Source organism: Streptomyces sp. NPDC006332, assembly GCF_040612855.1.
Classification (GTDB): domain Bacteria; phylum Actinomycetota; class Actinomycetes; order Streptomycetales; family Streptomycetaceae; genus Streptomyces.
The window spans coordinates 1-47,606 of record NZ_JBEXRA010000065.1 but is presented as its reverse complement, the minus strand read 5'-3'; the positions used below and the strand labels follow the sequence as shown (position 1 = coordinate 47,606).

The following is a 47,606-nucleotide window of genomic DNA, read 5'->3' as shown; positions in this document are numbered from 1 at the left end:
ACGAGCCCGCCCCTCACAAGCCCACGACCTCCACCCCCGAAGACACCGCCGAAGACACCGCCGAACCCGAAGCGCCCGAAGCCCCCCGCGGATCGTGTGTGATCCGCGCCCCACTTCGCGCTCCGGTAAGAGGCGCTCCCGCTGGTGATCTACTACTGGTCCCGGTACATCTCCGCGACCAGGAACGCCAGGTCGAGGGACTGGCTGCGGTTCAGCCGCGGGTCACAGGCCGTCTCGTAGCGCTGGTGCAGGTCGTCGACGAAGATCTCGTCGCCGCCGCCCACGCACTCGGTGACGTCGTCACCGGTGAGCTCGACGTGGATGCCGCCCGGGTGGGTGCCCAGGCCCTTGTGGACCTCGAAGAAGCCCTTGACCTCGTCGAGCACGTCGTCGAAACGGCGGGTCTTGTGGCCCGAGGCCGCCTCGTAGGTGTTGCCGTGCATCGGGTCGGTGATCCAGGCCACCGTCGCGCCCGAGGCGCTGACCTTCTCCACCAGCTCGGGGAGCTTGTCGCGGACCTTGTCGGCGCCCATCCGGACGATGAAGGTCAGCCGGCCCGGCTCGCGGTCGGGGTCGAGGCGCTCGATGTACTGCAGCGCCTCCTCGGCCGTCGTGGTCGGGCCGAGCTTGATGCCGATCGGGTTGCGGATCCGCGAGGCGAACTCGATGTGCGCGTGGTCCAGCTGCCGGGTGCGCTCACCGATCCACACCATGTGCGCCGAGACGTCGTACAGCTTCCCGGTGCGGGAGTCCACCCTGGTCAGCGCCGACTCGTAGTCGAGCAGCAGCGCCTCGTGCGAGGAGTAGAACTCGACGGTCTTGAACTCCTCCGGGTCGGTCCCGCAGGCGTGCATGAAGTTCAGCGCCTGGTCGATCTCGCGGGCGAGCTGCTCGTAGCGCTGGCCGGAGGGGGACGACTTCACGAAGTCCTGGTTCCAGGCGTGCACCTGGCGCAGGTCGGCGTAACCGCCGGTGGTGAAGGCGCGCACCAGGTTGAGCGTGGAGGCGGAGGCGTTGTACATCCGCTTCAGGCGCTCGGGGTCCGGGATCCGGGCGGCCTCGTTGAAGTCGAAGCCGTTGACCGAGTCGCCGCGGTACGTCGGCAGCGTCACGCCGTCGCGGGTCTCGGTGCCCTTGGAGCGCGGCTTGGAGTACTGGCCGGCGATCCTTCCGACCTTCACCACGGGTACGGACGCGGCGTACGTCAGCACCGCGCCCATCTGGAGCAGCGTCTTGAGCTTGTTGCGGATGTGGTCGGCGGACACCGCGTCGAAGGCCTCGGCGCAGTCGCCGCCCTGGAGGAGGAACGCCTCTCCCTTGGCGACGGCCGCCATCCGGGCGCGCAGCTGGTCGCACTCGCCCGCGAAGACGAGCGGCGGATACGACTCGAGGTCCGCGATCACTGCGCGCAGAGCCTCGGTGTCGGGGTACTCGGGCTGCTGCGCCGCGGGCAGGTCTCGCCAGGTGTTGCCAGCGCTCGCGCTGGTCTTAGCGTTCACGGTCACGCCCTCAACATTACGGGGTCGTGTCGAGTCGTTTTCTCCCGGCTCGACAGGTGAGACACACCCACGCTCAGGTGCGCGTGGGGTAGGGTGCGGCGCATGCTCGCGCACTCGATCCAGAACTGGTGGTGGACCGCTCATCCGGCGGCCCACTGACTGCGCGTACGCACGACTTCGCGAAGGCCGCCCGAGGGGTGGCCTTCGGCGTTCCCGGGGTCGTTCCTCACCGAATCGACGGAAATCGACGGAAGAGGAACCATGGACCTGACCCAGCTGCTGCACGATGCCCGCCCCTTCGCCCTGCTCCGCCGCCGCACCCCCGGCCGAGACGAAGACACGGTCGAGCTGCTGATCGGTCCGGTCAGCACCTACGACCGTCTCGCCGACCTCCCCGACGAGGGCCTCGCCCTGGTCCCGTTCCGGCAGATCCACGAGCGCGGCTTCGACGTCCGCGACGACGGGACGCCACTGGCGGCGCTCACCCCCGAGGAGACCTACGAGATCCCGCTCGCCACCGCCCTCGACCAACTCCCCGCGCACGCCGTGCGGGTCCGGGACGGCGGCTTCGACGTGGCCGACGACGCGTACGCGGAGATCGTCGGGCGGGTGCTGCGGGAGGAGATCGGCGCGGGCGAGGGCGCCAACTTCGTGATCCGGCGGACGTACGAGGGCGAGATCCCGGGGTTCTCCAGGGCCGACGCCCTGGCCTTGTTCCGGCGGCTGCTCGAAGGCGAGCGCGGCGCGTACTGGACCTTCGTGGTGCACACCGGGGACCGGACACTCGTCGGGGCCAGTCCCGAGGTGCATGTGCGGATGTCCGGCGGGACCGTCGTCATGAACCCGATCAGTGGAACGTATCGCTATCCGGCCGACGGCCCCACCCCCGAGCACCTGCTGGACTTCCTCGCCGACGGCAAGGAGATCGAGGAGCTGTCGATGGTCGTCGACGAGGAGCTCAAGATGATGTGCACGGTCGGCGACATGGGCGGGGTCGTGATCGGTCCCCGGCTGAAGGAGATGGCGCACCTCGCGCACACCGAGTACGAGCTGCGCGGCAGGTCCTCGCTGGACGCCCGGGAGGTGCTGCGGGAGACCATGTTCGCGGCGACCGTCACGGGCTCGCCGGTGCAGAACGCCTGCCGGGTCATCGAGCGGCACGAAACCAGCGGACGCGGCTATTACGCGGGGGCGCTGGCACTGCTGGGCAGGGACTCGGGCGGCGCTCAGACCCTCGACTCCCCCATCCTCATCCGCACCGCCGACATCGACGCGGACGGGCGGCTGCGGGTGCCGGTCGGCGCCACGCTGGTGCGCGGCTCGGACCCGGCGGGCGAGGTGGCGGAGACCCACGCGAAGGCGGCGGGGGTGCTGGCGGCTCTCGGGGTACGTCCGGGCAGGCCGCGCGAGGAGTCCGTACCGCCCCGGCTGGCCGACGACCCCCGGGTGCGGGCCGCGCTCGACGGGCGCCGGGCGTCCCTGGCGCCGTTCTGGCTGCGGATGCAGGACCGGTCCGAGGAGCTGTCCTGCCACGCCCTGGTCGTCGACGGGGAGGACACGTTCACGGCGATGCTCGCGCATGTGCTGCGTTCGTCGGGCCTGACCGTCACGGTCCGGCGGTACGACGAGCCCGGCCTGACGGAGGCGGTCCGCGCGCACGAGGGGCCCGTCGTCCTCGGCCCCGGTCCGGGCGACCCGGCCGACACCGCCGATCCCAAGATGCGGTTCCTGCGCGCGCTGACCGCCGAGGTGATCCGGGAGAACCGGCACGGCGTCCTCGGTGTCTGCCTCGGGCACGAGCTGATCGCGGCCGAACTGGGGCTGGAGATCGTACGGAAGGACGTCCCGTACCAGGGCACGCAGACGGAGATCGATCTGTTCGGGCGGCCGGAGACCGTCGGCTTCTACAACAGTTTCGTGGCGCGCTGCGACGACGAGACAGCCGCCGAACTCGCCGCGCACGACGTGGAGGTGAGCCGCACCGGCTTCGGTGAGGTGCACGCGCTGCGCGGGTCCGGTTTCGCCGGGGTGCAGTTCCATCCGGAGTCGGTGCTCACGCTGAACGGGGCGTCGGTCGTGCGGGAGCTGGTGGCTCAGCTGCGCGGCGCCGGCACGTTCCCCGAGCGCCGGCCCGCCCGGTAGCCGAGGGCGTCGTGCACCGTGGCGCCGCCGGTCCGGCCGACGGCGCCACGGTGCACTCACGCGTCCCGGAGGGTGACGGTCCGGCGGGGTTCAGCCGAAGAACACCCCCGCCTCCTCGTACAGGTGCGGATCGACCGTCTTCAGCCGGGCCGTGGCCTCGGCGATGGGGACGCGGACGATGTCCGTGCCGCGCAGGGCGACCATCTTGCCGAAGTCGCGGTCCCGGACGGCCTCGATGGCGTGCAGGCCGAAGCGGGTGGCGAGCCAGCGGTCGAAGGCGCTGGGGGTGCCGCCGCGCTGTATGTGGCCGAGGACCGTCGTCCGCGCCTCCTTGCCGGTGCGCTTCTCGATCTCCTTGGCCAGCCACTCGCCGACCCCGGACAGCCGCACATGCCCGAAGGAGTCCAGCGACTGGTCCTTCAGCACCATGTCACCGTCCCTGGGCATGGCCCCCTCGGCGACGACCACGATCGGGGCGTACGACGCCTTGAAGCGGGAGGTCACCCAGGCGCACACCTGCTCGATGTCGAAGCGCCGCTCGGGGATGAGGATGACGTTCGCCCCGCCGGCCAGGCCGGAGTGGAGGGCGATCCAGCCCGCGTGCCGGCCCATCACCTCACAGACCAGGACCCGCATGTGCGACTCGGCGGTGGTGTGCAGCCGGTCGATCGCCTCCGTGGCGACGCCGACGGCCGTGTCGAAGCCGAAGGTGTAGTCCGTACCGGACAGGTCGTTGTCGATCGTCTTGGGCACACCGACGCAGGGCACGTCGTGCTCGTCGGAGAGCCGGGCGGCGACGCCCAGGGTGTCCTCGCCGCCGATCGCGATGAGCGCGTCGACGCCCAGGCGGGCGAGGTTCTCCCGGACGCGGGCGACGCCGTCCTGCTGCTTGAGGGGATTGGTGCGCGAGGAACCGAGGATGGTTCCGCCGCGGGGCAGGATGCCGCGCACCGCGGGGATGTCCAGCCGTACCGTGACGCCTTCCAGGGGCCCTCGCCAGCCGTCCCGGAAGCCGACGAAGTCATAGCCGTACTCCTGTACGCCCTTGCGGACGATGCCCCGGATGACGGCGTTGAGCCCGGGGCAGTCGCCGCCTCCGGTCAGTACTCCGACGCGCATGGACGTGTCCCTTCGCCAGAGGTCACCTGCTGAAGGTCACGCTAATAGTGATCCGGGTCACTTCGGCATGGGTGGGACGGTCAATTCCGTGGAACGCGAACCGCCGGGACACACCGGGGCGTCGGTCACTCGTCGTCGAGTCCGCGCTCTATCGCGTAGCGCACCAGCTCGACTCTGTTGTGCAGCTGGAGCTTGCCGAGGGTGTTCTGGACGTGGTTCTGGACCGTGCGGTGGGAGATGACCAGCCGTTCGGCGATCTGCTTGTAGCTCAGGCCCTTGGCGACCAGCCGCAACACCTCGGTCTCACGCTCGGTGAGCTGCGGGGCCTTGGGCTGGTCGGCGTCCGGGGCGCCGGGGGCGGGCTCGGACGCCAGGCGCCGGTACTCGCCGAGGACCAGGCCGGCCAGGCCGGGGGTGAACACGGGGTCGCCGACCGCGGTGCGACGGACCGCGTCCAGCAGTTCCTCGGTGGACGCCGACTTCAGCAGGTAGCCGGTGGCGCCGGACTTCACGGCCTCCAGGACGTCGGCGTGCTCGCCGCTCGCGGACAGCACGAGCACCCGCAGGGCCGGGTTGGCGGCGACGAGTTCCTTGCAGACCTGGACACCGGGCTTGGCCGGCAGGTTCAGGTCGAGCACGAGCACGTCGGGCGCGGCGGCCTTGGCGCGGCGTACGGCCTGCTCGCCGTCGCCCGCGGTGGCGACCACGTCGAAGCCGGACTCGCCCAGGTCACGGGCGACGGCCTCGCGCCACATGGGGTGGTCGTCGACCACCATGACCCGGATCGCGCCCCGGCCCTCACTGTTGTCCGTCATCGCCGCTCTGCCTTCCCCCGTTGAGACCGCGTCTGCTTCGGTACTTTCAGTTCGACCTCCGTGCCCTGGCCGGGCACCGAGATCAGTTCGGCGCTGCCGCCGAGTTCGCGCAGCCGGCCCCGGATCGACAGGGCCACGCCGAGTCTGCCCTCGCCCTCGGCCTGCGCGAGCCGGCCCTCGGGGATACCGGGGCCGTCGTCCCGCACGGTCACGATCACCTCGTCCGGCTCGTCCTCGACGAGGAGCCAGGCGCGCGCCTTTTCCCCCGCGTGCTTGCGTACGTTGTCCAGGGCCGCGCCGACCGCGGCGGCCATCTCCCGCGCGGCGGCCGGCGGCAGCCGCACGGGGGCACCGGGCTCGGCGAGGCTCACCCTCGCGGAGGCGTACGGCGCGAGCAGGGAACGCAGGTCGACGGGTTCGTCGGCGTCCTCGTCGTCAGGCACCTCGACGGTCCGTACGACGGCCCCCTCGGCCGCGTCCTCCGAGGTGCGGGAGACGGGGACGAGCCCGCCGGAGACCAGGGTGCGCAGGGCGACCTCCTGCTCGCCGGCCATGCGGCCCAGCTCGGCCGCCTCGCCGCCCAGGACCGCTCCGCGCCGCTGCACCATCGCCAGCACCTGGAGCACGCTGTCGTGGATGTCCCGGGCCAGCCGCTCCCGCTCCCGGGTCGCCGCCTCGATCTCCAGGGCGCGGGCGAGGGTGCGCTCGGAGGCGCGGGCGACCTCGACGACGTAACCGATGGCGATGGAGGCGACCCAGACGAGGATCACGTTGTGGACCGTGTCGCGGGCGGGGGCGCCGCGCTCGACCAGGTTCGCGGCGGCGACCGCGGTGGAGGCGAAGGCCGCCCAGCGCCAGCCACCCTTGACCGCGAAGGCCAGCACCGAGCCCGCGGTCCATATGGACGGCAGGGTCGGGCCGCCTTCCACGATCCGGTCGTGCGCGTCGGCGACGACCGTCAGCAGGATGCCGGTGAGCGCCACGGTGAGGTCGGCCGCGAGGAACCGCTTGGTGCAGGCCGCCGCGTTCGCGACCCGGGGGAGGGTGGCCAGGGTCCAGCCGCACAGCACCACGTAGTAGGCGATGGCCACGCCGGGGCGGTCGTACTTGTCGTAGGCGGTGGCGAACAGACCGACCGCGTACAGCATGGTGAGCACCCGGTACGCGGTGAGCGCACGCCACATCGGCTGCTCGACGGACATCCTCATGACCCGCTCGCGCTTGGCCAACTCCCCCACCCCCCGGTATCGGACCGCTAGTGCGTGACAGGCACTAGGACTCCGACTTCTCCTTCTCGGCCTGTTCCTTCTCCGCCTGCGCGAGCGCGGCCCTGGCCGCCTTCTCCGCTTCCTTGTCGGCCTTCGCCGCCTCCATGATCTGCCGCTTGGCCGCGGTTGCGTAGATGTCGACGTACTCCTGGCCGGAGAGCTTCATGATCTCGTACATGACCTCGTCGGTCAGGGCGCGCAGGATGAAACGGTCGTGCTCCATTCCCTGGTAGCGGCCGAAGTCCAGGGGCTCGCCGATGCGGATGCCCGGCCGCATCAGTTTCGGCATCACCTGGCCGGGCGGCTGGATCTTCTCCGTGTCGATCATGGCGACGGGGATGACCGGCGCGCCGCTGGCCAGCGCGACGCGCGCGAGCCCGCCGGGCTTGCCCCGGTAGAGACGGCCGTCGGGCGAGCGGGTTCCCTCGGGGTAGATCCCGAACAGCTCACCGCGCTCCAGGACATCGAGGCCGCTCTTGACCGCCGCCTCGCCCGCGCCGCGCGCGCCGGAGCGGTCCACCGGGAGCTGGCCGACCCCCTTGAAGAACGCGGCCGTCAGCCGTCCCTTCACCCCGGGGGTGGTGAAGTACTCGGCCTTCGCGATGAAGGTGACCTTGCGGTCGAGGACCGCGGGCAGGAAGAACGAGTCGGAGAACGACAGGTGATTGCTCGCCAGGATGGCGGGGCCCTCGGCCGGAATGTTCTCCAGGCCTTCCACCCAGGGCCTGAAGGCGACCTTGAGCGGCCCTCCGATGGCGACCTTCATCGTGCCGTACAACAACCGAGTGCCTCCCGTGTCCGTCGGTCAGACCATATCCCGCAGCACCGTCAATGAGCCCGACGGCCCTGGTCGGTGTCAGTGCGGTCGCGTACGGTGAACATCACCTGGACTCGTTCACGCCCTTCTCATGAACAGGAGACCGAAGGTGCCGGTCCTCCCTGGAGCCGAGCCGTTCCGCCACGAGGGCGGAGAAGCGGGTGTTCTCTTCTGCCACGGCTTCACCGGTTCCCCTCAGTCGCTGCGCCCGTGGGCGGAGTTCCTGGCCGAGCGCGGTCTGACCGTCTCGCTGCCCCTGCTGCCCGGTCACGGCACACGCTGGGAGGACATGCAGCTCACCGGCTGGCAGGACTGGTACGCCGAGGTGGACCGCGAGCTGCGTGCCCTGCGCGAGCGCTGCTCGCAGGTGTTCGTCGCGGGCCTGTCGATGGGCGGCACGCTCGCGCTGCGGCTGGCGGCGAAGCACGGGGACGCGGTCAGCGGTGTCGTGGTCGTCAACCCGGCGAACCGCATGCATGGCCTGGCCGCGCACGCTCTTCCCGTGGTCCATCACCTCGTCCGCTCGACGAAGGGCATCGCGAGCGACATCGCCAAGGAGGGCAGCACCGAGCTGGGATACGACCGGGTGCCGCTGCGCGCGGCGCACTCGCTGCGGTCCTTCTTCCGTCTCGTGGACGGTGAGCTGCCGCAGGTCACCCAGCCGCTGCTGGTCCTGCGCAGCGTCCAGGACCATGTGGTGCCGGGGGTCGACTCCGAGCGTGTCCTGAGTCGTGTCTCGTCCGTGGACGTACAGGAGATCGTGCTGGAACAGAGTTACCACGTCGCGACGTTGGACCATGAGGCGGACCGGATCTTCGAGGAGAGCTACTCGTTCATCAGCCGGCTCGCCCCCAGCATCGGCAAGGAAGGGACGGCCGCCCGTGGCTGAGCACGACTCCGATCGCGAGGAGCGCGAGGAGCGCGAGCCCGAGGAGCAGAGCGTCCCGTTCGACGAGGCCGCCGCGTGGGCCGCCATCGTCGCCGGATACGGCGAGGAGCCGCCGGACCCTCCGGGCGTCAAGCCCTTCAAGTCGGTCGAGGACCTGGCGCTGCTGGAGACCGAGACGAACGACGGCGGTCCCCAGGGAGCCGGGGACACCAAGGGCACGACGGGGACGAAGGAGACCAAGGGGACGAAAGAGGCCAGGGAGGCCAGGGACTCCCGGCGCTCCAGGCACTCCCGGGGCTCCGAAAAAGCCGAGGACACCGAGAACGCCGAGAACTCCCGGAACTCCGAGGACTCCGGTGACGAGAAGCCCGTGAAGCCCCTCGGCGGCTCGGTCGCCTTCGCGCCCGGGGTGGGCCCGCGGGACTACAGCATGCCGGAGCCCGCCGACGAGGACCTCGACGAGGACGACGAGGGCCACTTCGTACCGCCGGAGCCGCCCCCGCTGCCCGCCGCCGACACCACCGCGAAGTTCGCCTGGCTGGGCGTGCTCGGTGGGCCGGTGCTGCTCCTGCTGGCGATCCTGCTCGGCTGGGAGATGACCTGGTGGCTGGCCACGGTCGGCATCGGCGGTTTCCTGGGCGGCTTCACCACGCTGGTGATGCGGATGCGCACGGGTGACGAGGACGACGACGATCCCGGGCGGGGGGCAGTCGTCTAGGGCCTGTCGTTTGGATCACGCCGCAGACGCGGGGTCTGGCACGCACATCTGCCGCGTTGTCGTCGGTTGCCGACGCTCCGCGTCGACGCCCTCCTCCGCCTTGCAGCTGCACGCGCCAGACCCCACTCACCGGCATCGACCAGCACCGTCAGTTTCCTGCGGCCTGATCCAAACGACAGGCCCCAGACGCCCCTCAGCTCGCCGGAATTCTGAGGGCGGCCAGGACCGGAAGGTGGTCCGTGGCCGCCCTCAGGTCTCTCGCCGTCACCCCGGGGTGGCCGATCGGCACCCCGCAGCCCAGCACCTCGATGCCCTTCGTCGCGAAGATCGCGTCGATGCGCCGGTGCGGGTCGGTGCGGGTCCAGGTGTGCTCGTCGCCCCAGGGGGCGGTGGCCCAGCAGTCCTGGAGGGTCTCGGCGATCCGGGCGAAGGTGGGACCGCCGGGGCGTTCGTTGAGGTCGCCGCCCGCGATCGCGTGCTCCGCGCCCATTCCGGCGAGCCGGTCGAGGAGCATGCCGCCCTGCGCGTACCGCTCGTCCTTCTCCAGGGAGAGGTGGCAGCTCAGCACGCCGAGGCGGGCGCCGCCGAACCGCACGACCGCGGTCGCGAAGCCGCGTCGGTGCCGGCCCGGGGTGAGCGGGAGCAGCACGTCCTCGGTGCGTTCCACGGTGGCCCGGAGCGTGCAGAGGATCGCCGGGCCCGCGGCCGAGCCGCCGCCGGACAGGATCACCTGACCGGACGCCGCCGCGAGACGGGCGAGCTTCTTGCGCCAGCGGAAGAAGCGGGGCGCTTCCTGGAGGAGGACCAGGTCGGGTGCGCAGGCGCTGATGACGCGGGCGAGTGCGGCGGTGTCGTCGCGCATCGAGCGGACGTTGTAGCTGAGGACGCGGATGACGGCGGAACCGTCGGGTTCGGTACGGGAGGGTGGGAGCAGCGGGAGGGACGTCGCCATGCCGTCAAGATACGGGGTGACGCCCGGCGCGGCCGCCGGTATCGCGGGTCGGCGCGGCCGGTGCGGGCCGGTCGGCGCCAGCGAAGCCGGCGCCTTGATCTTGAAGCCACGAGATCGCGAACCCGCGCATTGCCGGCGAAGCCACGTATGTCGGCTGAGCCACGTATGTCGGCTGAGCCACGCACGGACACGGCCCCGCGCCCCCGAAGGGCGCGGGAAACCGACGTACGTCTGAAAGTCGCCCCTACATGATCGGGTCGGGCTCCCGGGCCAGGTCGGCCGCGCCCACCAGTCCCGCCTTGTTGCCCAGCTGGGCGGCGATGACGTCCGCCACCGGGCGCCAGTTGCCGCCCACCAGCCAGCGCTTGTACGACTTACGGATCGGGTCGAGAACCAGTTCGCCCTCGTCCGAGAGTCCGCCGCCGACGATGAACGCGGAGGGGTCGAACAGGGAGGCGAGGTCGGCGAGGCCGGCCCCGGCCCAGCGGGCGAGCTCACGGTAGGAGTCCACGGCGACCGGGTCGCCCTGACGGGCGGCCATGGAGATGTGCTTGCCCTCGATGCCCTCGGGGCTGCCGTCGCCGAGGCCGAGCAGGATCTCCGCGTTCTCGGGGGTGGCGTTGGCGCGCTGCTTCGCGTACCGCACGAGGGCCCGCCCGGAGGCGTACTGCTCCCAGCAGCCCTGCGAGCCGCAGCCGCACAGCAGCCCGTCCGGGACCATCCGGATGTGGCCGAACTCGGCTGCCACGCCGAAGTGGCCGCGGCGCAGCTTGTTGCCGATGATGATGCCGCCGCCGAGGCCGGTGCCGAGGGTGATGCAGATGACGTTGCGGTGGCCCTTGCCGCCGCCGAACTTGTACTCGCCCCAGGCTGCCGCGTTGGCGTCGTTCTCCACGACGACCGGAAGGCCCACCCGGGCCTCGACCTTCTCCTTCAGCGGCTCCTGGCGCCAGTCGATGTTCGGCGCGAAGTAGACCGTCGAGCGCTGACGGTTGACATAGCCGGCGGCACCGATGCCCACGCCGACGATCTCGTGCCCGACGCGCGCCCCGTCCACCGCCGAGGCTATGGCGTCCACGATGCCCTCGGCCGTGCCCGGGGTCGGCACCTTGTGGGTGGAGAGGATGTTGCCTTCCTCATCGACCACGCCGGCCGCGATCTTCGTGCCGCCGATGTCGACGCCGATGGTGAGTCCCATGAATCCCTCAGTTTCGGTCGAGCCCCGCTATGGCCAACCGTACCCGAGGCCCTGTCGCCAGGTCCCCGTCGTCCGCCCGGGGGCGGCGATCCCCGGCCGGGGCGCCTGACAGGCGGACGACGGGCCCTCAGGGACTCAGTCCAGGTCGATGCGTTCGCCCGGGCCGGGCTCGTCGCCCTTGCCGTCGCGGGGCTCGCCCTGGTCGCGTGGGTCGTTGTCCCGGGCGGTCCAGCGTCGCTCCTGCGCCTGGACCGCCGACCGGTACGCGGCCAGCAGCTCGTTCCCCGCGGCGGCGAGATGGTCGAAGAGGTCCGGGTTGCGCTCGATCACGGGTTCCACGGCGGACTTGGCCTGCTGGACGACCTGCTTCACCACCTGCTGGGCGGCCGGACCGGCGACCGCGCCGAGCAGGGGGGACTGCAGGTCGGACAGCTTGTCCGCGACGGAGTCGACGAGCTTGCGCAGTTCCTCGGCGGCCGAGCCCGGCGGCGGACCGTACTCGGTGCGTCGGCGGGCCTTCTCCGCCGCGAGGTCTTCGGCACACGCCGTCGCCCAGGCGTCGGCGTCGGTGGCCCGCACCTCGTCGACGGCCTCGCGCCCGCCCTCCTCGGACTGGGGGAGCTCTTCGCTCATGACGGACTCCTGACTACGGTTCGTCTCTACGACGTTACCCGAACGGGCGTATCCGGTTCATGTGGTCCGCGGCCAGAGTTCCGGGTCCGGCGCGAACCGGACGCGCAGCTCGCCCTCGCGCAGTGCGGCCCCGGCGACGGTGCAGCGGCGCAGTGCGGACGGCAGCGCGACGATCCGGCGGAACTGGCCCGCGCTGACGACGAGTTCGTCACCGCGCCGGATCAGGTCCAGCTCGTCGCGTATGGCGCCGGGCAGCGGGATGCGCCAGACCAGCACCCCGTCCTCGGCGAGCTGGTCGGTCACGGGCCACTCGACGGTGGACGTCGTGTCGTTGACCCCGGGCACGCCGAGCGCGCCGAGGTCGTCGGCGCCCCGGGGGTCGTGGCCGAGATGGGCGACGGTCCGTACGTCGTACGCCGCCCGCCACTCGTCCAGGGTCTTGCGCTGCTGCGCGATCAGACCCGCCGACCAGGAATCCTCCGCGGCCTCCGGCAGGACCCGGCTGGCGACCAGGACATCGGGCCGCAGGCCGCGCAGGGCGAGGGCGAGTCCCGCGCCGCGGACGGCGTCGGCGCCGGCCGGGCCGGGTTCGGCGACCAGCCGTACGACGGTGTCACGGTCGGCGAGGACCGCCCCGACGGCCGCCAGTTCGAGGTCCCAGCGGGCAGCGGTCTCGTACAGCCACTCGGAGGGCATCGGCACACCGGCCAGCCGGCCGAGGACGGGGCGCAGAGCGCGGGCCGCCTGGCGCTCGGTCGGCAGCAGGCGGCGCAGGTAGCGGCGCAGTTCCTCGGGCAGGGCGAGGAGGGCGAGCGCCTGCGGGGTGGGCGGGAGGTCGACGACCACCAGGTCGTGGGCGTCGGTGAGGGCGGCGTCCCGCAGGGCGCGGAGCAGGGAGAGCTCCTCAGCGCCGGGGAGGGCGGTGACCTCCTCGGCGTCCAGGGGGGAGGCGCCGAGCAGGTCGAGGGCGGAGGCGGCGCGGGACTGGAACGCGGTCAGGTCGTCACGGAAGCGTTGGGCCGCGTCCGGGCGCCAGGCGGTGAGGTTCGGCGCGACCTGCTGGGGGGCCGAGCCCGTCGCCGTGCCGAGTGCCGCGCCGAGGGTGTCGGTGCGGTCGGCACCGAGGACGAGGGTGCGGGTGCCCTCGCGGGCGGCGGCGAGGGCGGTGGCGGCGGCGACGGTGGTACGACCGCTGCCGCCGGGGCCCGTGATCAGGATGGTGCGCATGAGGGTGACCGTAACCGAGGCTGGGGTGCGGCCGTGTCGGGCCGGTGCCCGGCTGCCGGTCAGGCCCGCGTCGACTCCACCCGCTTCTTCAGTCCCGCCAGCGCCCGGTCGATGATGACCTTCTCCGCCTTGCGCTTGATCATGCCGAGCATGGGGATCTTGACGTCGACGGTGAGCCGGTAGGTGACCTCGGTCGCCCCCGCGCCGGCCGGCTTGAGGAGGTAGGAGCCGTCGAGCGAGCGCAGCATCTGGGACTTGACGAGGGTCCAGGAGACCTCGTGGTCGCCGGTCCAGGTGTAGCCCAGGGTCTGGTCGTCCTTGATGGCGCCGGCGTCCATGACGAGACGGACGTGCTCGGCGCGGCCCTGCGCGTCGGTCTTGAGGACCTCCGCCTCCTTCACCTCTCCGGTCCAGTCCGGGTAGCGGGCGAAGTCCGCGATCACCGCCATGACGTCGGCCGGTGGCGCCTCGATCGTGATGCTCGAGCTGGTGTGTTCCGCCATCGCCGTGGCTCCTCCAGATACGGGCCGGTACTGAGGTCGTCCTGCGCACGTGTGTGCAGCGTGAAGGCTACCGCGCGGCCGACCAGCCGACTTCATCCCCCGTCCGCCCCGGTCACCGGGAAACGCTCACCACTCCAGCGCCCACGGCTTTCCGCTGCCCGCGAAGTGCCCCACGTTCACGCATTCGGTCGCTCCGATCCGCATCCTGCGCACCAGCGGCTGGTGGACGTGGCCGAACAGCGCGTACCGGGGCCGGGTGCGGCGGATCGCGTCAAGGAGCGCCCGGCTGCCCCGCTCGAAACGGCGCGCGACCGTGTCGTAGACCAACTCGGGCACCTCCGGCGGGATGTGCGTGCACAGCACGTCCACCTCGCCCACCGCCTCGACCTTCGCCGCGTACTCCTCGTCGCTGATCTCGTACGGCGTCCGCATGGGCGTCCGCAGTCCCCCGCCCACGAAGCCGAAGACCCGGCCCCCGATCTCCACCCGCTCCCCGTCCAGCACGGTCGTGCCGGGCCCGGCGTACTGCGGCCACAAGGTAGGCATGTCGACATTGCCGTAGGTGGCGTACGTCGGTGTCGGGAACGCGGCGAACAACTCGGCGTACTGCTTGCGTACCGCGCGCTCGATCACGTCCGCCCGGTCCCCGGCGACCTGGGCCCACAGCCTGGCCCCCAGCTCTCTCGCCTCCTCGAAGCGGCGGGCGGTGCGCAGTTCGACGAGGCGGTGGGCGTTCTCGGCGCCGAAGAGGTCGGGGAAGATCCCGCGCGAGTGGTCGGCGTAGTCGAGGAAGAGGACGAGGTCACCCAGACAGATCAGGGCGTCCGCGCCCTCGCCGGCGCGGGCCAGGTCCTGGGCGTTGCCGTGTACGTCGCTGACCACATGGACGCGCGTCCTGTCGTTACCGGGCCGTGTGGGTGCCATGACGATCAAGGGTAAGGGTGTGGGGCATACGTGAACAGTGGCGGTGGGACCTGCGGTTACTGGCCAGTCAGTTAGTGCGTCGACTACTGTGCGCGAAGAAACACCACGAAGAAAACACCACGAAAAAACAGCAGTCCGTGTGACGCGGCGAACATCTCTCCGGGGCCCCTGTCGAAGAAGCGATACCGACGGGTAACGTCCGGGCAGTCCAGTCGTGCTCAGGATTTCAACCACCGAGCCCCCAAGGCCCGGGGTGAGGCCCTTGAGCACCTGCCCGGGCCTTGGACCGACCGTCGCAGCACACAACGTCGTGGCGCCGGCGCCCTATGAGGAGCAGCAGTCTTGCGCGAGTTCAGCCTTCCGGCTTTGTACGAGGTCCCTGCGGACGGCAATCTCACCGACATCGTCCGGAGAAACGCCGCGCAGCACCCTGATGTCGCCGTCATCGCCCGCAAGGTGGACGGTACGTGGCAGGACGTGACGGCCACCGTGTTCCTCGCCGAGGTGCACCGGGCCGCGAAGGGGCTCATCGCCTCCGGCGTGCAGCCCGGTGACCGGGTCGGCCTGATGTCCCGTACCCGCTACGAGTGGACGCTGCTGGACTTCGCGATCTGGAGCGCGGGCGCGGTCACCGTGCCGGTGTACGAGACCAGTTCGCCGGAGCAGGTCCAGTGGATCCTCAGCGACTCGGGCGCCACCGCCTGCGTCGTCGAGCAGGGCGGCCACGCGGAAACCGTCGAGTCGGTGCGGGAGAGCCTGCCGGCCCTCAAGCACGTCTGGCAGATCGAGGCCGGTGGCCTGGAGGAGCTGGGGCGGCTCGGACAGGACGTCACCGACGAGGCCGTCGAGGAGCGCAGCTCGCTCGCCAAGGCCGACGACCCGGCGACCATCGTCTACACCTCGGGCACCACCGGGCGCCCCAAGGGCTGTGTGCTCACCCACCGCAGCTTCTTCGCGGAGTGCGGGAACATCGTGGAGCGGCTGCGTCCGCTGTTCCGCACCGGCGAGTGCTCCGTCCTGCTCTTCCTGCCGCTCGCGCACGTCTTCGGCCGCCTTGTGCAGATCGCGCCCATGATGGCGCCGATCAAGCTGGGCATGGTCCCGGACATCAAGGAACTCACCGACGAGCTGGCCGCCTTCCGGCCGACGCTGATCCTGGGTGTCCCGCGTGTCTTCGAGAAGGTCTACAACTCGGCCCGCGCCAAGGCGCAGGCGGACGGCAAGGGCAAGATCTTCGACAAGGCCGCGGACACCGCGATCGCGTACAGCAAGGCGCTGGACACGGCGTCGGGTCCGTCCCTCGGACTGAAGATCAAGTACCGGACGTTCGACAAACTCGTCTACAGCAAGCTGCGCGCCGTCCTCGGCGGCAGGGGCGAGTACGCCATCTCCGGCGGCGCCCCGCTGGGCGAGCGCCTGGGGCACTTCTTCCGCGGCATCGGCTTCACGGTCCTGGAGGGCTACGGCCTGACCGAGTCGTGTGCCGCCACCGCCTTCAACCCGTGGGACCGCCAGAAGATCGGCACGGTCGGCCAGCCGCTGCCCGGTTCGGTGGTGCGGATCGCGGACGACGGCGAGGTGCTGCTGCACGGCGAGCACCTGTTCAAGGGGTACTGGAACAACGAGGCCGCGACCGCGGAGGCGCTCGCCGACGGCTGGTTCCACACCGGTGACATCGGCACCCTCGACGAGGACGGCTATCTGAAGATCACCGGCCGCAAGAAGGAGATCATCGTCACCGCGGGCGGCAAGAACGTGGCCCCGGCCGTGATCGAGGACCGGATCCGCGCGCACGCCCTGGTGGCGGAGTGCATGGTGGTCGGCGACGGGCGGCCCTTCGTGGGCGCGCTGATCACCATCGACGACGAGTTCCTGGGCCGTTGGGCCGCCGAGCACGGCAAGCCGGCCGGCTCCACCGCGGCGTCACTGGCGGCCGACGCGGACCTGAACGCGGCGATCCAGGCCGCGATCGACGACGGCAACGCCGCGGTGTCGAAGGCGGAATCGGTGCGGAAGTTCCGCATTCTCTCCTCCCAGTTCACGGAGGACTCGGGCCACCTCACGCCGTCCCTCAAGCTCAAGCGCAACGTGGTGGCGAAGGACTACGCGGCCGAGATCGAGGCCCTCTACCAGAAGTAGCCCACCCCGGCCCCACGACGGCTCATGGCGCGGTGTCCTCCACCAGGACCCGCGCCATCGTCCGTTCGGCGAGCGCGGTGATCGTCACGAACGGGTTCACCCCGATCGATCCGGGCACCAGCGAACCGTCGGTGACGTACAGCTTCGAATACCCCTTCACCCGGCCGTAGTTGTCGGTCGCCTTGCCCAGCACGCAGCCGCCGAGCGGGTGGTACGTGAAGTCGTCGGCGAAGATCTTGTTGGAGGACCCGAACAGGTCGTACCGGTAGATCGTCGAGTTCGCCGCGTTGATCCGGTCGAACAGCTTCTTCGCCATGCTGACGGAGACCGCGCTCTGGGCGGCGGACCAGCCGAGCCGTACCCCGCCCGTGCCGCTGTCGTACGAGAACGACGCCCGTTGCGGGTTCTTGGTGATCGCCAGATAGAGACTGACCCAGTGCTCCAGCCCCGCGGGCAGCGGGGCGATCTCGGCGAAGACCGGGTTGGCGGCGTTGGCCCAGTCGTCGATGCCCATCACCGGCATGGTCGACTGGTTGGCGCCGACGGTGTCCCACAGGTGGTTGGCCCGGCCGAGCATCACGTTCCCGTTGGTGCCCCAGCCCGCCCCGACGCTCGCGTCCAGCCTGGGCAGCGTGCCGGTCGCCCTCGCCCGGACCAGGAGTTCGCTGGTCCCGACGCTGCCGCCGCCGAGGAAGAGGTACGTGCAGCCGTACTGCTTGGTCTCGACGACCGCGCCGGTGTCGTCGATGCGGTCGGCGGTGAGGACGTACGTCCCGTCGTTCGCCCGGCTGATCTGGCGCACCTTCTCCATGGTGTGGATCGTGACGTTGCCGGTGCCCAGCGCCTGCGCCAGATACGTCTTGTCGAGGCTGCGTTTGCCGTGGTTGTTGCCGTAGATGACCTCCCCTCCGAGGGCCGACTTCGTCGCCGTGCCGGCCGCCTCGCGCTGCATGTAGCCGAAGTCGTAGACGCTGGGTACGAAGGTGGTCTTCAGTCCGGCGTTCGCGGCGTGCTTCCGGGAGACGCGGGAGAACTGGTACCACTCGGTCGACTCGAACCAGGCGGGGTCGACGCTGTTGACGCCGAGCATGGCGCGGGCGCGGGGGAAGTAGGTGGAGTACATCTCCGTCGCGTCGACGGTGGGGAACTGCTCGGCGAAGTAGGACTGGAGCGGGGTGACCGCCATCGAGCCGTTGACCAGGGAGCCGCCGCCGACCCCACGGCCCACGAAGACGGACATGTTGTCGAAGTGCACGCGGTCCAGGACGCCGGGGTAGCGACTGATGTCGCGGTTGACGACGTCCAGCCAGAGGAAGGAGGCCAAGGGCGCCTCGGTGCGGGTGCGGAACCACATGGAGCGCTGGTCCGGGGCGGTGGTGGAGCAGAAGACCTTGCCGTCGGGGGCCGCGGTGTTCCAGAGCCGGCCCATCTCGATCATGACGGTGCGGATACCGGCCTGGCCGAGTCGGAGGGCGGCGACGGCGGCGCCGTAGCCGGAGCCGACGACGATCGCGGGGGCGGTTTCGACCGAGTCGGGTTCGGCGGCCCGGGCCGACTGGAGGCCGACCCGGGTGAAGCCGAGGGTGGCGGCGGTCTGCAGGGCGACCATGCCCAGTATGTGACGTCTCGTCAGCTGACGCTGCATCAGTTTTGCTGTCATGTGCGCAGCATGTGCGGATTATCGGGTTCCGCCTAGAGCTGCGGCGGACTTGGATCGGACCTTTGAAAGGGTCTTTGCGCAGTCTCCGTCACAGCATTCACAGCAGCGCCCTGAGCTTCTCGGCGAGCAGGTCCCAGCGCCACTTCTCCTCCACCCAGGCGCGCCCCCGGTCCCCCATCCGCCGGCGCAGTTCCGCGTCCCCGAGGAGCACGACGATCCGCTCGGCGGTCTCCTCCACCGAGCCGCCGCGCACCACCCAGCCGCTCTCGCCGTCGAGGACCGCGTCGGGCGCGCCGCCGGAGTCACCGGCGACCACGGGCAGCCCGGTCGCCGAGGCCTCCAGGTACACGATCCCGAGCCCCTCCACGTCGAGCCCGCCCCGCCGGGTCCGGCACGGCATCGCGAACACGTCCCCGGCGCCGTAGTGCGCGGGCAGCTCGGACCAGGGCACCGAGCCGGTGAAGCGGACGGAGCCGGCGACCCCGGTCTCCCGCGCCAGCCGCCGCAGGTCCGTCTCGTAGGGACCGCCGCCGACGATCAGCAGCACGGCGTCCGGCTCGGCGGCCAGGATCCGGGGCATGGCGAGGATCAGCGTGTCCTGCCCCTTGCGCGGGACCAGCCGGGACACGCACACCACCACGGGCCGGTCGGTCAGGCCGAGCCGGGCCCGGACCTCGTCGCCGCCGGAGCCCGGGTGGAAGGTCTTCTCGTCCACCCCCGGCGGCAGCTGCGTCATCCGCCCGGCCGCGTCCGGCGTCAGCGCGGTCGCGATCCGCGAGCGGGTGTACTCGCCGAGGTAGGTGACGGTGTCCGTGGAGTCGCCGATCCGCCGCAGCAGCTGCCGGGCGGCGGGCAGCTGCGCCCACCCGGCCTCGTGTCCGTGGGTGGTGGCCACCAGCCGCTCGGCGCCCGCCCTCCGCAGCGCCGGCGCCATCAGCCCGAGCGGCGCCGCCGCGCCGAACCACACCGACCCGCACCCGTGTTCGCGCAGCAGGCCGACGGCCCGCCGGGTCACCCGGGGCGCCGGCAGCAGCATCGTGGTGGCGTCCCGTACGACGGTGAAGGGCTGCTCCGCGTCGAACGCGGCCGTCGCCTCGGCCCCCTCCCGGCCGCGTTTCCAGGTGGAGGCGTAAACGACCAGCCGCTCGGGGTCGAGCCGGAGCGCCATGTTGTGCAGGAACGCCTGGATCCCGCCGGGTCGGGGCGGGAAGTCGTTCGTGACGACGAGAGTCTTGTCCATCGCGGCCGACCCTACCGAACCGGCCGCTCACGGCCGCCCGCGCTCGCGTCTGTGGCACGCTCACAGCGGGGCAGGACATCATGTTCCCCTCAAGACAGGAAATCGAACGGCAGGGGACCACGTGGAGACGACGGGCGCGCGGCGGTCGCTGACCGGTCTGCTGCTCACCTGGGGCGTGACCAGGCTGCTGCTGTTGCTTGTCGTGTTCAAGGTGTACGTCTTCCCCGGCCCGGACGTCACCAGCGACGTGTCGGTCATCTACCAGGACTGGTACAACGTCCTGCGCACCGGCACCTTCCCGCTGGACGACGTCACCTGGCAGTACCCGCCCGCCGCCGCCCTCGCGATCCTCTCCCCCGCGCTGCTGCCGGGCCTGGACTACACCTCCGCCTTCTTCGTCCTCGCCTTCCTCGCCGACCTGGTCGTGCAGGCCCTGCTGCTGTACGCGGGCCGACGCCCGGGCAAGCGGCTGCGCGGCGCCTGGGTGTGGGTGGCGGGCGTCCCGCTGCTCGGCCCGACCGGATACGCGCGCTACGACGTGATGGTCACCGCGGTCGCGGTCGCCGCCCTGCTCGCCGGTTCCCGGCACCCGCGTCTGATGGGCGCCCTCGCCGGCTTCGGGGCGATGCTGAAGGTGTGGCCGGCGCTGCTGCTCCTGGGCGTCCGCACCCGCGGCGCCTGGACCGCGGCGGCGGTGACCGTGTCCGGGCTGGCCGCGCTGTTCGCCGTCACGATGCCGGGCGCCTTCGCCTTCCTGACCTTCCAGCGCGACCGGGGCACCGAGGTGGAGTCGCTCGGCTCCCTCGTCTTCCATGTGGCCCGGCACCACGGCTGGGACGGCGAGGTGCTGCTGAACTACGGCTCGGTCGAATTCCTCGGCCCGTGGGTGAACATCGTGAGCACGGCCGCGCTCGCGCTGACCGGCATGGCCTTCGGCTGGCTGCTGCTGTGGCGGCTGCTGGCGACCCGGTTCGAGGCGCACACGATGGCCGACACGGCGTTCGTGGCGGTGCTGATGTTCACCACCACCAGCCGGGTGATCAGTCCGCAGTACCTGGTGTGGCTGGTGGGCCTGGCGGCGGTCTGCCTGTGTTTCCGGACGAGCCGGATGGGCGGGCCGGTGGTCCTGGTCCTGGCGGCGTGCTTCGTGACGGTGCTGGAGTTCCCCCTCTGGTTCGCCCACGTCGTGGCGAGCGACCCGCTCGGCGTCACCCTTCTCGCCGTACGCAATGGCCTGCTGGTGCTCGCCACCGTCGCCGCCGCCCGCGTCCTGTGGCGCGCGACGGTCCCGAAGCCGACCGCGGCGCTGCCCCCCGACGAGGCCGCCCACGCCCAGGAGGCGTCCGCCTCCTCGTGAGCCGGCCGCGGGGAGCCGCCTCAGCTCAACTCCTCCCGCAGGTAGTCCTGCCAGCGCGCGGTGAACTCCTCCGGTGTCGTGCCGAGCACCTTCTTCATCGCGTCCTCGACCGCGCCCGCCCGTTTCTGATGCGTGCCCACGGCCCGGTAGAACGCGCCGAGACGTACCTCGCCCCACCGGCCGGCGATCATCCGGCACGCCATCCAGCCGCCCTCGTAGGCCTTCGCCAGCCCGGTCGCGGCCCCGCTGAAGCCGAAGTCCCGGTCGGACGGCAGGGCGTCGGGCACCTCGCCCTCACCCACGGACTCGTGCAGCTCCGGCGCGGCCTGTGCGGGGGTGCGCCCGCTGTCGCGGTAGCCGACCCAGTCCGCGTACCCCTCGGACAGCCACAGCGGCGTCGCGGGCGTGGTGTCGGCGCGGGTGGCGACATGAGTGGTCTCGTGAGTGAGCACGACCTGTTTGCCGAGGGGGCCGAGCACGCCGTACGCCTCGGGGTTGACGATGATCCGGTCCGCGGGCGCCCGCGCCTGGGCGCCGGTCTCGCCGGTGGTGACCGCCGCTATCCCGCGGTACGAGGAGGCGGGCGAGCCGAGCAGCCCCGCCATGCCGGCCAGCGACTTCGGTACCAGGACCACGACGTGCCCGGCCCAGTGCGTGCCCCACGCGTCCGACACGGCGGGCACCGCGTGGTCCGCCAGGTCCGCGTAGGAGTGCAGCGTCTCACTGCTCTGCCCGACCCCCAGAACCAGGCTGTGCTTCCCGCGTACCCCGATCACCTCGCCCTGGTCCCACAGCTGCTGGGAAGCCTTCCGGGCGGGCCCCTCCGCGTCCACGTACCACCGCCCGCCCGTCTCCAGGGACAGCGTCAGGGTGCGGCCCACGACGACCGGGGCCCGGTCGTAGCCCTGGACGCGGTAGCTGAGTTCGGCGTCGGCGGTGGCCGTGTCACCGGTGCGGTGCAGGGCGGTGACGCGGTAGGACCAGGCGGCGAGCGGGACCGCGCCGAGGTTCTGGAACCAGCTCAGCGCGCCGGTCCGCAGGAACGCCGCCCGGTCCCGGTCGAGCACCGCGGTGGCCCGCCGGTCGAGGACCCGCTGCACCTCGGCCTTCGCGCCGTCGGTGGCGGGCCGCCCGCCGCAGCCCACCAGGACCATCAGCAGCGCCAGGCACAACCCGACGACTCCACGCCCCGACCCCGCCCGCCCTCGACCTGCCACGCTCCGATCGTACGGGGGCGTGGACGCGCGCGGTCAGACCCTTGTGACGGTCGCGCCCGGGATCATGTTCACCGGGTCGTAGCGCACCGGGGCCCCGGGGTACGGCGCGTGGATCACCTGGCCGTTGCCCACGTACATCGCGACATGGCTGGCATCGTTGCGGTAGGTGACCAGGTCACCGGGCCGGGCCTGGGAGAGCGGAACCTGACGGCCGGCGAAACGCTGGGCCTGCGAGGTGCGCGGCAGGGCGACACCGGCCTGCGCGTACGACCACTGCATCAGGCCCGAACAGTCGAAGCCGGAGGGCCCGTTGGCGCCCCAGACGTACGGTCTGCCGAGCGCGGAGCGGGCGGCGGCGATGGCGGCCTCGGCCCGGGAGGAGGCCGGCGCAACGCTCCCGAGGTCCGGCAGACCGGCGCGCCCGGAGCGAGAAACCGTGTCGTAGGCGGCACGCTCCGCGGACGGCAGGGAGGCCAGCAGCCGCCGGGCCTTCGCGAGCTTCTTCTCGACGGTCCGCTTGTGGGAGACGACGGCCTTGCGGCTCTGGTCCAGCTCGCCGAGCTTGCGGGTCGCCTCCGAGCGCTCCTGGGCGAGTTCACGCATCGCCGTCTGGAGGTCCTTGAGCGCCTCGGCCTGGTGGACGCTGATCCGGTCGAGGACGGCGGCCTTGTCGAGGTAGTCGTCCGGGTCGTCGGAGAACAGCAGCGCGAGGGAGGGGTCGAGGCCGCCGGAGCGGTACTGGGCTCCGGCCAGCGAACCGAGCGCCTCCCGCATGGAGTTGATGCGCTCCTGCTGCCGGGCGATCCGGTCCTGGGCACCGCCGACCTCCGCACGCAGCGCGTCGGTGTTCTCGTCGGCCTCGTTGAAGGCCTCGGTGGCCTTCTCGGCCTCCTCGTAGAGACGGTCCACCTCGGCACGGGTGTCGTCGCGCGGTGCGGCGACGGCCGAGGTGGCCGGGAGGACGCCGAGGGCCGCGGCCGCGGCTGACATGACACAGAGCGCTGCACCGGCGCCCCGGTCGAACCCGGACGGTGCATGGCGGCGATGGGACCCCACGGGAAGCCGCACTCCTTCCGACTGGCGGACAGGGAAACGCGGCAGACAGTAGCCCCGGGCAGGGGGCCTCACCAAAGACCTCGGCGGGCGAATAAAGCGGCGCTCCGCCTCAGACGCAGGTCATGGGCGGGGCGCGGGGTCAGTTCACCTCATCGTGATTCGCCCGTTCGGGCGGCAAGGTGTGTTGATCTTCCGGGAGTTCGCGACGGCGGGCCGGACAGGACGGTCAGACCCGGACACCGAACATGAACGGGCCGCCGATGGTGCTCATCGACTCGTAGCGGACGACGGTGCCGGTGCGCGGCGCGTGGATGATCTGGCCGTTGCCGGCGTAGAGACCCACGTGGTGCAGGTCGTTGAAGAAGAAGACGAGGTCGCCGACCTGGAGCTGGCTCTGCGAGTAGATCTTCGTCCCGATGGTCGCCTGCGCCTCGGAGGTGCGCGGGATGCCGACGCCGGCCGCCGCGTACGCCCGCGAGGTGAGGCCCGAGCAGTCGTAGGAGCTCATGCCGGTGGCGCCGTAGACGTACGGCTTGCCCAGCTGGCTCTGCGCCCAGGCGTAGGCCGCCCCTGCCCGGCCGGAGGCTGCGGTGCCGGAGCCGAGGACCTCACGCCCGCTGTCGCGGCTGGCGCGTTCCTGCTCGGCCTCGAGCTTGGCCTTCTCCGCCGCCGTCAGGGAGTTGTAGAGCGTGCGCGCCTCGGAGAGCTTCGTCTGGACCTGCTTCTTCTTGTTGCCCAGTTCGGTGCGGGTGGAGGCGAGGTCCTTGAGCTTCTCGGACGCCTCGGAGCGCTCCTGCGCGAGCTCGCGCTGCTTCTCCTGGATCTTCTTCAGCGCCTCGACCTGCTGGGCGCTCAGCTGGTCGGCGGTGGACGCCTTGTCCAGGTAGTCGTCCGGGTTCGACGACAGGAAGAGCTGGAGGGAGGGGTCGACGCCGCCGGTGCGGTACTGGGCGGCGGCCGCCAGGCCCATGGAGTCACGCAGCTCGTTGAGCTCGTCCTGGCCGCGGGCGACGTTGTCCTGGATGGTGGAGATCTCCTTCTGGAGCTTCTCCTGCTTCTCCTTGGCCCCGTTGAACTTCTCGGTGGCCTGCTCGGCCTCCTCGTAGAGCTTGTCGACCTTCGCCTTGACCTCGTCCTTGCTCGGCTTCTCGCTCGGCGCGGCGTTGGCTGCCTGCGAGCTCAGAGCTACGGCGGCGGCTGCTGCCGTGGTCAGCACGGTCACGCGCGCACGGCTCGGTTGCTTGGGTCGACGATGGGACGCCACGGAGGTGAACTCCTTCTTTTGAGTGATCACCCGCTCGGAGGTTCGAGTGCAGACCTTAGTGACCCTCTTGTGATCAGTTCAAATCCTCAAGAGAAAAATCTCGTCACACCATGCATTCTTTGCACACAACCCACATGCAGTGACGCCCGGTTGACGCTACGTTGCGTGCGGATGCCGTCAATTCGGGCATTGAAGCCGTACGTTGACCTTCAGGACAGCCGCTTGAGAAGCACCACAGAAGCGACCGGTCGCGCCCCCGCCCGGGCCACCCCGTCGGCCACCTCGCGGTCGGTGGAGGCGACGATGACCGGACGCCCCGGAGGCTCCGCGCGCACCAGCTGGCGGATCAACTCGTCGGCGGTGACACCCGGCTTGGAGAACAGCACCCGCACCCCGCGCGGCGGCGCCAGAAGCACCGGCGCGGCCAGCTCGGCCCCGTCGAAGACACAGGTCACCTCGGCGCCGGTCTGCGCGGCCAGCTGCGAGAGCTGCCCGAGGAGCCGGAGCCGCTGCTTCTCCAGGGGCATCTGGGGATAGCCGGTCTTGGTGACGTTGTAGCCGTCGACGACCAGATGGGCCTGCGGCAGCGCGAGCAACTGGTCGAGGATCGCGGGGTCGTTCTCGGACAGGGCCCGCGCGGCGATGTCCTTCGGGGTCATCCGTCCCGGTTCGACCGCGTCCACGGTCTCCGCCGGCCGCACCGACACAGGCGGCAGCGCGAGCTCCCGGCGCAGCCCCTGGGTCGCGTCGAGCAGGGTGTCCAGCAGCAGCCGTACCCGCATGTCCTCGACACTGCGCCCCTCACGGGCCGCCCGGCGGGTGGCCTCCAGGCCCGCCTCCGCCTCCCCGAGGCGCGCCTTCAGCCGCCGGGTCTCGCTCTCGGCGGCGGACAGCTGGGACTGCCCCTCGGAACGCAGCGTCTCCATCTCGCCGTGCGCCTTGCGCAGCGCCGCCTCGCCCCGCTTGACGTCACTAAGCGCCGCGCGCAGCTTGCGGTGCAGCGACTCGGCTTCCTTCTTGGCCGAATCCAGCTCGGTGCGCAGCCGCTCGGTCTCGGTACGGGTCTGCTCGCGGGCCCGGTCGAGTTCCTCACGCAGCCGCTCCAGCTCGGCCCGGTTCTCCTCCTCGACCCGCTCGGCGTCGGCCCGCTGGGCCTCCTCGCCGGCCGCGGTCACCAGCTTCACCCAGTCGGTGGGCCGCAGAACATAGGCCGCGGCCGCCACATCGAGCGGGTCCGCGGCCGGGGGCGGCGAGCCGGAGTCGAGAGCGCCGGACAACTCCGGCTGCGCCTCTCTGAACTTCTCCCCGATGCGCTGCCGGAACAGCGGATCGCTCTCCAGGGCGGCGGCCATGGCGTTGCCGGCGAACTTGGCGCGCCGGTTCGGCGCGAACCGGGCGTACTGCCTGAGCTGGGTCGGCAGCTCCGCCACGGTCAGCCCGCCGAACCCGTCGGAGACGATCTGCACGACCCTGCGGCGCACACCGTCGGGCAGCGGACGGTCGAGCACCTCAGCGGCGCCGTCGGCCGGCCCCCCGCCCGTGCTCTCCACCATCGTCACCCCAATGCCTGTGCGGGCCCGCTCCGGTCAGGAGTCGGCGCCCGGCCTGTCCACGAGTTCCACCTGGTCCACGGCGTTGCACCAGCGGCAGCGCACGGACTCGATGGTCTCACTCACCACGTCACGCTCCTCGACCTTCGGCTCTCCGGCGAGGTCGAGGTGGACGTACTCGACGACCTTCGACGAGCGGGTCACATCGAAGCGGGTGAGGTTGCCGCAGAGCGTGCAGCGCCACCGTGTCGTGGTGGTGGGCAGGGGAACCGTCATCGTGACTGTTCGCTTCCTTCTGATGTCAGTACTTATGGTGCCGGTACTTCCGGGTGCTTCCAGTGTCGACGACGCGCCGGACTCCCGGCACGTGTGGCTCGTTACCCTACGGCCTGGCGCGTACTCGCCGCTCGGGCGTCCACGGCGGCGAGGCGGTCTCGTCCGTTGCGTCCCCTTACGTCATGCTCTGTATTCATGATCAGCAACTGGAGCGAAACGGTCGACAAGGCCCGAAGATCGGTCCGGTGGTCGTCAGCACCGGTCACATACGGACTGATCGCCCTGTGCTGCCTGCTCTTCCTGCTCGGTCCGGCCGCCGGCCTGAACCCGGTGTACGGCTCCGGTGACACGCTGCTGACCGCTCAGCGGGCCTACTTCCGCCGCTGGGGCGTGGTCCCGGCCGAGCTGTTCGAGGGGTCGCCACGAGCCGCGCTCACGCCCGCCACCGCCCTCTTCGTCCACGGCAGCTGGGTGCACCTGCTGGGCAACATGCTCTTCCTCTACGTCTTCGGGGTGATGACCGAGGAACGCATGGGGCGCGTCCAGTTCACCCTCTTCTACGTCGGCTGCGGCTACCTCGCCCTGCTCGGGTACGCCGCCGCCAACGCGGACTCCGAGCAGTCCCTGGTCGGCGCGTCCGGGGCGATCTCGGCGGCCCTCGGAGCGTTCCTCTATCTGTTCCCCGGGGCCCGCGTGACCAGTCTCCTGCCTTTTCTGTTCTTCCTGCCGCTGCGCTTCCCCGCCTGGGTCGTGCTGCCCTTCTGGGCGGCCCTGCAATGGCTGGCGGCGGGCCGGGCGGCCTCGGGGCCGGGGGTGGCGTACCTGGCGCACCTGGTGGGGTTCGGGCTGGGGTTCGGCTACGCGTGGGTGCGGTTTCGACGTGGGACTACAGTGAGATCCGCCCAAGTTCCGGCCCCCGAGGGAGAGAACCAGCCGTGATCACCGCGATCGTGCTCATCAAGACCAGCGTGGACCGGATCCCCGAGATCGCCGAGTCGATCGCCTCGCTGGAGAGCGTGAGCGAGGTCTTCTCCGTCACCGGGACGTACGACCTGATCGCCATGGTGCGGGTGCGGCGGCACGAGGACCTGGCGGAGGTCATCCCCGGCCGGATCAGCAAGATCCCCGGCGTGGAGGGCACGGACACCCACGTGGCGTTCCGTACGTACTCGCAGCACGACCTGGAGGCGGCGTTCGCGATCGGGCTGGACTCCTGACCGGCGAAGCCCTTCTCACACGGCCGGGACGCAGCGGCCGTCCTCCGTCCGGTACCGCCACTTCGCACCCTCGCGCACGAGCTCCCGCACCGCGGTGACGAAGCGCTCCACGTGCTCGTCCGGGGTGCCCGCGCCGAAGCTCACCCGGATGGCGTTCAACGACTTCTCGCCGGGCGCGGCCTCGGGGGCGCCGCACTCGCCCTGGGTCTGGGGGTCGCTGCCGAGCAGGGTGCGGACCAGCGGGTGGGCGCAGAAGAGGCCGTCGCGGACGCCGATGCCGTACTCGGCGGAGAGGGCGGCGGCGAAGTGGGAGCTGTTCCAGCCGTCGACGACGAAGGAGATCACGCCGACCCGGGGAGCGTCGTCCCCGAACAGGGACAGGATCCTAACCTCGGGCACCTCGGCGAGGCCGGTACGGACCTTCTCGATCAGGTGCCGCTCGCGCGCGACCAGGGAGTCGAAGCCGGCCTCGGTCAGCGCCTTGCAGGCGGCGGCGATGGAGTAGGCGCCGATGACGTTGGGCGAGCCGGCCTCGTGCCGGGCGGCGCTCTCGTGCCACTCCACGTCCACTCCCCCGTCCTCGCGCCGGGTGACCTTGCGGCTGGCCCCGCCGCCCGCGAGGTACGGGTCGGCCGCGATCAGCCAGTCGGACCGGCCGGCCAGGACACCGGAGCCGAAGGGGGCGTACAGCTTGTGCCCGGAGAAGGCGATCCAGTCGACGTCGAGGTCCTGCACCGAGACCGGGTGGTGCGGGGCCAGCTGGGCGGCGTCCAGGACGATCCGGGCGCCGTGGGCGTGCGCGGCGGCCGCCAGTTCCCGTACCGGCCACAGCTCCCCGGTGACGTTCGAGGCGCCGGTCACGCAGACCAGGGCCGGGCCGTACGGGTCCCGTCCGGCGAGGGCCCGCTCCAGGGTGGCCACCGCCTGCTCGGGGGTGCGCGGGGCGTCCAGGTAGCTGACCCGGGCGTCCTGCCAGGGCAGCAGCGAGGCGTGGTGCTCGGTCTCGAAGACGAAGACCTGACAGTCGGCCGGGAGCGCGGCGGCGAGGAGATTGAGGGAGTCGGTGGTGGACCGGGTGAAGACCAACTGGTCGTCGGCGCGGCAGTCCAGGAACTCGGCGACGGTCCGGCGTGCGTTCTCGAAGAGGTCCGTGGAGAGCTGGGACAGGTAGCCGGCGCCGCGGTGCACGCTGCCGTAGTAGGGCGCGTAGGCCGCCACGTCGTCCCAGACGCGCTGCAGGGCGGGCGCGCTGGCCGCGTAGTCGAGCGCCGCGTAGGTGACTTCGCCACCGGTGACGAGCGGGACGGTGACATCCCGTCCCAGAACGGGCAGAGGTGCACAAACGGACTGGGTGGCGACAGCGGTGGGGACAGACATGGCGAACTCCCGTGAGAGGCAGCTGGGATCACCACGCGAGCGGGTACGGCTCAAGCGTGGGTGAAGGTGGAAAAAGCGGGTGCGGAGGCGGGGCTCTGCGGCCCTATCGCATTCGCTTGCTCACGGAAGGCTCCTCGACGACCAGGACCCCTGGTGCGCTCACTCAGAAGAGTGCGAGGGGTCCGCGCTTGCCGTAGACCTCGCTGCCTACGGCCTGGTCTTCACCCGGGGCACCCCGCCACGGACGGAGGGTTGCCGGACAGTCGGCCGGGGCCTCATGACTGTCACTCATGACCTGGTCAAAAACGTACGCGACGTGATCGCGGTCCCGCAACCCGTGTCCGGATCGCGGGACATCGCCACGTCGTCAGGCGTTGCTGGCCGCCGCCCAGCGCTCCAGCGTCCGCTTGGCCGCGCCGGAGTCGATGGACTGTGCCGCCTTGTCCATGCCCACCCGGATCTGCTCCGTCAGCGGCGCCCCGGTCGGCTCCAGCGCCACCAGCGCCGCCGCCGAGTTCAGCAGGACCGCGTCCCGGACCGGACCCCGCTCGCCGTCCAGGAGACGGCGGGCGACCTCGGCGTTGTAGGCGGGGTCGGCGCCTCTCAGTGCTTGCACCGGCACCAGATCGAGGCCGACGTGCCGCGGGTCGAAGGGCTCCTCGGTGACCTTGCCGTCGCGCACGATCCACACCCGGGAGGTGGCCGTGGTGGTCAGCTCGTCGAGCCCGTCGTCGCCGCGGAACACCAGCGCGGACGAGCCGCGCTCGGCCAGGACGCCGGCGATGAGTCCCGCCATCCGGGTGTCGAAGCAGCCGATCGCCGAGGCGGTGACCTTGGCGGGGTTGGTCAGCGGACCGAGCAGGTTGAACGACGTCGGAATCCCCAGGTCGCGCCGGACCGCGCCGACGAACCGCATCGAGGGGTGGAACCTGGCCGCGAAGCAGAAGGTGATCCCCGCCTCGTCCACCACCCGCGCCACACCCTCGGGCGACAGGTCCAGGTTGATGCCGAGCTTCTCCAGCACGTCGGAGGACCCGCTCGCCGAGGACGACGCCCGGTTGCCGTGCTTGACCACCTTCGCCCCGGTGCCCGCGATCACGATGGCGGACATCGTCGAGATGTTGACCGTCTTGGCCCGGTCACCGCCGGTGCCCACGATGTCGACGGCGGGTCCGGGGATGTCCAGCGGCTGCGCGTGCGCGTACATCGCCTCGACGAGACCGGTGATCTCCTCGACGGTCTCGCCCTTGGCCCGCAGCGCCACCATGAAGCCCGCGATCTGCGCGTCGGTGGCCTCACCGCTCATGAACCGGTCCATGGCCCACGCCGTGTCACCGGCGCTCAGATCCCGGCCGCCGAGCAGCGCGCTCAACACCTCGGGCCAGGAACGGCCCGCCGCGGTGTCGCCTCCAGCGGGGGTCACAGCGCTCATAAGCCGCTCCTGGGTCTGTCCCGTACACGCCGGGACACGGTTCTTCTCGTCGGGTCCACCCTATCCAGCGCCGGGCACGGCGAAGGGCCCCCGTCCGAAGACCGGACGGGGGCCCTTGCCGTGGTGTGGCGACGCGGTGATCAGTGGTGGCCGTGGCCGCTGGTGATCTCCTTGTACTCCTCGACGCTCGGCTTGGGGATCTGCGCCTCCTCGCCGTAGTACGCCTCGCTGAGCTTGGCGCGGAGCTTCTCGGAGCCCTTCACCTTGCGCTCGACGCCGTTCTCGTCGACCGTCGGGCCGATCTCGGCCGGCTTGTACTGCTCGTGCGCGGTGAGCGTGTGCAGCTGCTCCTGGCTGAGCGGCTCGTGCACCTCGATGAACTCACCGTGCGGCAGGCGCTTGATGATGCCCGACTCGCGGCCGTGCAGCACCTTCTCCTTGTCGCGGCGCTGGAGACCGAGGCAGATCCGCTTGGTGATGACGAACGCGATGACCGGTCCGACGAAGAACGCGACCCGCACGAACCAGGTGATGGCGTTGATCGACAGGTGGAAGTGGGTGGCCCACAGGTCGTTTCCACCACCGATCAGCAGAACCATGTACCAGGTGATCCAGGCGACACCGAAGGCCGTACGCGTCGGGGCGTTGCGCGGGCGGTCCAGGATGTGGTGCTCGCGCTTGTCGCCGGTGACCCAGGACTCGATGAACGGGTAGACCGCGATCGCGACGAGCACCAGCGGGAAGATCACCAGCGGGATGAACACGCCCAGGACGAGCGTGTGACCCCAGAAGTTGATCTCCCAGCCCGGCATGACACGGATCAGACCCTCGGAGAAGCCCATGTACCAGTCGGGCTGGGCGCCGGTCGACACCTGGTCCGGACGGTAGGGGCCCATGGCCCAGATCGGGTTGATCGAGGCGAGTGCCGCGATGGCCGCGATGACGCCGAAGACCAGGAAGAAGAAGCCTCCGGCCTTGGCCATGTAGACCGGCAGCAGCGGCATGCCGACCACGTTGTTGTTGGTCTTTCCGGGGCCCGCGAACTGCGTGTGCTTGTGGTAGACGACCAGGATCAGGTGCGCCACCAGCAGGCCGAGCATGATGCCCGGCAGCAGCAGTACGTGGATCGAGTAGAAGCGGGCCACGAAGTCGCCGCCCGGGAACTCGCCGCCGAAGAGGAAGAACGACAGGTACGTGCCGACGATCGGCACGGACAGGATCGCACCCTCCATGAAGCGGACACCGGTGCCGGAGAGCAGGTCGTCCGGGAGCGAGTAGCCGGTGAAGCCGGTGAACATGCCCAGGACGAACAGCAGGAAGCCGAACAGCCAGTTGACCTCACGCGGCTTGCGGAACGCACCCGTGAAGAACACGCGCATCATGTGCACGAACATGCCGGCGAGGAAGATCAGCGCCGCCCAGTGGTGGATCTGCCGGATCAGCAGACCACCGCGCACATCGAAGGAGATGTGCATGGTCGAGTTGAACGCCTCGGACATCAGCTGTCCCTGCAGCGGGACGTAACTGCCGTGGTACTCCACCTCGTTCATCGACGGGTGGAAGAACAGCGTCAGGTACACACCCGTGAGGATGATGATGATGAAGCTGTAGAGGCAGACCTCACCCAACATGAACGACCAGTGGTCGGGGAAGATCTTGCGCATGTTGGACTTGGCCAGGGAGTAGATCCCCAGTCGGCCGTCGGCCCAGTCGGCGACCTTCTGGCCGGCCGGTGCCTTCGCGCGCGGGTCGCGCGTGTCGGTGGAGTTCGTAGTGCTCATCCGCGCTCCCAGAATGCAGGACCGACGGGCTCTTCGAAGTCGCCGAGCGCCTCGAGGTAGCCCTGGTCGTTCACGCCGATGCGCAGCTGCGGCAGGGCGTGACCGGCGGGGCCGAAGATCACCCTGGCGCCGTCGGCGAGGTCGAAGGTGGACTGGTGGCAGGGGCAGAGCACGTGGTGCGTCTGCTGCTCGTACAGGGAGATCGGGCAACCCACGTGGGTGCAGATCTTCGAGTACGCGACGATGCCCTCGTGCGACCACTCGAGCTCGCGCTTGTCCTTGATGTTGTCCGGCTGGATCCGGACGATCATCAGGGCCGCCTTGGCGATCTCGGTCTGGAACTCCTCGTCGTGCTCCTCCAGGCCCTCGGGCTTGGCGAAGGTCAGCGAACCGACCGCGACGTCGGAGGCCCGCAGCGGCTCGTTGGTGTTCATGTTGACGAGCAGCTTGCCCTTGGCCCACAGGGTGTGCCGGAGCTTGGTGCCGGGCAGCGGGCCGAGGTCGCGCAGGAGCATGACGCCCGAGAGCGGGAACAGGGCCAGCGCGCCGAACATGGTGTTGCGGATCAGCTTGCGGCGGCCGAGCGCGGACTCCTTGGCACCTTCCCGGAAGTCCGCGTGGACCTTCTCGCGTACCTCGGGCGACGCCTCGATCGGGTGACGCTCGTCGGCGACCTCCACGTCGGACATCAGGGTGCGGGCCCAGTGGACCGCGCCCGCGCCGATCGTGAACAGGGCCACGCCCAGCGTCAGGCCCAGCGCGAAGTTCAGCGCGTTGACGTGCCCGATCGGGAAGACGAAGATCGCCTTGTCGTGCGGGATCGTCACATACGAGGCGATGAAGCCGACGGTGGCCAGCATCGACACCGTGAACAGGAAGGCGACCACACGCTCGGACCGCTTGGCGGCCCGCTCGTCGATGTCCTGGACGCGGTGCTCGTGGGGCGGCAGGCCGGGGTCGGCGAACGGGTTCTTCTCGTCCGCGACGCCTACCGCGCCGTGCCCGTGCTCGCTGTGGCCGGCGGGCTGTTCGGCCGGCAGGTTCTCTTCTGGAATGTCTTGGCTACTCATGACTTCTTGGCCTTTGCGGTCCGAGCGGCGACCCAGACGGCGACCGCGATCAGCACGCCGAGGCCGAAGATCCAGGCGAACAGGCCTTCGCTGACCGGACCGAGTCCGCCCAGCTCGAGACCGCCGGGGCTTTCGGTGTCGTCACCGTTGACCGCGTCGAGGTACGCGATGATGTCCTTCTTATTCTGCGTCGACAGCGTGCTGTCCGGGAAGGAGGGCATGTTCTGCGGGCCGGTCTGCATGGCCTCGAAGATGTGCTTCGGGGAGACACCCTCGAGGTCCGGTGCGAACTTGCCGTGCGTGAGCGCGCCGCCCTTGCCGGTGAAGTTGTGGCACTGCGCGCAGTTGGTGCGGAACAGCTCACCGCCCTTGGCGATGTCGGCGCCCTGCGGGCCGTACTGCGCGTCGGTCGGGACGGACGGGCCGGCACCCAGGGAAGAGATGTACGCGGCGAGCTGGTCGATCTCGGCCTGCGTGTAGATGTTCTTCTTCTTAGGGATCTGCGCGCCTGGCTGCTGGGCCGGCATACGACCGGTTCCCACCTGGAAGTCGACGGCCGCGGCGCCGACGCCCACGAGGCTCGGACCGTCACTGCTGCCCTGACCGCCGGTCCCGTGGCAGCTGGCGCAGCCGACGGCGTAGAGCTTCTTGCCCTCGGTGATGGCAAGCGACTGGGCGGTTTCGTCGGCCGCAGCCTTGTCCGTGGGTGCGAACAGGACGTACAGCCCCCCGGTGCATGCCAGCGCGAGGAGTAGTACGACGACCGCCGCCAGCGGATGGCGTCGTCGTGCGGAGAGCTTTTTCACGGATTACCCCGGTGTCAGGATCTTCTGCGTCGATGCTTCTGGAATTGCGGGAGCGGTCCCGGCTACTTGATCAGGTAGATCGTGGCGAAAAGGCCGATCCAGACGACATCGACGAAGTGCCAGTAGTAGGACACGACGATCGCGGCGGTCGCCTGCTCGTGCGTGAACCTCTTCGCCGCGTAGGTGCGGCCGAGGACGAACAGGAAGGCGATGAGGCCGCCCGTCACGTGCAGGCCGTGGAAGCCGGTGGTCAGGTAGAACACCGAGCCGTACGGGTCGGAGGACAGGGAGATCCCGTCCTTCTTCACCAGCTCGGTGTACTCGTAGATCTGACCGCCGATGAAGATCGCGCCCATGATGAAGGTGACGATGAACCAGCCACGGAGCTTCTTCACGTCACCGCGCTCGGCGGCGAACACGCCGAGCTGGCAGGTGAGCGAGGAGAGCACCAGGATCGTGGTGTTCGTCGCCGAGAAGGGCACGTTGAGAGCGTGCGCCTGCTCCTTCCAGTGATCAGGACCCGTCACCGATCGCAGGGTGAAGTACATCGCGAAGAGGGCCGCGAAGAACATCAGCTCGGAACTCAGCCAGATGATGGTTCCGACGCTGGTGAGGTTCGGTCGGTTGACCGACGGGTGCGCGTGCCCGGTGTCTACTGTCGTTGCTGTCGCCACGCCCGACATTATGTCGGTCGCTTATCCCGCCCTCACTCCCGGGGGTGCCGTTCGGAGTGTTCGCAGCTCGTGCGGTGCCCTGATGGACCATGGGAGCGGTGTGACGCCAGGTGTTGACGACGTGCTCGAAGGAGTAGCATCCGCGGCATCGGGCTGAGCCCGTCCTGGGTCCGTACGACGCCGAAGTCACGGAGGAACCATGCAGCCGACCGCCACGGTGCTGGTCTACAGCGACGACTCCAACACCCGCGAGCAGGTGCGGCTGGCCACTGGGCGCAGGCCCGCGCCGGATGTGCCCGTGGTGGAGTTCGTGGAGTGCGCGACGCCGGCGGCCGTGCTCAAGGAGTTGGACAGGGGCGGCGTCGATGTCTGCGTCCTGGACGGCGAGGCGGTGCCGATGGGCGGCATGGGGGTGTGCCGGCAGATCAAGGACGAGGTCTTCAACTGCCCGCCGGTGCTGCTGCTGATCGGCCGGCCCCAGGACGCCTGGCTGGCCACCTGGAGCCGTGCGGAGGCCGCTGTGACGCTGCCGGTGGATCCGGTGGAGTTCGCGGCGGCGCTGGCCGGGCTGCTGCGGGAGAAGAAGGCTCTGAGCGCCTGAGAGCGCCCCTGCCGGCTCGGGCGCTGAGGGCGCCCCTGCCTGCCTGTTCGGGCGACTGAGGGCGCCCCCGTCCGTGGGCTCGCTGCCGCCGGGCCCCCGTCCGTGGGCTCGCTGCCGCCGGGCTCCTGCAGCTCGCTGCCGTCGAGGTGGCGCTAGACGCTCTGCGGCCTCAGCCTCGCCGCTTCCTGCGTGTCCGAGCCCTGCGAGTCGCCGGCCACCAGGGCGCTGCCGCCGCGCCACTTGTCCCAGTCGAGGTTCCACTCGCCGAAGCCGTTGCCGAAGGTCTCCATGATGTTGCCGTCGGAGTTGATGACCTTCACCACGTCGCCCTCACGGACGGTGTCGAAGAACCACTGGGCGTTGCCGGTGCTCATGCCGGTGCAGCCGTGGCTGACGTTGGCGTAGCCCTGGGAGCCGACCGACCAGGGGGCGGCGTGCACGTACTCGCCGCTCCAGGTGACCCGGGTCGCGTAGTAGACGGGCAGGTCGTAGGAGTCCGAGGAGCCCTCGGAGATACCGACGGTGGCACTGCGCATACGTACGAAGTACTCCTTGCCCAGTACGACCTTGACGCCGTTGCGGGTCTCGAAGCCGGGCTTGCCCGTGGTGACCGGGATCTTCTTGATGACCTCGTTGTTCTTGTAGACGGTCATCTGGTGTGTGGCGGCGTCCGTCACCGCGATGACGCTGTCGCCGGTGGTCAGCTTCAGCGGTTTGGCCTGGCCTCCCCACAGCCGGTCGCTGATCTTGATGCCGTCCAGGTTGCTGCGGACCTGGAGGACGGCGTGGGCGGGCCAGTACTCCTTGGGCCGGTAGTGGAGTTCCTTGTCGTCCACCCAGTGCCAGGCGCCCTGCACCGCGGGCGTGGAGTCCACCTTGAGGGCCCGTTCGATGACGGCCCGCTGTGCCTTGTCCTTGACCGGCTTGCTCAGCTTGGCGGTGATGGGCTGGCCGACGCCGTACTCGCCCGCCTTCGGCCCGAACGTCACGTTCAGGCGCTTCTGGGTGACGGGTTTGCCGGTGGTGAAGGTGAAGGTCTTGCGACCGGGCGCCCCGTCCTCGTCCTCGGTGCTCACCCGGATCTTGTAGTGGGCGTTCGCGGCCAGCGGAGAGGTGCTGTGCCAGCGGGTGCCGTCGGCGGAGAGTTCGCCCGCCACATAGCGTCCCGTGGCGTCCAGGGCCGTCACGTCCGTGATCCGGCCGTCGTCCTCGGCGGTGACCTCCAGGGGCTTGTCGGGGTCGGCCTTCTTGTCGTCCCCGGGGCCGTTGAAGGCGATCTGGTCCGCCGCGTCATAGGGCTCGGCGGACAGTGAGTCGTTGTCGCTGCTGCAGGCGGCGACACCGGAACCGAGGGCGGCCAGCAGCACTATGCAGCTGACGACCGTCCGTGCTCCCGCGCCGCGAAAGGGCTCTGGATGGCTCATGGCCTCAAGCTAGGAAGCTTTGTCAAGCATGGCGCGCTGGGTAACTCGAACGAGGTACCGAGCGTGCGGCAAAAGCAGGAGCCCGGACGCTCCTCACGGAGTGTCCGGGCTCCACGGAGCTCGCGTTGTGCTACTGGGTGCGGTTCTCACCGCGGTAGTACTCGAAGACCCAGCCCCAGAGGCCGATCAGGATCAGCGGTGCCGAGAAGTACAGCAGCCACCAGCCGATCGCCACACCGAGGAAGGCCATCGCGCCGCCGGTGGCGAGGGCGAGCGGCTGCCAGCTGTGCGGGCTGAAGAACCCGACCTCACCGGCGTCGTCCGCGACGTCGGCTTCCTTGTTGTCCTGCGCGCCGGCGTCCACCCGCTTGGCCGTGAAGCCCAGGTAGAAGCCGATCATGACGGACAGACCGAAGGCCAGGAAGAGGGCCGTCGTGCCGGCCGGCTCCTTCGACCACACGCCATAGACGATCGCCATGACGAGGATGAAGACGCTCAGCCAGATGAACATCCTGCCCTGGATCTTCACTTGCCGGCCTCCTTGCCGCCGTTGCCGGCCAGAGCGTTGTCACCGTGACCGGCGTTCTCCAGCTGGTCGAGCGCGGCGATCTCCGGGTGGTGCAGGTCGAACGCCGGGGATTCGCTGCGGATCCGCGGCAGGGTGAGGAAGTTGTGCCGGGGCGGCGGGCAGGAGGTCGCCCACTCCAGCGAACGGCCGTAGCCCCACGGGTCGTCGACGCCGACCGGCTTGCCGTACTTGGCCGTCTTCCACACGTTGTAGAGGAACGGCAGGATCGACAGGCCGAGCAGGAACGAGCTGATCGTCGAGATCGTGTTCAGGGCCGTGAAGCCGTCGGCCGCGAGGTAGTCCGCGTAACGACGCGGCATGCCCTCGGCGCCCAGCCAGTGCTGGACCAGGAAGGTGCCGTGGAAGCCGATGAACAGCGTCCAGAACGTGATCTTGCCGAGGCGCTCGTCCAGCATCTTGCCGGTCATCTTCGGCCACCAGAAGTGGAAGCCGGAGAACATCGCGAAGACCACGGTGCCGAAGACGACGTAGTGGAAGTGCGCCACCACGAAGTACGAGTCCGACACGTGGAAGTCCATCGGCGGCGAGGCCAGGATGACACCGGTCAGACCACCGAAGGTGAAGGTGATCAGGAAGCCGGTGGCCCAGAGCATCGGGGTCTCGAAACTCAGTGACCCCTTCCACATCGTTCCGATCCAGTTGAAGAACTTCACGCCGGTCGGTACGGCGATGAGGAACGTCATGAAGGAGAAGAACGGCAGCAGCACGCCTCCGGTGACGTACATGTGGTGGGCCCACACCGTCACGGACAGGCCGGCGATGGAGATGGTCGCCGCGACCAGGCCCATGTAGCCGAACATCGGCTTGCGGGAGAAGACCGGGATGACCTCGGAGATGATGCCGAAGAACGGCAGCGCGATGATGTACACCTCTGGATGGCCGAAGAACCAGAAGAGGTGTTGCCACAGCAGGGCGCCGCCGTTGGCCGAGTCGAAGACGTGAGCGCCGAACTTCCGATCCGCCTCCAGCGCGAACAGCGCGGCGGCGAGCACGGGGAAGGCGAGCAGGACCAGGACCGCGGTCAGCAGCACGTTCCACACGAAGATCGGCATGCGGAACATCGTCATGCCGGGGGCGCGCATGCAGATGATGGTGGTGATGAAGTTGACCGCGCCGAGGATGGTGCCGAAGCCGGAGAAGGCCAGACCCATGATCCACAGGTCGGCGCCGATGCCCGGCGAGCGAACCGCGTCCGAGAGCGGGCTGTAGGCGAACCAGCCGAAGTCGGCCGCGCCCTGCGGGGTGAGGAAGCCACCGACGGCGATCGTCGAGCCGAACAGGTACAGCCAGTAGGCGAACATGTTCAGCCGCGGGAACGCCACGTCGGGCGCGCCGATCTGCAGCGGCATGATCCAGTTCGTGAAACCGGCGAACAGGGGCGTCGCGAACATCAGCAGCATGATCGTGCCGTGCATCGTGAACGCCTGGTTGAACTGCTCGTTCGACATGATCTGCAGGCCGGGACGGGCCAGCTCGGCGCGCATGAACAGCGCCATCACGCCACCGATGCAGAAGAACGCGAACGACGTGACCAGGTACAGCGTCCCGATCGTCTTGTGGTCAGTGGTCGTCAGCCACTTGATGACCACGCTGCCGCGGTTCTGGCGCCTGACCGGCAGCTCGTCCTCGTAGTGGGACCCTGCTGCCGCGGCACCCTGAGGTTCGTTGAGGATGCTCACAGGTTGTTCGTCTCCCGGTTCTTCTCATGGGCCGTCTGCTCGATGCCCGCGGGAACGTAACCGGTCTGCCCCTTCTTGGCGAGGTCCTTGAGGTGCTGCTCGTAACGCTCGGGGGAGACGACCTTCACGTTGAACAGCATCCGGGAGTGGTCGACGCCGCAGAGCTCGGCGCACTTGCCCATGAAGGTGCCCTCCCGGTTGGGAGTCACCTGGAAGGCGTTGGTGTGGCCCGGAATGACGTCCTGCTTCATCAGGAACGGCACCACCCAGAAGGAGTGGATGACGTCACGCGAGGTGAGGACGAAGCGGACCGTCTTGCCCTTGGGGAGCCACAGAGTGGGGCCGGGGTTCCCGTTCTGCGGGTTCCTGGTGGCGGGCGTACCGACGTCGTAGACACCGCCGGCGTTCGCCGGGAAGGCGTCCTTGAACCTCTGCGGAATCGCGTCCAGGTTCTTGTCGGTCTTCGCGTCACCGGTGGAACCGGCGACGGGCTCGATGTAGTTGAAGCCCCAGTTCCACTGGAAGCCGACGACGTTGATCGTGACGTCGGGCTTCTCCTTCAGACTGAGGAGCTTCGACTCGTCACGGGCCGTGAAGTAGAAGAGGACCGAGACGATGATGAGCGGAACCACCGTGTACAGCGCCTCGATGGGCATGTTGTACCGGGTCTGTGGAGGGACCTCGACCTTGGTGCGGCTGCGCCGGTGGAAGATCGCACTCCACAGGATCAGGCCCCACACCAGCACGCCCACGGCGAGCGCGGCAGCCCAGGATCCCTGCCACAGGGAGAGGATCCGCGGAGCCTCTTCCGTGGTCGGGGTGGGCATACCAAGGCGGGGGAAGTCCTCGTATGTGCAACCGGTTGCGGTAGCCAGGACCAGGCCCGCGGTCAGTGCCTGCAGCAGCTTCCGCCGCATCGGGCGCCGCGGCGAGCGGTCGGAGCCGTTGGGACTCACGTAGCGCCTTCCCGAGAGTCTCGCCCGCGCGGTCGGCTGCGGCCTTCTCGCTGGTCGGTCGCCGCCCTGCGTCGGGCAGGGGTTTGGATGTTTATGCGGACCAAACCCTAGCCGACGCCCTTCGGGGGTTCGCGGGGAGGGTGCCATACGCGCGGCGGGTCGCTCGGAAGGGACGGGACGGGCGTCTGATACCTCGGCGATGCGGCTTGTGGGGCGGGTGCGGGTGGTTTGTGGTTCGCCGCGCAGTTCCCCGCGCCCCTCGGGGGGACGTCACACTGACCGGCGGCTTAGCGTTGCCGTGTGGCCTACTTCGATGCTGCTTCAGGTGCTCCCCTCCATCCCGTCGCCCGGCAGGCGCTGCTGGCCTGCCTGGATGAGGGGTGGGCGGATCCCGCACGTCTGTACCGGGAGGGACGACGGGCCCGGATGCTGTTGGACGCGGCGCGGGAGACCGCCGCCGAGGCCGTGGGCTGCCGTGCGGACGAACTCACGTTCACCTCCTCCGGATCCGGCGCGGTGCACACCGGGATCTCCGGTGTCCTGGCCGGCCGTCGTCGCGTCGGACGCCACCTGATCGTGTCGGCGGTCGAACACTCCTCGGTACTTCATTCGGCGGAGGTGTTCGAGGCGGCCGGCGGGTCGGTGACCGGGGTGCCGGTGCTGCGGACCGGGGCGGTGAGCGTGGAGTCGTACGCGGACGCCCTGCGCCCGGACACCGCGCTGGCCTGTCTGCAGTCGGCCAACCACGAGGTGGGGACACTGCAGCCGGTGTCGGACGTCGCCGAGGTGTGCCGGGCGGCCGGGGTGCCGTTGTTGGTGGACGCGGCGCAGTCGCTGGGCTGGGGCCCGGTGCGGGGGGACTGGTCCCTGTTGGCAGCGAGCGCCCACAAGTGGGGCGGGCCCTCGGGGGTCGGGCTGCTGGCCGTGCGCAAGGGGGTGCGGTTCGCTCCGCAAGGGCCCGTGGACGAGCGGGAGTCGGGGCGGGCGACCGGGTTCGAGAACATTCCGGCGATCGTGGCGGCGGCGGCCTCACTGCGGGCGGTGCGGGCCGAGGCGGCCGAGGAGTCGCTGCGACTGCGGGAGCTGACGGAGCTGATCCGGTCCCGGGTGCCGCGGCTGGTGCCCGATGTGGAGGTGGTCGGCGATCCGGAGCGTCGGCTGCCCGGGATCGTCACCTTCTCCTGTCTCTATGTCGATGGGGAGACACTGTTGCACGAGCTGGACCGCGCCGGTTTCTCGGTCTCGTCCGGATCGTCCTGCACGAGCAGCACGCTGACGCCCAGCCATGTGCTGAAGGCGATGGGCGTGCTGAGTGAGGGAAACGTGCGGGTGTCGTTGCCGGCCGGGACGACGGCCCAGGACGTCGAGCGGTTCCTGGAGGTGCTCCCGGAGGCGGTGGCCGGCGTGCGGGAGAAGCTGGGGGCGCCGGTGGCGACTACGGCCGCGACGCGGGGGGACAGCCTGGTGGTGGACGCCCTCGGCAGGCGGTGCCCGATCCCGGTGATCGAGCTGGCGAAGGTCATCGGGGACGTGCCGGTGGGCGGCACGGTCCGGGTCCTCTCGGACGACGAGGCGGCCCGGCTGGACATCCCGGCCTGGTGCGAGATGCGGGGCCAGGAGTACGTGGGTGAGGAGCCGGCGGATCGAGGCACGGCCTACCTGATCCGCCGGACGACCTGACTCACCAGGGGCGCGGGGGACGGCGCGACCGGCCCCCGCACACCCGCACCGGAACTCAGACGAGATGCGCCCGGACCTCCGTCGCGGCCTCGTCGCCGTACGCCTTGGTGAAGCGGTCCATGAAGTGGGCGCGCTGCAGCTGGTACTCCTGGGTGCCGACCGTCTCGATGACGAGGGTGGCGAGCATGCAGCCGACCTGGGCGGCGCGCTCCAGTCCGACGCCCCAGGCGAGACCGGAGAGGAAGCCGGCGCGGAAGGCGTCGCCGACGCCGGTGGGGTCGGCCTTGCGCTCCTCCTCCGCGCAGCCCACCTCGATCGGGTCCGCGCCGACGCTCTCGATGCGCACGCCCCGCGCGCCGAGGGTGGTGACGCGGTGGCCGACCTTGGCGAGGATCTCGGCGTCGCTCCAGCCGGTCTTGGACTCGATGAGGCCCTTCTCGTACTCGTTGGAGAAGAGGTACGTGGCGCCCTCCAGCAGTATCCGGATCTCGTCGCCGTTCATCCGGGCGATCTGCTGGGAGAAGTCGGCGGCGAAGGGGATCGAGCGGGAGCGGCACTCCTCGGTGTGGCGGAGCATCGCCTCCGGGTCGTCGGCGCCGATCAGAACCAGGTCGAGACCGCCGACGCGGTCGGCGACGGTCTTCAGCTCGATCTGGCGGGCCTCGCTCATGGCACCGGTGTAGAAGGAGCCGATCTGGTTGTGGTCGGCGTCGGTGGTGCAGACGAAGCGGGCGGTGTGCAGCGTCTCGGAGATGCGTACCGAGTCGGTGTCGACGCCGTGCCTCTCCAGCCAGGCGCGGTACTCGTCGAAGTCGAATCCCGCGGCGCCGGCCAGGATCGGCCGGGTGCCGAGCTGGCCCATGCCGAAGGCGATGTTCGCGCCCACGCCGCCTCGCCGGACGTCGAGGTTGTCGACCAGGAAGGAGAGCGAGACCGTGTGCAGTTGGTCCGCGACGAACTGGTCGGCGAAGCGGCCGGGGAAGGTCATGAGGTGGTCGGTGGCGATGGAGCCGGTGACTGCGATGCGCACGGTGTTGACTCTCCTGTGGAATAAGCAGGGGCGCGCGATAGCGCTCATGGGAGGGTGGTTGCGGGCGTCGTAAGGGCGGATCGACAGTTCACGCTACCGGGTCGGCGGCAGCTCTGGAGCAGCCGAAACTACCCGATAGTAGATCTTTCTTCGCATCCTTGAGCGTGCCTACGGTGCCGCTATGACGAACCTTGAGCTCTACGCTCCCGCTCCGGCCCATCTGGAACGCGATCGGGACGGCGACCTGGAGGCCAACTTGGCGTCGCTGCGCGGTGACTGCGCCCGGATGGTCCCGCACTGGTCGGTACCCGACCGGATCGCTTCCCGGCCGGTCTCCCCGTCACTCATCCATGGCGTGACCGTCCCGTCGAGGTCGGCCCGGCTGCTGGACGCGATGTCGGAGTACGGCGACTGAGAGGCGCTTTTCAGGGGAACCGCGCGCTCCCCCGCTGCGTCCCATCGCTGTCCCCCGTAAAGGGGATGCGGGATACGACCCGGTGTCCGACCTTTTTGACAGGGTCGGGTCAGGGTCCTGGGACAGAAGCGCGGCCGAAGGAGCGATGCGGTGAACACCGAGCGACCCGACAACGACGACGCCGACGGCTCCGTGGAGGAGCGGGGCGCCGGTGGCTCCACCGAGGAGCGGGGCGCCACGGAGGCGAAGGGGGCGGGGGGTTCTGGTGCCACGGGGGCGGGGGCTTCTGGTGCCGGGGAGTCCGCTGGTGCCGGGGGGACTCCTGACGCCGAGGTTTCCGGTGACGCCGAGGCTTCCGGTGCCGCGGAGGCTGGCGGTGGCGCGGAGGCTCCTGGTGGCGGGGAGGCGCCCGATGACGCGGGCAGCGGGACGGATGCCCCCGACTCGGCCGAGGGCGCTGCGGAGGAGGCCGACCCGGGCGAGGCAGACACGAGCGTGTCCGGTGCGGGCAAGGCACGCACGGACGAGGCCGGTCAGGACGACGCGACCGCGGACGAGGCCGCAAAGGACAACGCGACCGCGGACGAGGCCACTCGCAGCCACGCCGGTTCGGGTGACGCCGGTTCGGGTGCCCCCCGTTCCGGTGACGCCGGTTCCGGCGAGGTGGGCGTCGAGGGGGTCGCCGTCGCGCCCGCGCCATCTCCCGCGCCCGCGCCCGCGCCATCTCCCGCGCCCGCGCCCGCGCCCGATGGATCGTCCGGCTCGGTTCCGGACGGGGAGATCCCCCGGGATCATGACGTCGAGGAGAGCGGTGGCGGCCGCTCGGGTCGGCACCGGTCGCCCGCCGTCGTGGTGTCCGTCGCCGCCGCCGTGCTGCTGGTCGGGGGCGGTGGGGCGTACTTCGCCACGACCGCGGCCGACGGATCCGCGAGCCCGGGCGGGCGTACGGCCGGGGCGTCCGGTGACGGCACTCCCCCGCCGCTCGCCCTGGACGGCTACTCCGCCGGCGGAGCTACGAACGGCATCGCGCCCGGCGAGCCCAACCCCTACGGCGTCACCTACCGCGCCGACGGCACGCTCCCCGACGGCCCCGGCTCGGCGCCCGTGTACCGGACGCAGGGTCAGGTGACCGAGGGCGAGGTGGCCGAGCTGGCCCGGGCCCTCGGCGTGGACGGGGCGCCCGTGGCCGCCGGGCAGGCCTGGACGGTCGGGGCGAAGGACAGCATGGGGCCGAGCCTCCAGGTGAACCGGCAGGCACCGGGCACCTGGACCTTCCACCGCTACTCCCCCGGCACGGACAACTGCCAGAGCGCGACCACGTGCGCCAAGCCCCCCGTCGGCTCGGGCGGCGACCCGGTGAGCGAGGCGGTCGCGAAGAAGGCGGCCGCGCCGGTCCTGAAGGCGGTGGGTCAGGACGACGCGAAGCTGGACGCGAGCCGGACCCTGGGCGCCCAGCGGATCGTGAACGCCGAACCGGTGATCCGCGACCTGCCCACGTACGGCTGGACGACTGGGGTGACCGTCGACGCGCGAGGCCAGGTGCTGAGCGGCAACGGGCAGCTGAAGGCACCGGTGAAGGGTGACACGTACCCCGTGCTGAGCGCGAAGGAGACGCTGGCGCTGCTGAACGCGGCGCCCGGGAGCGGCCACCGCATGGGCATCGGCGGCTGCGCCGTTCCGGTGCCGCAGAAGGACCGGCTGGAAGCGCCCTGCAGCTCGTCCACCGCCACCCCGGCGAAAGAGACCCTCACCGTCGACAAGGCCGTGTTCGGTCTGGCCCCGCACACCGTGGCCGGGCGGCAGACGCTGGTGCCGTCCTGGCTCTTCGACGTGCGGGCGGCCGGCGAGCGTGACGACTTCACGGTGGCCTACCCGGCGGTCGACCCGAAGTACGTGGCCTCGCCCACACCGTCGGCCCAGCCGAGCGGGCCGTCCGGACCCGGCGACCAGCCGACCGCCGCGCCTGAACCGCGGAACGTCAAGGTGGACGGCTACACGGCCGAGGGGCGGGAGCTGAGCGTGAGTTTCACGGGCGGTGTGTGCGCCGACTACAAGGTGACCGCGAAGGAGAGCGACGACCAGGTGACCGTGAAGGTGACCGAGACCCGCTGGAAGGACAAGGTCTGCATCATGATCGCCAAGGAGTTCCAGAAGACCGTGCCGTTGGACGAGCCGCTGGGCGGCCGGACGGTCGTGGGCTCGGACGGCAAGGGGATTCCGCTGCAGAAGGCGGGGGCACGACTGCCCCAGGCGCCCCAGGGGCGCTGACCCCCAAGACGTCCGGGACGGGACACGACGCGACGACCCCGTCCCGGACACGCGTGAAGGCGGCGGCCCCGTCGGAGGGGGCCGCCGCCTTCACGCTGTTCACTTGCCTGGCGGGGTCTAGTTGAAGGAGTCGCCGCAGGCGCAGGAGCCGGTCGCGTTCGGGTTGTCGATCGTGAAGCCCTGCTTCTCGATGGTGTCGACGAAGTCGATGGACGCGCCGCCCAGGTACGGGGCGCTCATGCGGTCGGTGACGACCTTGACGCCGTCGAAGTCCTTGACCACGTCGCCGTCGAGGGAACGCTCGTCGAAGAAGAGCTGGTACCGCAGGCCGGAGCAGCCGCCGGGCTGAACGGCGACGCGCAGCGCCAGATCGTCACGGCCTTCCTGGTCGAGCAGGGCCTTGACCTTCGCCGCGGCGGCGTCGGACAGGATGATGCCGTCGGTGACGGTGCTGGTCTCGTCCGATACGGACATCTACATCTCTCCCGGGTTGTACGGAGACTGCCTTGCCGACGGTTGCAACCGACGGGGCCGCGGATTCATTCCGGGCCGAGGACTCGTGTTTCCACTTCTTTCCTTTTCCTGTCATTCATGCTCGCACACCCACGCTGAACCGAACAGCGGCCTCCGTCCCCCAGCATCGGGATTCACGTCACATCGACGTTATGACCGTCGTCAAAGTGACGTGAAGCGTTTATGATAGATAACGTCAATTCGACGAAAAGTAGAGAAAAGTAGAGGGTTCGTGTCGTGACCACCGTCCAGACCCCGGAGCTCGACGTACAGCCGACTCCTCTTGCCCTGCTGCTCCTCGGCCGTGAGGCCGACCCGAAGAGCGAGCGGGGCGTCGAGTGTCCCGGCGACCTGCCCTCGCCGTCCGACCCGGACCTGGTCGAGCGCGCTCGCGCCGCCAAGGCGAAGCTCGGCGACAAGGTGTTCGTCCTCGGCCACCACTACCAGCGCGACGAGGTCATCCAGTTCGCCGATGTCACGGGCGACTCCTTCAAGCTGGCCCGGGACGCCGCCGCGCGCCCGGAGGCCGAGTACATCGTGTTCTGCGGTGTGCACTTCATGGCGGAGTCCGCGGACATCCTGACGAGCGACGACCAGAAGGTCGTACTGCCGGATCTCGCCGCCGGGTGCTCGATGGCCGACATGGCCACCGCCGAGCAGGTCGCCGAGTGCTGGGACGTGCTGACCGAGGCCGGCATAGCCGAGCAGGTCGTGCCCGTCTCGTACATGAACTCCTCCGCGGACATCAAGGCGTTCACCGGCAGGCACGGCGGCACGATCTGCACGTCCTCGAACGCCCAGCGGGCCCTTGAGTGGGCCTTCGAGCAGGGGTCGAAGGTGCTGTTCCTGCCCGACCAGCACCTCGGCCGCAACACCGCCGTGCGGGACATGGGCATGTCCCTGGAGGACTGCGTCCTCTACAACCCGCACAAGCCGAACGGCGGGCTGACCACCGAGCAGCTGCGCGACGCGAAGATGATCCTCTGGCGGGGCCACTGCTCGGTGCACGGGCGTTTCAGCCTGGAGTCGGTCGAGGACGTGCGCGCCCGGATCCCCGGTGTGAACGTGCTCGTGCACCCCGAGTGCCGGCACGAGGTCGTGGCCGCCGCGGACTACGTCGGCTCGACCGAGTACATCATCAAGGCCCTGGAGGCGGCGCCGGCCGGCTCCAAGTGGGCCATCGGCACGGAGCTGAATCTGGTACGCCGGCTGGCGAACCGTTTCGCGCCCGAGGGCAAGGAGATCGTGTTCCTCGACAAGACGGTCTGCTTCTGCTCGACGATGAACCGCATCGACCTCCCCCACCTGGTGTGGACCCTGGAGTCCCTCGCCGAGGGCAACCTGGTCAACCGGATCGAGGTCGACCAGGAGACCGAGGCGTTCGCGAAGCTGGCGCTGGAGCGGATGCTGGCGCTGCCGTAGCCACACCGCACGCCCACGGTCGGCGACATGCCGACGGCCGGGCACCGAACCGTCGGGGTTCGGTCGGCGGGCAGGACGGAACACTTGCCGACCAGACTTCCCGGCGCACCTTGACATCATATTCGGCACCCGGATGTCGACGACGCAGACGTCGTCCCGCGGGTCGTCCCGGAGCAGGGCGGCGAGCAGCGGTCCCAGGGAGTCCAGCC

General features: G+C 70.2%; 43 protein-coding genes and 1 riboswitch. Of the genes, 13 read left to right on the top strand and 30 right to left on the bottom strand.

The genetic code is table 11. From position 1 onward, the window contains the following. Positions 1-152: 152 nt before the first annotated feature. Positions 153-1,505 carry a class II 3-deoxy-7-phosphoheptulonate synthase gene (locus ABZ027_RS37485; RefSeq protein WP_356776481.1) on the bottom strand — a complete coding sequence of 451 codons (1,353 nt, stop codon included), beginning with the start codon at positions 1,503-1,505 and terminating at the stop codon, positions 153-155. A gap of 96 nt (positions 1,506-1,601) precedes the next feature. Here ABZ027_RS37485 and ABZ027_RS37480 point away from each other — a divergent pair, with 96 nt between their 5' ends. Together ABZ027_RS37480 and ABZ027_RS37475 are read left to right on the top strand one after the other, a co-directional pair. After that, the gene (locus tag ABZ027_RS37480; RefSeq protein WP_356123226.1) at positions 1,602-1,658 is read left to right on the top strand and encodes a trp operon leader peptide; all 57 of its coding nucleotides are present in this window, start codon (positions 1,602-1,604) and stop codon (positions 1,656-1,658) included. A gap of 102 nt (positions 1,659-1,760) precedes the next feature. Next, positions 1,761-3,641 carry an anthranilate synthase family protein gene (locus tag ABZ027_RS37475; protein WP_356776479.1) on the top strand — a complete coding sequence of 627 codons (1,881 nt, stop codon included), beginning with the start codon at positions 1,761-1,763 and terminating at the stop codon, positions 3,639-3,641. A 90-nt stretch (positions 3,642-3,731) separates the two neighbouring features. On the opposite strand, the gene ABZ027_RS37470 is transcribed toward ABZ027_RS37475, so the two are convergent. The 4 genes from ABZ027_RS37470 to ABZ027_RS37455 form a co-directional block, all read right to left on the bottom strand. Then, the gene (locus tag ABZ027_RS37470) at positions 3,732-4,760 is read right to left on the bottom strand and encodes a 6-phosphofructokinase (RefSeq protein WP_356776477.1); all 1,029 of its coding nucleotides are present in this window, start codon (positions 4,758-4,760) and stop codon (positions 3,732-3,734) included. A 125-nt stretch (positions 4,761-4,885) separates the two neighbouring features. Beyond that, positions 4,886-5,575, bottom strand: coding sequence for a response regulator transcription factor (locus tag ABZ027_RS37465; RefSeq protein ID WP_356776475.1), 690 nt, complete (start codon positions 5,573-5,575; stop codon positions 4,886-4,888). Next, complete coding sequence (locus tag ABZ027_RS37460; protein WP_356776473.1) at positions 5,572-6,804, bottom strand: DUF5931 domain-containing protein; 1,233 nt, start codon at positions 6,802-6,804, stop codon at positions 5,572-5,574. Before ABZ027_RS37460 ends, ABZ027_RS37465 begins: the two co-directional genes overlap by 4 nt. Before the next feature lie 43 nt (positions 6,805-6,847). Then, positions 6,848-7,609, bottom strand: coding sequence for a lysophospholipid acyltransferase family protein (locus ABZ027_RS37455; protein ID WP_356776491.1), 762 nt, complete (start codon positions 7,607-7,609; stop codon positions 6,848-6,850). A gap of 160 nt (positions 7,610-7,769) precedes the next feature. On the opposite strand from ABZ027_RS37455, the gene ABZ027_RS37450 reads away from it, so the two are divergent. Continuing rightward, positions 7,770-8,549 (top strand): alpha/beta fold hydrolase, encoded by a 780-nt coding sequence (locus ABZ027_RS37450; RefSeq protein ID WP_356776489.1) that lies wholly within the window; start codon positions 7,770-7,772, stop codon positions 8,547-8,549. Next, positions 8,542-9,267 carry a hypothetical protein gene (locus ABZ027_RS37445; RefSeq protein ID WP_356776471.1) on the top strand — a complete coding sequence of 242 codons (726 nt, stop codon included), beginning with the start codon at positions 8,542-8,544 and terminating at the stop codon, positions 9,265-9,267. Before ABZ027_RS37450 ends, ABZ027_RS37445 begins: the two co-directional genes overlap by 8 nt. A gap of 193 nt (positions 9,268-9,460) precedes the next feature. On the opposite strand, the gene ABZ027_RS37440 is transcribed toward ABZ027_RS37445, so the two are convergent. From ABZ027_RS37440 to ABZ027_RS37415, 6 genes are all read right to left on the bottom strand, one after another. Then, positions 9,461-10,219, bottom strand: a complete 759-nt coding sequence (locus tag ABZ027_RS37440; RefSeq protein ID WP_356776469.1) for an endonuclease/exonuclease/phosphatase family protein — start codon at positions 10,217-10,219, stop codon at positions 9,461-9,463. A 244-nt stretch (positions 10,220-10,463) separates the two neighbouring features. Continuing rightward, entirely contained in the window at positions 10,464-11,417 is a 954-nt protein-coding gene (locus ABZ027_RS37435; protein ID WP_356776467.1) for an ROK family glucokinase, read from the bottom strand. A gap of 135 nt (positions 11,418-11,552) precedes the next feature. Next, positions 11,553-12,050 carry a DUF5304 domain-containing protein gene (locus tag ABZ027_RS37430; protein WP_356776465.1) on the bottom strand — a complete coding sequence of 166 codons (498 nt, stop codon included), beginning with the start codon at positions 12,048-12,050 and terminating at the stop codon, positions 11,553-11,555. A gap of 57 nt (positions 12,051-12,107) precedes the next feature. Beyond that, a complete protein-coding gene (locus ABZ027_RS37425; protein ID WP_356776463.1) occupies positions 12,108-13,277 on the bottom strand; it encodes an ArsA-related P-loop ATPase in 1,170 nt (389 codons plus the stop codon). Between the two features lie 59 nt (positions 13,278-13,336). Continuing rightward, positions 13,337-13,780: an SRPBCC family protein gene (locus ABZ027_RS37420; RefSeq protein ID WP_356776461.1), complete on the bottom strand. Its 444-nt coding sequence runs from the start codon at positions 13,778-13,780 to the stop codon at positions 13,337-13,339. A gap of 126 nt (positions 13,781-13,906) precedes the next feature. Then, entirely contained in the window at positions 13,907-14,662 is a 756-nt protein-coding gene (locus ABZ027_RS37415) for a metallophosphoesterase (protein ID WP_356776487.1), read from the bottom strand. Between the two features lie 384 nt (positions 14,663-15,046). Here ABZ027_RS37415 and ABZ027_RS37410 point away from each other — a divergent pair, with 384 nt between their 5' ends. Continuing rightward, positions 15,047-16,843 (top strand): AMP-dependent synthetase/ligase, encoded by a 1,797-nt coding sequence (locus tag ABZ027_RS37410; protein WP_356776459.1) that lies wholly within the window; start codon positions 15,047-15,049, stop codon positions 16,841-16,843. 22 nt (positions 16,844-16,865) lie between these two features. Here ABZ027_RS37410 and ABZ027_RS37405 read toward each other — a convergent pair whose 3' ends face one another. Together ABZ027_RS37405 and ABZ027_RS37400 are read right to left on the bottom strand one after the other, a co-directional pair. Then, on the bottom strand, positions 16,866-18,452 hold the full coding sequence (locus tag ABZ027_RS37405) for a GMC oxidoreductase (RefSeq protein WP_356776485.1): 1,587 nt from the start codon (positions 18,450-18,452) through the stop codon (positions 16,866-16,868). A 148-nt stretch (positions 18,453-18,600) separates the two neighbouring features. After that, positions 18,601-19,743 (bottom strand): glycosyltransferase family 4 protein, encoded by a 1,143-nt coding sequence (locus ABZ027_RS37400; protein ID WP_356776457.1) that lies wholly within the window; start codon positions 19,741-19,743, stop codon positions 18,601-18,603. Positions 19,744-19,864: 121 nt separating this feature from the next. Between ABZ027_RS37400 and ABZ027_RS37395 the strand changes: the two genes are divergently transcribed. Continuing rightward, positions 19,865-21,100, top strand: a complete 1,236-nt coding sequence (locus tag ABZ027_RS37395) for a glycosyltransferase family 87 protein (protein ID WP_356776455.1) — start codon at positions 19,865-19,867, stop codon at positions 21,098-21,100. Between the two features lie 20 nt (positions 21,101-21,120). On the opposite strand, the gene ABZ027_RS37390 is transcribed toward ABZ027_RS37395, so the two are convergent. The 5 genes from ABZ027_RS37390 to ABZ027_RS37370 all read right to left on the bottom strand — a co-directional run bounded on the left by ABZ027_RS37390 (position 21,121) and on the right by ABZ027_RS37370 (position 26,463). Further along, complete coding sequence (locus ABZ027_RS37390; RefSeq protein WP_356776453.1) at positions 21,121-22,317, bottom strand: hypothetical protein; 1,197 nt, start codon at positions 22,315-22,317, stop codon at positions 21,121-21,123. A gap of 33 nt (positions 22,318-22,350) precedes the next feature. Next, positions 22,351-23,373 (bottom strand): NlpC/P60 family protein, encoded by a 1,023-nt coding sequence (locus tag ABZ027_RS37385; RefSeq protein ID WP_356776451.1) that lies wholly within the window; start codon positions 23,371-23,373, stop codon positions 22,351-22,353. A gap of 226 nt (positions 23,374-23,599) precedes the next feature. After that, positions 23,600-24,637 (bottom strand): NlpC/P60 family protein, encoded by a 1,038-nt coding sequence (locus ABZ027_RS37380; protein ID WP_356776449.1) that lies wholly within the window; start codon positions 24,635-24,637, stop codon positions 23,600-23,602. 209 nt (positions 24,638-24,846) lie between these two features. Then, positions 24,847-26,190 carry an NYN domain-containing protein gene (locus ABZ027_RS37375; RefSeq protein ID WP_356776447.1) on the bottom strand — a complete coding sequence of 448 codons (1,344 nt, stop codon included), beginning with the start codon at positions 26,188-26,190 and terminating at the stop codon, positions 24,847-24,849. Between the two features lie 33 nt (positions 26,191-26,223). Further along, entirely contained in the window at positions 26,224-26,463 is a 240-nt protein-coding gene (locus tag ABZ027_RS37370; protein ID WP_356776445.1) for a hypothetical protein, read from the bottom strand. 195 nt (positions 26,464-26,658) lie between these two features. Between ABZ027_RS37370 and ABZ027_RS37365 the strand changes: the two genes are divergently transcribed. Both ABZ027_RS37365 and ABZ027_RS37360 read left to right on the top strand, forming a co-directional pair. Continuing rightward, positions 26,659-27,402 (top strand): rhomboid family intramembrane serine protease, encoded by a 744-nt coding sequence (locus ABZ027_RS37365; RefSeq protein WP_356776443.1) that lies wholly within the window; start codon positions 26,659-26,661, stop codon positions 27,400-27,402. Further along, on the top strand, positions 27,399-27,680 hold the full coding sequence (locus ABZ027_RS37360) for an Lrp/AsnC ligand binding domain-containing protein (RefSeq protein ID WP_356776441.1): 282 nt from the start codon (positions 27,399-27,401) through the stop codon (positions 27,678-27,680). Before ABZ027_RS37365 ends, ABZ027_RS37360 begins: the two co-directional genes overlap by 4 nt. A 15-nt stretch (positions 27,681-27,695) precedes the next feature. Here ABZ027_RS37360 and ABZ027_RS37355 read toward each other — a convergent pair whose 3' ends face one another. The 6 genes from ABZ027_RS37355 to ABZ027_RS37330 form a co-directional block, all read right to left on the bottom strand. Next, a complete protein-coding gene (locus ABZ027_RS37355) occupies positions 27,696-29,057 on the bottom strand; it encodes an aminotransferase class V-fold PLP-dependent enzyme (protein ID WP_356776439.1) in 1,362 nt (453 codons plus the stop codon). Positions 29,058-29,236: 179 nt separating this feature from the next. Beyond that, positions 29,237-29,353, bottom strand: a riboswitch (SAM riboswitch). Positions 29,354-29,424: 71 nt separating this feature from the next. Then, positions 29,425-30,489, bottom strand: coding sequence for an anthranilate phosphoribosyltransferase (gene trpD, locus ABZ027_RS37350; protein ID WP_356776437.1), 1,065 nt, complete (start codon positions 30,487-30,489; stop codon positions 29,425-29,427). Positions 30,490-30,629: 140 nt separating this feature from the next. Then, positions 30,630-32,270 carry a cytochrome bc complex cytochrome b subunit gene (locus ABZ027_RS37345; protein ID WP_356776435.1) on the bottom strand — a complete coding sequence of 547 codons (1,641 nt, stop codon included), beginning with the start codon at positions 32,268-32,270 and terminating at the stop codon, positions 30,630-30,632. Further along, positions 32,267-33,340 carry a Rieske 2Fe-2S domain-containing protein gene (locus tag ABZ027_RS37340; protein ID WP_356776433.1) on the bottom strand — a complete coding sequence of 358 codons (1,074 nt, stop codon included), beginning with the start codon at positions 33,338-33,340 and terminating at the stop codon, positions 32,267-32,269. Before ABZ027_RS37340 ends, ABZ027_RS37345 begins: the two co-directional genes overlap by 4 nt. Then, positions 33,337-34,146, bottom strand: coding sequence for a c-type cytochrome (locus ABZ027_RS37335; RefSeq protein ID WP_356776431.1), 810 nt, complete (start codon positions 34,144-34,146; stop codon positions 33,337-33,339). Before ABZ027_RS37335 ends, ABZ027_RS37340 begins: the two co-directional genes overlap by 4 nt. 62 nt (positions 34,147-34,208) lie before the next feature. Further along, positions 34,209-34,829, bottom strand: a complete 621-nt coding sequence (locus ABZ027_RS37330) for a heme-copper oxidase subunit III (RefSeq protein ID WP_356776429.1) — start codon at positions 34,827-34,829, stop codon at positions 34,209-34,211. Positions 34,830-35,019: 190 nt separating this feature from the next. Between ABZ027_RS37330 and ABZ027_RS37325 the strand changes: the two genes are divergently transcribed. After that, positions 35,020-35,421, top strand: a complete 402-nt coding sequence (locus ABZ027_RS37325) for a hypothetical protein (protein WP_356776427.1) — start codon at positions 35,020-35,022, stop codon at positions 35,419-35,421. A 152-nt stretch (positions 35,422-35,573) separates the two neighbouring features. On the opposite strand, the gene ABZ027_RS37320 is transcribed toward ABZ027_RS37325, so the two are convergent. From ABZ027_RS37320 to coxB, 4 genes are all read right to left on the bottom strand, one after another. Beyond that, entirely contained in the window at positions 35,574-36,845 is a 1,272-nt protein-coding gene (locus ABZ027_RS37320) for an Ig-like domain-containing protein (RefSeq protein WP_356776425.1), read from the bottom strand. 130 nt (positions 36,846-36,975) lie between these two features. Beyond that, entirely contained in the window at positions 36,976-37,374 is a 399-nt protein-coding gene (locus ABZ027_RS37315) for a cytochrome c oxidase subunit 4 (RefSeq protein ID WP_356776423.1), read from the bottom strand. Further along, positions 37,371-39,113 (bottom strand): cytochrome c oxidase subunit I, encoded by a 1,743-nt coding sequence (ctaD, locus tag ABZ027_RS37310; RefSeq protein WP_356776421.1) that lies wholly within the window; start codon positions 39,111-39,113, stop codon positions 37,371-37,373. The genes ABZ027_RS37315 and ctaD overlap by 4 nt, the downstream gene beginning before the upstream one ends. Next, the gene (coxB, locus tag ABZ027_RS37305; RefSeq protein WP_356776417.1) at positions 39,110-40,069 is read right to left on the bottom strand and encodes a cytochrome c oxidase subunit II; all 960 of its coding nucleotides are present in this window, start codon (positions 40,067-40,069) and stop codon (positions 39,110-39,112) included. Before coxB ends, ctaD begins: the two co-directional genes overlap by 4 nt. Positions 40,070-40,369: 300 nt before the next feature. On the opposite strand from coxB, the gene ABZ027_RS37300 reads away from it, so the two are divergent. Beyond that, positions 40,370-41,749 (top strand): aminotransferase class V-fold PLP-dependent enzyme, encoded by a 1,380-nt coding sequence (locus tag ABZ027_RS37300; protein ID WP_356776415.1) that lies wholly within the window; start codon positions 40,370-40,372, stop codon positions 41,747-41,749. A 55-nt stretch (positions 41,750-41,804) separates the two neighbouring features. Here the strand turns inward: ABZ027_RS37300 and ABZ027_RS37295 are convergent, their stop codons facing one another. Further along, on the bottom strand, positions 41,805-42,779 hold the full coding sequence (locus tag ABZ027_RS37295; protein ID WP_356776413.1) for a carbohydrate kinase family protein: 975 nt from the start codon (positions 42,777-42,779) through the stop codon (positions 41,805-41,807). A gap of 181 nt (positions 42,780-42,960) precedes the next feature. On the opposite strand from ABZ027_RS37295, the gene ABZ027_RS37290 reads away from it, so the two are divergent. Then, positions 42,961-43,194: a hypothetical protein gene (locus tag ABZ027_RS37290; RefSeq protein WP_356776411.1), complete on the top strand. Its 234-nt coding sequence runs from the start codon at positions 42,961-42,963 to the stop codon at positions 43,192-43,194. Between the two features lie 780 nt (positions 43,195-43,974). After that, complete coding sequence (locus ABZ027_RS37285) at positions 43,975-45,462, top strand: hypothetical protein (RefSeq protein WP_356776483.1); 1,488 nt, start codon at positions 43,975-43,977, stop codon at positions 45,460-45,462. 117 nt (positions 45,463-45,579) lie between these two features. On the opposite strand, the gene ABZ027_RS37280 is transcribed toward ABZ027_RS37285, so the two are convergent. Then, entirely contained in the window at positions 45,580-45,936 is a 357-nt protein-coding gene (locus ABZ027_RS37280; protein WP_190147980.1) for an iron-sulfur cluster assembly accessory protein, read from the bottom strand. 276 nt (positions 45,937-46,212) lie between these two features. On the opposite strand from ABZ027_RS37280, the gene nadA reads away from it, so the two are divergent. Beyond that, a complete protein-coding gene (nadA, locus tag ABZ027_RS37275; RefSeq protein WP_356776409.1) occupies positions 46,213-47,397 on the top strand; it encodes a quinolinate synthase NadA in 1,185 nt (394 codons plus the stop codon). Positions 47,398-47,606 lie beyond the last annotated feature (209 nt).

Excerpts from the sequence above, each read along its gene's own strand:
- ABZ027_RS37425 (WP_356776463.1), bottom strand. The coding sequence starts at position 13,277 with ATGCGCACCATCCTGATCACGGGCCCCGGCGGCAGCGGTCGTACCACC.
- ABZ027_RS37420 (WP_356776461.1), bottom strand. The coding sequence starts at position 13,780 with ATGGCGGAACACACCAGCTCGAGCATCACGATCGAGGCGCCACCGGCC.
- ABZ027_RS37290 (WP_356776411.1), top strand. The coding sequence starts at position 42,961 with ATGACGAACCTTGAGCTCTACGCTCCCGCTCCGGCCCATCTGGAACGC.
- ABZ027_RS37470 (WP_356776477.1), bottom strand. The coding sequence starts at position 4,760 with ATGCGCGTCGGAGTACTGACCGGAGGCGGCGACTGCCCCGGGCTCAAC.
- ABZ027_RS37475 (WP_356776479.1), top strand. The coding sequence starts at position 1,761 with ATGGACCTGACCCAGCTGCTGCACGATGCCCGCCCCTTCGCCCTGCTC.
- ABZ027_RS37340 (WP_356776433.1), bottom strand. The coding sequence starts at position 33,340 with ATGAGTAGCCAAGACATTCCAGAAGAGAACCTGCCGGCCGAACAGCCC.
- ABZ027_RS37455 (WP_356776491.1), bottom strand. The coding sequence starts at position 7,609 with ATGAAGGTCGCCATCGGAGGGCCGCTCAAGGTCGCCTTCAGGCCCTGG.
- ABZ027_RS37405 (WP_356776485.1), bottom strand. The coding sequence starts at position 18,452 with ATGGTCGCCCTGCAGACCGCCGCCACCCTCGGCTTCACCCGGGTCGGC.
- ABZ027_RS37465 (WP_356776475.1), bottom strand. The coding sequence starts at position 5,575 with ATGACGGACAACAGTGAGGGCCGGGGCGCGATCCGGGTCATGGTGGTC.
- ABZ027_RS37440 (WP_356776469.1), bottom strand. The coding sequence starts at position 10,219 with ATGGCGACGTCCCTCCCGCTGCTCCCACCCTCCCGTACCGAACCCGAC.
- ABZ027_RS37370 (WP_356776445.1), bottom strand. The coding sequence starts at position 26,463 with ATGACGGTTCCCCTGCCCACCACCACGACACGGTGGCGCTGCACGCTC.
- ABZ027_RS37320 (WP_356776425.1), bottom strand. The coding sequence starts at position 36,845 with ATGAGCCATCCAGAGCCCTTTCGCGGCGCGGGAGCACGGACGGTCGTC.
- ABZ027_RS37435 (WP_356776467.1), bottom strand. The coding sequence starts at position 11,417 with ATGGGACTCACCATCGGCGTCGACATCGGCGGCACGAAGATCGCGGCC.
- ABZ027_RS37330 (WP_356776429.1), bottom strand. The coding sequence starts at position 34,829 with ATGTCGGGCGTGGCGACAGCAACGACAGTAGACACCGGGCACGCGCAC.
- trpD (WP_356776437.1), bottom strand. The coding sequence starts at position 30,489 with ATGAGCGCTGTGACCCCCGCTGGAGGCGACACCGCGGCGGGCCGTTCC.
- ABZ027_RS37345 (WP_356776435.1), bottom strand. The coding sequence starts at position 32,270 with ATGAGCACTACGAACTCCACCGACACGCGCGACCCGCGCGCGAAGGCA.
- ABZ027_RS37400 (WP_356776457.1), bottom strand. The coding sequence starts at position 19,743 with ATGGACAAGACTCTCGTCGTCACGAACGACTTCCCGCCCCGACCCGGC.
- ABZ027_RS37375 (WP_356776447.1), bottom strand. The coding sequence starts at position 26,190 with ATGGTGGAGAGCACGGGCGGGGGGCCGGCCGACGGCGCCGCTGAGGTG.
- ABZ027_RS37325 (WP_356776427.1), top strand. The coding sequence starts at position 35,020 with ATGCAGCCGACCGCCACGGTGCTGGTCTACAGCGACGACTCCAACACC.
- ABZ027_RS37365 (WP_356776443.1), top strand. The coding sequence starts at position 26,659 with ATGATCAGCAACTGGAGCGAAACGGTCGACAAGGCCCGAAGATCGGTC.
- ABZ027_RS37280 (WP_190147980.1), bottom strand. The coding sequence starts at position 45,936 with ATGTCCGTATCGGACGAGACCAGCACCGTCACCGACGGCATCATCCTG.
- ABZ027_RS37355 (WP_356776439.1), bottom strand. The coding sequence starts at position 29,057 with ATGTCTGTCCCCACCGCTGTCGCCACCCAGTCCGTTTGTGCACCTCTG.
- ABZ027_RS37430 (WP_356776465.1), bottom strand. The coding sequence starts at position 12,050 with ATGAGCGAAGAGCTCCCCCAGTCCGAGGAGGGCGGGCGCGAGGCCGTC.